General features: G+C 46.8%; 40 protein-coding genes (1 of these 40 running past the window's edge). 4 read left to right on the top strand and 36 right to left on the bottom strand.

Going from position 1 to position 57,671, the window contains the following annotated elements; all coding sequences use genetic code 11:
- The 9 genes from MH215_RS27490 to MH215_RS27450 all read right to left on the bottom strand — a co-directional run.
- Nucleotides 1-42, bottom strand: partial view of an ABC transporter substrate-binding protein gene (locus MH215_RS27490; RefSeq protein WP_239294117.1) — the beginning only. The gene continues 1,254 nt to the left of window position 1, outside the view; only the first 42 of its 1,296 coding nucleotides appear in the window; the start codon lies at nt 40-42; its stop codon lies beyond the left edge, outside the window.
- Nucleotides 21-1,790, bottom strand: a complete 1,770-nt coding sequence (locus MH215_RS27485) for a sensor histidine kinase (RefSeq protein WP_239294116.1) — start codon at nt 1,788-1,790, stop codon at nt 21-23. Before MH215_RS27485 ends, MH215_RS27490 begins: the two co-directional genes overlap by 22 nt.
- Nucleotides 1,791-2,011: 221 nt before the next feature.
- The gene (locus MH215_RS27480; RefSeq protein ID WP_239294115.1) at nt 2,012-3,664 is read right to left on the bottom strand and encodes a type 2 periplasmic-binding domain-containing protein; all 1,653 of its coding nucleotides are present in this window, start codon (nt 3,662-3,664) and stop codon (nt 2,012-2,014) included.
- Nucleotides 3,665-3,688: 24 nt separating this feature from the next.
- Nucleotides 3,689-4,558 carry a carbohydrate ABC transporter permease gene (locus tag MH215_RS27475; RefSeq protein ID WP_056702053.1) on the bottom strand — a complete coding sequence of 290 codons (870 nt, stop codon included), beginning with the start codon at nt 4,556-4,558 and terminating at the stop codon, nt 3,689-3,691.
- A gap of 15 nt (nt 4,559-4,573) precedes the next feature.
- Nucleotides 4,574-5,515 carry an ABC transporter permease gene (locus MH215_RS27470; RefSeq protein WP_239294123.1) on the bottom strand — a complete coding sequence of 314 codons (942 nt, stop codon included), beginning with the start codon at nt 5,513-5,515 and terminating at the stop codon, nt 4,574-4,576.
- Nucleotides 5,516-5,957: 442 nt separating this feature from the next.
- Entirely contained in the window at nt 5,958-7,508 is a 1,551-nt protein-coding gene (locus MH215_RS27465) for a response regulator (protein WP_239294114.1), read from the bottom strand.
- Between the two features lie 465 nt (nt 7,509-7,973).
- The gene (locus MH215_RS27460) at nt 7,974-9,197 is read right to left on the bottom strand and encodes an MFS transporter (RefSeq protein WP_239294113.1); all 1,224 of its coding nucleotides are present in this window, start codon (nt 9,195-9,197) and stop codon (nt 7,974-7,976) included.
- A 168-nt stretch (nt 9,198-9,365) separates the two neighbouring features.
- The gene (locus MH215_RS27455; protein WP_239294112.1) at nt 9,366-11,429 is read right to left on the bottom strand and encodes a molybdopterin-containing oxidoreductase family protein; all 2,064 of its coding nucleotides are present in this window, start codon (nt 11,427-11,429) and stop codon (nt 9,366-9,368) included.
- Nucleotides 11,430-11,907: 478 nt separating this feature from the next.
- Nucleotides 11,908-12,750, bottom strand: coding sequence for a formate/nitrite transporter family protein (locus MH215_RS27450; protein WP_239294111.1), 843 nt, complete (start codon nt 12,748-12,750; stop codon nt 11,908-11,910).
- 275 nt (nt 12,751-13,025) lie between these two features.
- Between MH215_RS27450 and MH215_RS27445 the strand changes: the two genes are divergently transcribed.
- Complete coding sequence (locus tag MH215_RS27445; protein ID WP_239294110.1) at nt 13,026-14,009, top strand: quinone oxidoreductase family protein; 984 nt, start codon at nt 13,026-13,028, stop codon at nt 14,007-14,009.
- Between the two features lie 168 nt (nt 14,010-14,177).
- Here the strand turns inward: MH215_RS27445 and MH215_RS27440 are convergent, their stop codons facing one another.
- Nucleotides 14,178-15,539, bottom strand: a complete 1,362-nt coding sequence (locus MH215_RS27440; protein ID WP_239294109.1) for an FAD-dependent oxidoreductase — start codon at nt 15,537-15,539, stop codon at nt 14,178-14,180.
- A gap of 501 nt (nt 15,540-16,040) precedes the next feature.
- Here MH215_RS27440 and pelA point away from each other — a divergent pair.
- Entirely contained in the window at nt 16,041-17,243 is a 1,203-nt protein-coding gene (pelA, locus tag MH215_RS27435) for a pectate lyase (RefSeq protein WP_239294108.1), read from the top strand.
- Between the two features lie 297 nt (nt 17,244-17,540).
- On the opposite strand, the gene MH215_RS27430 is transcribed toward pelA, so the two are convergent.
- From MH215_RS27430 to MH215_RS27385, 10 genes are all read right to left on the bottom strand, one after another.
- Nucleotides 17,541-18,020 carry a glutathione peroxidase gene (locus tag MH215_RS27430; protein WP_239294107.1) on the bottom strand — a complete coding sequence of 160 codons (480 nt, stop codon included), beginning with the start codon at nt 18,018-18,020 and terminating at the stop codon, nt 17,541-17,543.
- Nucleotides 18,021-18,339: 319 nt separating this feature from the next.
- Entirely contained in the window at nt 18,340-19,230 is an 891-nt protein-coding gene (locus MH215_RS27425; protein WP_239294106.1) for an ABC transporter ATP-binding protein, read from the bottom strand.
- 395 nt (nt 19,231-19,625) lie between these two features.
- The gene (locus MH215_RS27420; protein ID WP_239294105.1) at nt 19,626-20,135 is read right to left on the bottom strand and encodes a hypothetical protein; all 510 of its coding nucleotides are present in this window, start codon (nt 20,133-20,135) and stop codon (nt 19,626-19,628) included.
- A gap of 223 nt (nt 20,136-20,358) precedes the next feature.
- Nucleotides 20,359-23,538 carry a GAP1-N2 domain-containing protein gene (locus tag MH215_RS27415; RefSeq protein ID WP_239294104.1) on the bottom strand — a complete coding sequence of 1,060 codons (3,180 nt, stop codon included), beginning with the start codon at nt 23,536-23,538 and terminating at the stop codon, nt 20,359-20,361.
- The gene (locus tag MH215_RS27410) at nt 23,535-24,794 is read right to left on the bottom strand and encodes a TRAFAC clade GTPase domain-containing protein (RefSeq protein ID WP_128103867.1); all 1,260 of its coding nucleotides are present in this window, start codon (nt 24,792-24,794) and stop codon (nt 23,535-23,537) included. Before MH215_RS27410 ends, MH215_RS27415 begins: the two co-directional genes overlap by 4 nt.
- A 38-nt stretch (nt 24,795-24,832) precedes the next feature.
- A complete protein-coding gene (locus MH215_RS27405; RefSeq protein WP_239294103.1) occupies nt 24,833-25,480 on the bottom strand; it encodes a beta-mannanase in 648 nt (215 codons plus the stop codon).
- A gap of 21 nt (nt 25,481-25,501) precedes the next feature.
- On the bottom strand, nt 25,502-26,785 hold the full coding sequence (locus MH215_RS27400) for a vWA domain-containing protein (RefSeq protein ID WP_239294102.1): 1,284 nt from the start codon (nt 26,783-26,785) through the stop codon (nt 25,502-25,504).
- A 75-nt stretch (nt 26,786-26,860) separates the two neighbouring features.
- Nucleotides 26,861-29,278, bottom strand: coding sequence for a transcription initiation factor TFIID (locus tag MH215_RS27395; protein WP_239294101.1), 2,418 nt, complete (start codon nt 29,276-29,278; stop codon nt 26,861-26,863).
- Between the two features lies 1 nt (nt 29,279).
- Nucleotides 29,280-32,669 (bottom strand): tubulin-like doman-containing protein, encoded by a 3,390-nt coding sequence (locus tag MH215_RS27390; RefSeq protein WP_239294100.1) that lies wholly within the window; start codon nt 32,667-32,669, stop codon nt 29,280-29,282.
- A 248-nt stretch (nt 32,670-32,917) separates the two neighbouring features.
- Nucleotides 32,918-34,711 (bottom strand): vWA domain-containing protein, encoded by a 1,794-nt coding sequence (locus MH215_RS27385; protein WP_239294099.1) that lies wholly within the window; start codon nt 34,709-34,711, stop codon nt 32,918-32,920.
- A 435-nt stretch (nt 34,712-35,146) separates the two neighbouring features.
- Here MH215_RS27385 and MH215_RS27380 point away from each other — a divergent pair, with 435 nt between their 5' ends.
- Nucleotides 35,147-36,079: a hypothetical protein gene (locus MH215_RS27380; protein ID WP_239294098.1), complete on the top strand. Its 933-nt coding sequence runs from the start codon at nt 35,147-35,149 to the stop codon at nt 36,077-36,079.
- 366 nt (nt 36,080-36,445) lie between these two features.
- Here the strand turns inward: MH215_RS27380 and MH215_RS27375 are convergent, their stop codons facing one another.
- The 7 genes from MH215_RS27375 to MH215_RS27345 form a co-directional block, all read right to left on the bottom strand.
- Nucleotides 36,446-36,754, bottom strand: coding sequence for a cupin domain-containing protein (locus MH215_RS27375; RefSeq protein ID WP_239294097.1), 309 nt, complete (start codon nt 36,752-36,754; stop codon nt 36,446-36,448).
- A gap of 44 nt (nt 36,755-36,798) precedes the next feature.
- Entirely contained in the window at nt 36,799-37,776 is a 978-nt protein-coding gene (locus MH215_RS27370; protein WP_239294096.1) for an iron-siderophore ABC transporter substrate-binding protein, read from the bottom strand.
- Nucleotides 37,777-37,835: 59 nt separating this feature from the next.
- A complete protein-coding gene (locus tag MH215_RS27365) occupies nt 37,836-38,684 on the bottom strand; it encodes an AraC family transcriptional regulator (RefSeq protein WP_239294095.1) in 849 nt (282 codons plus the stop codon).
- Nucleotides 38,685-38,946: 262 nt separating this feature from the next.
- The gene (locus MH215_RS27360) at nt 38,947-40,155 is read right to left on the bottom strand and encodes a hypothetical protein (RefSeq protein WP_239294094.1); all 1,209 of its coding nucleotides are present in this window, start codon (nt 40,153-40,155) and stop codon (nt 38,947-38,949) included.
- Between the two features lie 77 nt (nt 40,156-40,232).
- Entirely contained in the window at nt 40,233-41,429 is a 1,197-nt protein-coding gene (locus MH215_RS27355; RefSeq protein ID WP_239294093.1) for a hypothetical protein, read from the bottom strand.
- A 314-nt stretch (nt 41,430-41,743) separates the two neighbouring features.
- Complete coding sequence (locus MH215_RS27350; RefSeq protein ID WP_239294092.1) at nt 41,744-43,300, bottom strand: DEAD/DEAH box helicase; 1,557 nt, start codon at nt 43,298-43,300, stop codon at nt 41,744-41,746.
- Nucleotides 43,301-44,222: 922 nt separating this feature from the next.
- Nucleotides 44,223-45,674 (bottom strand): SulP family inorganic anion transporter, encoded by a 1,452-nt coding sequence (locus tag MH215_RS27345; RefSeq protein ID WP_239294091.1) that lies wholly within the window; start codon nt 45,672-45,674, stop codon nt 44,223-44,225.
- A gap of 630 nt (nt 45,675-46,304) precedes the next feature.
- On the opposite strand from MH215_RS27345, the gene MH215_RS27340 reads away from it, so the two are divergent.
- Complete coding sequence (locus tag MH215_RS27340; protein WP_239294090.1) at nt 46,305-46,823, top strand: pilus assembly protein; 519 nt, start codon at nt 46,305-46,307, stop codon at nt 46,821-46,823.
- A gap of 421 nt (nt 46,824-47,244) precedes the next feature.
- Here the strand turns inward: MH215_RS27340 and MH215_RS27335 are convergent, their stop codons facing one another.
- The 9 genes from MH215_RS27335 to MH215_RS27295 all read right to left on the bottom strand — a co-directional run bounded on the left by MH215_RS27335 (nt 47,245) and on the right by MH215_RS27295 (nt 57,039).
- Nucleotides 47,245-48,915: an ABC1 kinase family protein gene (locus tag MH215_RS27335; RefSeq protein ID WP_056702004.1), complete on the bottom strand. Its 1,671-nt coding sequence runs from the start codon at nt 48,913-48,915 to the stop codon at nt 47,245-47,247.
- Complete coding sequence (locus MH215_RS27330) at nt 48,916-49,293, bottom strand: phasin family protein (RefSeq protein ID WP_239294089.1); 378 nt, start codon at nt 49,291-49,293, stop codon at nt 48,916-48,918.
- A gap of 100 nt (nt 49,294-49,393) precedes the next feature.
- Entirely contained in the window at nt 49,394-50,032 is a 639-nt protein-coding gene (locus MH215_RS27325) for a ThuA domain-containing protein (RefSeq protein ID WP_239294088.1), read from the bottom strand.
- Nucleotides 50,033-50,453: 421 nt separating this feature from the next.
- Nucleotides 50,454-51,902 carry a cobyrinic acid a,c-diamide synthase CobB gene (locus tag MH215_RS27320; protein WP_239294087.1) on the bottom strand — a complete coding sequence of 483 codons (1,449 nt, stop codon included), beginning with the start codon at nt 51,900-51,902 and terminating at the stop codon, nt 50,454-50,456.
- 94 nt (nt 51,903-51,996) lie between these two features.
- Nucleotides 51,997-53,088 (bottom strand): cobalt-precorrin 5A hydrolase, encoded by a 1,092-nt coding sequence (locus MH215_RS27315; RefSeq protein WP_239294086.1) that lies wholly within the window; start codon nt 53,086-53,088, stop codon nt 51,997-51,999.
- Nucleotides 53,081-53,878, bottom strand: coding sequence for a precorrin-4 C(11)-methyltransferase (gene cobM / locus MH215_RS27310; protein ID WP_056701998.1), 798 nt, complete (start codon nt 53,876-53,878; stop codon nt 53,081-53,083). The genes MH215_RS27315 and cobM overlap by 8 nt, the downstream gene beginning before the upstream one ends.
- Nucleotides 53,875-54,591: a precorrin-2 C(20)-methyltransferase gene (gene cobI / locus MH215_RS27305; protein WP_239294085.1), complete on the bottom strand. Its 717-nt coding sequence runs from the start codon at nt 54,589-54,591 to the stop codon at nt 53,875-53,877. Before cobI ends, cobM begins: the two co-directional genes overlap by 4 nt.
- 32 nt (nt 54,592-54,623) lie before the next feature.
- Entirely contained in the window at nt 54,624-55,925 is a 1,302-nt protein-coding gene (gene cbiE, locus MH215_RS27300; RefSeq protein ID WP_239294084.1) for a precorrin-6y C5,15-methyltransferase (decarboxylating) subunit CbiE, read from the bottom strand.
- A complete protein-coding gene (locus MH215_RS27295) occupies nt 55,888-57,039 on the bottom strand; it encodes a cobalt-precorrin-5B (C(1))-methyltransferase (protein ID WP_239294122.1) in 1,152 nt (383 codons plus the stop codon). Before MH215_RS27295 ends, cbiE begins: the two co-directional genes overlap by 38 nt.
- Nucleotides 57,040-57,671: the final 632 nt, after the last annotated feature.

Below are 57,671 nucleotides of genomic sequence, written 5' to 3'. Positions count from 1 at the left end.
CGTTAGGCAGATGATGCCTATTATTCGCAGTAATCTTCCCACAGCTTCTCCTCCTTCGGCAGCGGTAAGGGAACCATGACCTTGGTTCCGCACCCCGGCTTGCTCTCCAGTCTGATGTCATGATCATCACCGAAGGCTAGACGTAGCCGCTCTCTGATGTTCATCAGACCGATTCCCGTACCTCGGGTCTCCACTTCACCGCGAAGCACCTTCTCCACGAATTCCGGTTCCATGCCTGGGCCGTGATCTTCAACGACAAGCAGCAGCTTCCCTGCTGATAGCTCCGCATACACACGAATCTGACAGGCGCCCACCTGCGGCTCCAGCCCATATTGGATCGCGTTCTCCAGTAACGGCTGTAACGTCAACTTGGGAATGGCACAGCCTAAGTAGGACTGTGGCACATCCAGATGAAAATCCAGTCGATGCTGAAAACGATACTTCTGAATCGTAATGTAATGATTGACGATCTCCAGCTCTTCCGCCAAGGTGATGACATTCTGCTTGAAGCTAATCGATGTGCGCAGTAAATAGCCGAGTGACAGCACCATACTGGAAATCTGCTCTTGCTTATGCTTTTTGGCAAGCCAGTGGATAGAATCCAGAGCATTATATAGAAAGTGCGGATTAATCTGCGCCTGCAACGCCTTGAACTCCGTTTCCTTAATGACCAGTTGGCTTGCATAATTTTCTTTAATAAGTGTATTGATGTGGGTGATCATCAACCGATATGTACGGTGCAATAACCCGATCTCATCCATATGATGATGCGTTGGCACGGTTAGATTCGCATTATCGATATTGTCGAGATCACCATACTGCACCTCTTTCATCTGTCCGATGAGCTGTCTAATCGGCCTCGTTAAGCTGCGTGCAAATACCATCCCAAGGGTCAGTACGATTACGATGGCTATGACATAAACGACGATTAGTGCATTTTTCAGCCATATGATTCGCTCAAAAATCTCGTGATAGGAGGCCATGTTATAGTAGACCCAGCCGGTGTAGGACGATTTCTTTTGCGCTAGAAACACTGCCCTTCCATCCAGGTTTTTGATCTCATAACCACCACTGCCCGGTAATGGCTTCAGCCCTTCGGATACTGCGTTCTGGAGCTGCCGATAAGGATAAACTACGTCGTCTCCTGCCTTCAGAACAATATCACTATTCTGGCTATCCAATCCTGCGTATTCCTTCACAAGACGTTCGATGTTAATCCGTAGAAACAAAATGCCGACAGGCTTGAGCGTCATCGGATCATAGGCTCGTACCTGCCGAACCATAACCAGCATCGGGTCATCATCATCTGGATACAACCACCTAACAGCACCATTTGCATGCTCAGCAGCTGCAATCATACGATCATACTTTTCCTCAGATACGGTTATCGTCTCACCATACTTATTCACTCTTCCCTGAGAATCAATTAAATGAACGGACTGCACGTAACGTGCAGCCCCACTAATGTGTTCCCATAGCCGATCTGTAATCTTCTTACGCTCAATAAAACTGGAGTACGCCGTGTCATCCTCTAACAAAGATTTTAGCGCCCGCTGGATTTGCATATCCGAGATCATATTTAGTGACAACGCTTCCAACTTCTGCAATTCAAGATCAACCGTAGAGGACGAGAGATTCAGCAGCCGGGAAGACTTATCGAATAACTGTTTATCATAGACGGAATACGTATAATACAAGGAACTGAAAGCCAGCGTGATAATAAATGCCATCATGAACATGATCATCAGGAACATTTTCATTTTGATACTTAGTTTGCGGTAGGCTATCATGACACAAGCGCTCCTTTGAACCACGTGAATTTACTAGTGCGTGTTGAACAACCTCTACTAGATATATCACATGCAGGAAAATTCTCCTATATCTTTTTAGCGCCCCGCTCGTCTAGCAGCATTCAACGCTTGGATGACCCATGATCCTTCCGTTTTGTTCGTGTGTACATGTTCAGATTCGTCTATATAGCATATGCGGCTTGCCGAACATTCCTTGCCTATTATTTTGCATTATATCGGTCATACGCAGCTTGATGAATCTCGATGGCACGGTCAATGCCCATGCTTTTGATCGTTTCAGCCATGGTGTCAAATTCTGTGATTGGCTTCTGTCCGCTAATGATAGCCGTCATCGTCTCATTCAGATACGTATTAACTTGACTCATAATGGACGTGCTTGTGCTAACCTCATCGGAGGACAAACGAATTGGCGGAAGTGTCAGTGCTGAGCTGGCTTTCATCCATTCCTCATTCGCTGCACGTTGTCCTTCATCGAACAAGAGTGCATCCAGATAGCGGCTGTCTTGGTTGATCGGGCCATCCATAATGGATAGTGCATACGAAGCTAGAGCCTGATCATACGTCAAACCTTTTGGATTATCTACAATGACATCCGTGAATTTGACGCCATCTCCTTCTTTTACATAACTGTCGTTCTCGATCCCGAAGTTGAACAGGTCACTGCCCTCTTCACTATAGTTATAGTCCATCCACTGTACGATATATTTCAGTTTGTCTTCGTCTGCCGAAGATGTGATGGCTTCACCATAGCTGAGCACCTTAGCTTCCATGTTAAACGTTGCATAAGCAGTTCCATCTGGAGATTGTGGCCATGGCGCACCTGTCACATTGAAGTTTGGATCGGTATCTCTCATGAGGTTAAAATATTTTCCCATACCGCTGAATACCCCGCCCTGATAAGCACCCGCCAGATTGTTGGTAACCTTGTAGTCGAATGCCTTACCATCATTAGTCATAATCTCAGGGTCAATCAGACCTTCCTTATACCACTTCGCCATAGTCTCCAAGAAGTCACGATATCCGGGTTGAATTGGGCCGAATTCCACCTTGTCCCCATTCATCTGGAAGCCTCCAATAACGCCAAAGGCAGTAGCAAAGTCATGCAGCTTCGTCAGGTTACCTGGTCCCCAGTTACCCGTGAAGGGTAATTCATCTTGTTTCCCGTTGCCATTCGGATCTTGTTCCTTGAACGCCTTAAGCACCGTATACCATTCATCAATATTCGTCGGAGCTTGCAGGTTCAACTTATCGAGCCAGTCTTGACGGATAATCAAACCAGAGGTTGCATTCAGCTTGAGTGCATCCAGCTTGAGCAGTGGGAACATATAGATCGTTCCATCATCAAGGGCAATCTGTTTCTTCACATCAGGATCAGATTCGATGATGCGTTTCAGGTTAGGCGCATAGCTATCGATCAGCTCGTTCAAACGGATGATTCGGCCATCCTTGATCATTTTCTCCGGTCCGCCAACGGCATCAGCCCAGTTATAATAGATCACGTCAGGTAATTCTTTGGTAGAGATGAGCAGGTTAAATTGATCTTTCTGCTGTCCCAGTGGAGGATGTGTAAATTTCGCCTCGATGCCTGTTCGCTTCGCCTTCTCCTTGTAGGATGCCATATCTGCAAAATTGTTCACTGAAGCCGTAAGCTTCGCATCATTGGCGCGCCAATAATCAATCGTGAAGGATTCACTTGTAATCGGTAGCGGAATCTCAGTCAAGGCTTGAACCGCAGGCTCCGTCCCTTCTTCAGGCTCTGTAGCACTTGGCTCACTCGCTCCTCCAGTACATCCAGCCAATAAAGACATAGTGAGCAGAGATGACAATAGAATAGACCCCATTCTTTTTTTCACGTAATTCGCCTCCAAGGATTAAATTTATTGTTTCACAGCACCGATTAAGGCACCCTGAACAAAATAGCGTTGGATAAACGGATACACCAGCATAATTGGAAGTGTTGAGATAATAATGGTGGCATATTTGATGTTCTCACCTATTGCAAAGCCTGTGTCCACACCTGCCCCCATCGCTTCCGTGCTGCTGCTGATTAAGATGTCGCGCATAATAATCTGGATCGGGTACAGCTCTTGACTCCGCAGATAGAGCATCGGCCCCACGTAGTCATTCCAGTGATCCACGGCGTAATACAGCATCATAACCGCTAAAATCGGCTTCGATAAAGGCAGTACAATGCGGAATAAAATCAAGAAATCATTGGCGCCATCCAGCTTCGCGGATTCGATCAGGCTGATCGGGATGCCTTCGAAGTTTGTTTTCATAATGAGAAAATAGAATGTGCTGATCGCTCCAGGGATAATCAGGGCAAAGCGCGTGTCCACCATCCCCAGATTTTGAATGAGCAGAAACGTGGGAATCATACCTCCACCAAAAAACATCGTGAATGTAATCAACTTCATCAGCGTTTTTCTGCCCAGCAGGTCACTACGAGATAACCCATACGCCGCGAGTGAAGTCATCAGCAAGTTGATTGCTGTTCCCACCACCACGTAGAAGAGTGTATTCATATAACCAGTGTAGATACGGGTATCCTGAAATACCGCTTTGTACGCTTCCAACTGAAAGCCTTCGGGCCAGAGCATGAGTGAACGGGAACGTAACATCTGATCCGGATCACTAATCGAAGAGTTGAATACATACAGCATCGGGTAGAAACACAGGATCATGACCACCAAGAGCAGCAGCGTATTAAATGCATCAAAGATATGTTCACCTGTAGACCTCTTCATCGCTTCACCTTCCAATTACCAGAGACTGGTTGAGTTGAGCTTTCTGCTGATTGCATTCGCAGCAAGTAGCAGTGCAAAATTGATAACCCCGTTAAACAGCCCAATAGCTGTTGAATACGTATAATTGCCTTCCAAAATACCCGATCGGTACACAAAGGTTGATATGACATCCGAAGTCTCATAAGTCGGTGCGGTTTGCATGAGCAATATTTTCTGGAAATCGGCATTCATCACCGCACCCATACGCAGAATAAGCATAATTACTATCGTTGGTAAAATCCCGGGAAGTGTAATATGAAGCAGTTGACGCCAGCGGTTTGCACCATCAATCTTGGCAGCTTCATATAGCTGGGGATCAATGCCGCTAAGCGCCGCTAAGAAGATGATGGACGCCCAGCCTGCTCCCTGCCAGATATTCGATAGAATGTAGAGTGGACGGAACATATCTTTCTCTGCCAAGAACATCAGCGGCTGTAGATCAAAGAATCCACGAATGACATTGAATAACCCACCGTCCAAAGATGAGAACGTTTTCAACATTCCGACCACGACAACAACTGAAATAAAATGCGGCATGTAGCTGACCGTTTGCACTGTGCTTCTGAACCATTTCTTACGTACTTCATTCAAGAGTAAGGCAAGTATGATTGGAGCAGGAAATCCGAATACAATGCTGTAAAAACTCAGAATCAATGTGTTCTTAATGAGTCTCCAGAAGTAATAACTTTCGAAGAACATGGTGAAATTGTCAAAACCGACCCATTCTCCCGCCATTATGCCTTTGACTGGGCTATATGATTCTTGAAACGCCATCAGGAGCCCATACATTGGCCCGTAGCTAAAAATCAGATAATAGGCGACGACAGGAAGCAACATGAGGTATACATACCTGTTACGAACAAGTTCCTTTTTTACAAAGCTCCATTTGCCAGATGGCTTCAAATGTCCCGGCTCCATCACCGGACTTCGCTTCAGCTCCATCCACTGTACCTCCAATTCTGATATGGAAATCCTCTATAGGTTCGTGTTCAAAAAGAACGGTTTTCAGTACCGAGAAGATGGGATGAAGATCAAAATGGAGTAGCGGAGCGTAGGCAAACCTACGTGAGCAACCACATTGTTTCCGAAGGAAACAATCTGCGTAAGCCTCCACTTATTTCGGCTGAATCCCATATTCGATGCTGAGATGCCGTCAGGCATCCTTCGTAATCAAAAGCGGACTTTTTGAACTACCTCTATAGGTATAATGATAGGACTTGGGCGGGTCTTCTCCCATGCTCATTTCCGAGATATGGATGTTCAAAACCGTGTTCTACAAGTTCGTGTGCAAAAAGTACGGTTTTCAGCAGCCCGAAACTAGGGACGGCTACACAAAAAAACCTGCTGTCATTGAAGACAGTCAGGGTATGGCTTTCTTATATTCGGATGGAGAGAATCCCGTATATTTCTTGAACACTTTGCTGAAGTAAGGCCAGTTCGATCCAAAGCCCGTATACTCTGCGAGCAAGGACACTGTATAATTCCCATCCTGCTCCAGTAGCTCTAATGCTTTTTGTATCCGGTAGGTGAGGACATAATTGGTGAACTTCTCGCCCGTCTCTTTCTTGAACATCTTGCCAATGTAATCGGGATTCATGTAGATCTCTCCGGCAATGGACTGGAGTGTTAATGTTTCATCCTGATATCGTTTCTGTACAAGCTGCTTCACCTGGTGCACCATCTGAGACTGCCTGGAACGCTGCTGTTCATAACGACGAAGGGTAATCTGTTTGGCTACGGTCAGCAGGAACTGCTGGAAAGAATGTAACGTGCTCGTCTCAATCATGCAAGGTAGTCGGTCCATATAATGCTTCATATCTGCAGCTCCGCTGAGCCGAATAATCTCCATAAATATTTGGATAAGGTATGATTTGGTCTGGGAAATATCGTATCGAAGATCAACCAGCAGTTGGAAGATTCGATTCAGCTCCGCTCCCGCGTCCTGCCAGTGCCCTGCTTGAATTGCAGTGACAAGCCTTCCCTGATCATACTCAAACTCAGGCACATCCCGCTCCTCTACTGGGGCTACATCACGTTCCATAATAAGACTGCCCTCTCCGAGGTAAAAGCGATGATTCAGGTACGCAATCGTTCGCATATATAATTGACGCGCTTGCGGCAGTTCGCCTGGTTCACTCAGCGCCATCGTCAGGTCATAGCGATAATAGCGGGTAAAGGTAACTCGAATCTCATCAATATTCCGAAATAGCTGTGCTTCTGACATCGTATCTTCCATCATGACGAGCAGATGCCCTCTTACCGTTGTACTTAATATGGGATTGTGAAAAATATCCTCTGCGATGTTCTTAACAGCGAACAAGTGCAGATACTCATGCTCTCCCTCAATCTCGACCAATAACAAACGTACACGCTGACCGAGAAATTGCACACTAAACAGTTCGCCAAAATACTTCCATTCCTTCACGCCATACGTCTTGTTGGTGACCAATTCCTTCAAAAAATACTCCTTCGCATGTGGCAGTACTCGCTCCAAATTGTATTGAATGGCCTGCACAAAGTGCTCATGATCTGTAAGCTCCCGCTTCTCACTGACCAGCTCGCCAATGGCCTGAACCAGACTCTCCTCACTGCAAGGTTTAAGCAAGTAATGCTTCACTCCATATTGCATAGCAGTCTTCGCATACTCAAATTCAGTAAAGCCTGTGAGCATAATAAACGAGATCTCCCGATATTTCTCCGCCACCGCTTCAACAAGTTGCAGCCCATCCATACCTGGCATACGAATATCCGAGATAATAATGTCAGGACGCTGCCGTTCGATTGAAGCAAGCGCTTCCAATCCATCGTGAGCAATACCGATGAGCTCCGTACCCAGTAGGGACCAATTCACGACACTGGAAATTCCGTCAGAGATCAGAAATTCATCATCAACCAACAAGACCTTGTACATGTAGAATATCCCCCTGATTGTTAACTGCTTTTTTATTCTATTATATGAGCATTATGCATAAATATGGGGGTTAGTTCCGAATGACAGCGTTCATGTTATATGAGCCTGTGTTGTGAACAGTTCTGGATGATGTGATTTTACATGAAGATTACAGAGACACTATCAAGCTTTAAATATACTGGTATAAAATGGATTAAATGTTATGATTGGATGTGGGTTAATCAACATGAAATTAAAAGTTTTTCTAAAATACTTTCTGGGCTTTTTTATTTTATGGAATGTGTTATCCGTCGTATTCAATATGATCTTACTGGGTAAATCCTTAGATGAAATTGATTATATAACGATCATGTTCGGTGGGGCTGTATTTAGCGTACTGATTGCAATTTCAAAGGCACGAAATGAATGAAGAAACAGCCTTCCTTCGTTAAAAGAGGAAAGGCTGTTTGTGGTTATGTCTTTATTTTAGCCGTCGATCCCATATTCCTTCACCTCACGGTGCCGATTCAGTGCTGCATGCAGTAGGAAACCGACGACCGCTACAGCTGCCATTGCAGTTGCAAGCCAGGCTACCGGAATCAATCCCTGCTTGTCATACATGACTCCCATCGCATACGGACCAATGACCCGACCAATTGCACCGATCCCACCGGACACCCCAATATAGAAGGGCGCTGCTCGTCCAGCGTGCTCGGATATAAATGCCGGCGTTGCCGGGGAGATCAGCATTTCCCCGAAGGTTGCAAGCACCATCGCCAGAACCATACCCGGATAGTTATACATCGTGATCATCACCAGATATGCCATGCCGTAGAATACAGCGCTAGCCGTCATCTGGGCATTGGAGGTACGAGCCATTGTACGTTTAATCCACGACGTGAATGGCTGTCCCACAAAGATCAGCACCCCGTTCAGGGTCCAGAGCAGACCATACATTCTTTTCTCCATACCTTCTGAAATAATGTACGGTGATACTCCTGTATTCCAGATCGAGTTACCAAATAACAGGAACAGCACACCTAGGCTCATAAACAGATACAGCCTCGTATTACCTAGCAGTGCCCATACACTTGCGCCACCAGTCTGCTTCTGCCGTTTCGTCAGATGTACTTCCCCTTGCTCCGGTTCAAGCCGCGACAGATAATACCAGAAGAATATCGCAAAGCCCGCCGAGGTGACCCCGTTCAATATGAAGCTGAGGTGATACGAAAAGTCCGCCAGAAATCCACTAAGCGCTGTACCAATTGCCACACCGATGTTATTCGCCACATAAATAATGTTGAATAGTTCACCACGTCGCTCTGCAAAACGAAAACCGATAAACGCTTGAATCGCAGGTAACGACAAGGAACTGAATAAGCCAATCCAGCCCATCGCACAGATAAATATAACCCAATATGCACTAATCCAAGGTAGAGCAAACAGCCCTAAGGCATTCAGTGCCAGCGATCCGATAATCAATTTTTTGACTCCAACTCTGTGGTACAGTGAGCCGCCAAGCAATTGTCCAAAAATACCGCCCAGAGATTGAATCAGGATGACAAATCCGGCGTTAGCCATCGTCCGACCTAATTCGTCAAACACATACATCGTGGTCAGCGGCCACATCAAGGCACTGCCTGTCGCGTTGACCAGACTTGCCAGCAAAAATACTTTTACTTCCTTAGGATAGGAATCCAGCCATCTCATAATCTTCGTTCATGCTCCTTCATGCACCAACCTGTTTCCGTAGAAAAAGCTCTCACAACGACTGGCATGACCAGCCGAAGCGAAAGCCTGTATGGTAAAGTTTATATCATATGAAATTGATTCAATATGAATCTATATTACCTCAAAAAAACCAGCTTGCAAGCACACTCACTGACGCTTCACTTCAACAGTGGCAGAGAAGAATGTCGCTCCATTCCCCATATCAGACAGACGATTGGACGTCAGCTTATTGACGCGCTGTTTCTTCCCTTCGTCATCCCACCACAAGCCTTGGCTAATGACCGTTCCTGGGAGCATCGCTTCGGTAATTTTCGCTGTAAGCTCAATCTGTCCACGTTCGTTCCACACGAGCACCGTGTCGCCCTCTTCCACGTTTCGACGTACGGCATCCTCTGGATGAATCTGTAGCATAGGCATTTTCTCCAGACGTTGATGCTTCTGCGTATTCGCAAATGACGAGTTCAAGAAGTTATGATTCGGCGGAGATACAAACATCAGCGGATATTCATCTGTAACACTGGCAGGTCGCTCTCCATCATAACCTTCCAAGGACGTGCGGTACGTAGGTAGGGCTGGTAATCCACGCTGCTCCATCGTTTCGGAGTACAATTCAATCTTCCCAGATGGCGTTGGCAATCGATCCAAGTAAGAATCATAGGGCGTCATATCCAGCTTCACAAACCGCTGTTCCTTAAGGGCCTCCAGCGTTACCCCGTTCATATACGGGTTATCTGTATTCTGGAGTGCTGCCTCAATCATCTGTTCTGGCGTCTCGCCAAAGATCTCAGAATCATACCCCATCGCCTGTCCAAGTAAGGAGAACAACTCAACATTGCTCTTACTCTCCCCGATCGGTGCGATGACAGGTTCCTGCAATTGTACGTACTGATGCCAGTAGGACGTGTATAGGTCTGTTGCTTCAAATGAAGACTTCGCAGGCAGCACAATATCTGCGTATTTGGCCGTATCCGTCATAAATAGATCGTGTACAACCGTGAATAAATCTTCTCTTGCAAAACCTCGCTCCACCCGCTCGGAATCCGGTGCAACAACCAGTGGGTTGCTGCAATACACTAACATCGCTCGGATTGGCTGATCTGCTTCGAGCAGCGCTTCACCAATCCGGTTCATGTTTACTACTCGCGGCTCTGGATTATGCCGCAGATCTGGACGCTCCAATGCATCGCTATTGGTGCTCGCATAGCTATTCGTGCGCACGGCACCGCCGCCGCGCTGCAACCAGTGGCCTGTGATCGCAGGCAGACAAGATATGCTGCGCACACTCATACCACCATGATCATGATGCTGGAGGCCATTGCCGATATGAATATGCGCTGCGTTCGCCTTGCCGTACAGTTCAGCCAGCTTCACGATGTCAGCTTCCGGCACGCCAGTAATGCGTGCCACACGCTCTGGGGTATAACTTTGAACATGATCACGTAGTGCGTCATGTCCTACGGTATACTTTTGCATAAAGGCTTCGTTCGCCATCCCACGTTCAAACAACACATGCATGACTCCCAGTGCTAGCGCACTGTCTGTACCCGGGTAGAGCGGGATAAACCAATCTCCCCATTGAGCGGTACGGTTGCGGTGTACGTCGATCACGACGATCTGAGCGCCCTTCTTACGAGCTTTCTCTGCGAGTACAACCTGATGCATATTCGTGCTGACAATGTTACCTCCCCATACGATGATGAGATCCGCATGCTCGGTATCCTCTGGGATTGTCCCTTGATTAGCGCCCATTGTATATTTCCAGCCGGTATTGCCCGCCGCATTACAGATTGTCTGCTCCAGCATGCTCGCTCCAAGTGCGTTGAAGAAACGTCGATCCATGCCGTCAACTCCGAGAATGCCCATATTGCCATAGAAGCTGTATGGCAGAATGCTCTCTGATCCGTACGCCTCCGCAATGGAACTGAATTTGGACGTAATCTCGCCAATCGCTTCGTCCCAGCTGATCTGTTCGAACTTGCCTTCACCCTTGGCGCCAACCCGTCTCATCGGATATTGAAGCCGCTCAGGGTGATATACACGCTCGGTCATATTTCTAACTTTGTTACAAATGGCGCCCTTGGTGATTGGATGATCGGGGTTTCCCACAACCTTTACAATTTTTCCGTTCTCTTTATGTAACAGCAGACCGCATGTATCCGGGCAATCGAGTGGACAAACTGCCGGAAATACACCATTCTCCTGATTAATCATGTTGAAGTTCCTCCCCTGTAAAAGCTATCTCTCTATCATATCTTCTCTGGTGCGTTACCGTAAAGAGAACAGTTCATTTTCACATTTACACAAGACGCCATTTTTTTGCAAAAAAAGTTTTTTGCTTTTGATTCATTCTCCAGATTCAGGGGTAAATAAAAAACAAGGCATTAGGCTAGTGTTTCCCCACTTCCTCCTCATGCCATATCATGGACCACTCCCGAAATTCGCCATGAACAGGTTTCGTTCCCCCGAACCTTGTCATGGCGAATTTATTTTGTCTATTTATATATTATATAGAACTAAACTAATGATTATTTACAACTGTCACTTCGATGACAAAATAATCTTAACTCTGCCCCACTGACAGAAATAAACATGAAAAAACGATCTTGTTTTCGCTCTGCCACGGGGGTGCTCACCGTGATTTAGAACGAGACAAGATCGTCTGCGCTGTCATACTCCCTTGATATAATCGTTACGCCTGCTTGCTCAGCATCGGTCTAGCTTCAGGCTCGGTTGCCATTTTTAACTCCGGCTTCACTTCGGACTCGCTTTGACGAAGGTACACCATATAGTAAGCTGCTGCGACAAACAGAGCACCACCCGTCAGATTACCAAGCCATACCGGTATGAAGTTCATGATGTATTGTGCCCACGAATAATGCCCTTCGAAGATTGCCGCAGGAATTAAGAACATATTCGCTACAACGTGCTGGAAGCCGATCGCAACAAAGGCCATCGTAGGAAACCAAATGCCGAGCACTTTACCACTCATCGTATCTGCTGCGTAGCACAACCACACCGCCAGAGCGACCAACCAGTTGCAACCAATACCGGAGATGAAGGCTTGCAAGAATCCGTCATGCAGCTTATGTCCCGCCATATCCACGACCTTCGCTAGATATACGCCCTCACTCGTTAGCCCTAACACATGACCAAACGCATAAGCCACGAAGATTGCTCCTAGAAAGTTTCCAATCGTCACTAAAGTCAGGTTCTTGAACATGCTTCCCACCGATAATTTACGTGCGATTGTAGCTAGAGGTACCGCCATCATATTGCCAGTTAGTAGCTCTCCGCCACCAATAAGCACAAGAATAAGACCTAATGGGAAGACAGACGCACCAATTAGGTTCACTAGGCTCCCCCACTCTGCCGGAGCAGAGGCAATCACCCGTATATTCAGCAGAAATCCTAGAGATATAAAAGCCCCTGCCATGAAACCAAGGATAAGTACAGATGAAACAGGATTGTGAGCCTTCTTAATCCCGCTCTGCACCGTGTATTGTGCAACCTCAAGAGGTGATTTGACCGCCATCGCCATTCTCTCCTTTGCTTCTCATATTGAATGGATCGTTCTTCAGTTCATGCCTGAGTTTTTATAGCTTCACTGTCTGATCTAATTGTATCTTGGCTGAAGATAAAACTTTGTGCAAATAATCACAAACATTAGATGCATTTTTATTTATTGATCCGTTTTCTAACTGATTATCACTTCAAAAAGAAAAATCAGTTTATTCGTTTTTCCATATCATGTATAATTATAGTTAAATGAAACATTGTTTCACATAATGAAACAAAAGGGTGATCGATATGAAAGCTATCCTTGTAGAAGAGTTTGGTTCAACCGAAAATATGAGATATGTAGATGTTGAAATTCCTTCGATTGGATCAAAGCAAGTCTTAATCCGCGTAATGGCGACCAGTGTTAATTTTGCAGATGTTAAAGCGAGGTACGGCAACAAAGGACAAGGGAAAATTCCGTTCATTCCAGGACTTGAAGCATCAGGTATTATTGAACAAGTTGGCGACGAAGTAGCATCATTAGCCGTAGGTCAACGAGTAATGGCGTTCCCTCACCATGGTTCGTATGCAGAGTATATTGTGGCAGATGAGAATCTAACTTTTGCCATTCCTGACTCTATTCCTTTTGACGTTGCAGGTTCATGTGGTATTGTCTCCTTTTTGTCCTATAAACTGCTTGCTGACGTAGCTAATATACAAGATCAAGATCAGGTTCTTATTCATTCTGCCTCTGGAGGAGTAGGAACAACAGCTATTCAAGTCGCCAGAGCATTAGGTGCCAAAACGATTATTGGTACGGTAGGTAACGAATCCAAGATTCCCGTGGCTTTAGAGGCTGGAGCAGATCATGTCATCTGTTATACTCATGAGAATTTTACACAGAGAGTGAATGACATGACGAATGGGACGGGTGCCAATATTATATTAGATTCCATTGGTGGTGAGATAACGGAGCAGAGCATGAACTGCTTATCTCGATATGGACGCTTAGTTGTATTCGGGAATTCAAGTGGGAAGTATGCACAACTTCAGGCAAGTGAACTTCATTCAAGTTGTCGCTCCGTCCTCGGATTTAGCTTAGGAACAACAAGAAAAGAGCGGCCACAGGTATTAAAGGATACTTCATTACAAGTATTCCGCATGTTAGAGCGTGGGCAGATTAAGTTGAATATAAGTCAAAAGTTACCCTTGAAAGATGCTCCATTAGCCCATCAATTCATTGAAAGCAGGAACAGCACTGGAAAGATTGTGTTATACACTGAACATTCATAAGCAGTACTTGGATCTACGTATAATTCGTTTATTTCCAGCTAATTAGAGAAAATACTCTTCTCTTAGAACAAGCAAAAAGCCAGCGATTACTCGCCAGCCTTTTGGTTTGATTAGTACCTTTGATTAATACCTGATTTACCTTTTATTCACTCACTAATTCGAGCTTACTTACACCAACGCTGGTGCTTTCACTTCAATTGGAGGTAGAGCTTGCAATCCAGCTGTGTTCAAGAAGTTCCACGGTTTATTGTAATGTGGCTGGAAGAAGAAGTCGATGAACGCGAGCTCATCTACCGTCATGTTGTTCTGGATGCAGACCGAGATGGTATTGATCGATTGTGTCAGATCCACTTGGGACATCACTTGTGCACCAACAATGCGGCGAGTTGCTTGTTCATAGACCACTTTGAGCAGCAGCTTCTCAGCTGTTGGCATGAACTCCGGACGGTAGCTATCCTCCAACACGACAGCCTCAACCATCAAGCCTTCATCTGCTGCAGATGTTTCCGTCATACCTGTACCTGCAATGTTTTGATCGTAAATTTTGATACCCGATGTACCTTGTGTACCCATATACGGTGTTGTAGGACGAACCAAGTTACGCGCTACGAGAGTTCCCATCCGTACAGCATTGGTTGCCAGTGGGATGTAAGATGCTTTACCTGTTGGGTTGTAATGAATCGCACAGCTATCGCCTGCGGCGAAGACGTCCTTCTGACTCGTTTGCATATATTTATCTACAATGATAGCGCCGTTCGGCAGCATATCCACTTGACCTTTGAGCAGCTCCGTATTCGGGCGGAAACCGATGCATAGGATAACGAGATCCGTTTCAAATTCACCTTTGGATGTAATAACTTTGCTCACTTTGCCATTCTCACCGGTAAATTTCTGTACCGTCTGACCCAATGCCAGCTTAATACCGCGGCTAGTCAGCGTGTCTTCGATGGCATCTGTAAATTCAGGATCAAGGTATTTGTTCAAAATACGATCCACGCTATCAATCAAGGTAACTTCTTTACCGTTCATTTGGAAAGCTTCGACCAGCTCAACACCAATGTAACCTGCACCTACAACCGTGATGCGTTTGGCATCTTTGGCTTTTTCGATAATGGTATTGGAGTGGTTATAGTTTTTGCAGAGCAGGATGTTATCCATCTCAATACCTTCCAGCTTCGGAATAACCGGCCATGATCCTGTAGTGACAATGAGCTTATCGAAAGTATCTTCGAATTCTTCCCCCGTTTGCAGGTTTTTAGCCTGAAGTTTGTGATTAGCCGTATCAACGGCTGTAACTTCATGCAGCATTTTGGTTACAACGCCCAGATCAGCAAGCTGATTGGGGGACGAGTAGAACAGTCCATCTGGATCTTTCACCACGCCACCAACATATAGCGCAATACCACAAGATAAGAAGGAGATGTTGTCATTGCGCTCGTACACGGTGATCGTTGCGTCTGGATACAATTTGGCGGTGTTAACAATAGCTGCGGTTCCTGCGTGTGTACATCCGATAACTGCGATTTTCATTTAAAATTCCTCCTTGAGTGTATGAAAAATTGTAGGATTTATAACGTTAATTAAGTTGTGAAATATTTCACTACTTTGTCGATACTGTCCATGTGATTTATTTCACTTTATACACTCATTATAATGTGATCTTTTTCACATTGCAATAGGTTTCTGAAAAAAAATTTCTAAATGCAGTTTAACTCGGCTGGCCTGCTATTGATATGATCCCTCGACCTGGGTACTGGCTATGCATGTATTGCATGGCTTCACGACGTTATTTTCCCCTGAAAACAAGCCCTTTATGCTCCGATATGATGATCTGCATTGCTTCAAATGAACACACAAAATGGGTTAGTTCAAACCCTACTTTAACGTAAATCAAGAGAAATAATCCCATTATTTTCAATAATATAAGGTAAATGGGTTGATTTTCATATTGGTAAGCGCTTACAATATAGATTATGATCCTTTATTTGGATTTTATTTAGTACAAATACCAAAATTACAGGAGGCGTTCATTTGAAGAAACATTCAGTGCCTGCCACACTCAAATTGGTTCCCGTCGCACTTGCCGTTGCCATGATGACAGCCGGAGTAGCTGTACCTTACGGTGCTTCTGCTGCTTCCACTGCCCCTGCTGCTGCTGATTCTCCACCCGTAACAATCAAAACCGAAGTTCTGTCCTCCAAAGCTTCAGCAGGTGTAGATGTCTCCTCTCTGCTTCAGAAGTTTAGGGATTTCAGTAATTTTGCCACTGGTGATCTAGCCAAGGACACAGCCTATGCACTCAATATCGTCTCATGGCAGATGCCGCACGGCGGATTCTACAAAGACATGGAAGAGCAATATGCAGCACCTTGGGATGGCGTGACAGCACGCTCTGGCTGGAAGGACCCAAATGGCACTGAACTCGGGACGTTTGACAATGATGCTACAACATCAGAGATCCGTTTCCTGGCTGATATGTATAGCAAAACAGGAAATTCCGTCTTTAAGGACAGCGTCCGTAAAGCCGTCGGCTTTATCCTGACCTCTCAATATCCGTCTGGAGGATGGCCGCAGGTATATCCTAAACGGAGCAACTACTCTGACGCAGTGACTTATAATGACAATGCTATGGTACAGACAATGCTACTAATTGACGATATCGTGGAACGGAGACAGGGGTTCAACAACGATATTCTTAGTAACAGTGACCGCAATAAGCTAAAGACCGCTCTGGACAAGGGTATCGATTATACCCTTAAAGCACAGATTATCAATAACGGTCAGCCTACCGTTTGGGGTGCACAGCATGATCCTGTGACCTATGCTCCTGTAGCAGGTAGAGCGTATGAGTTAGCCTCCAAGTCGGGATCTGAATCAGTAGCCATAACGGCTTTTCTCATGTCCAGACCTCAGACTCCGGAGATCGAGCGAGCAGCCAAGGCAGCGTTGCGCTGGTTTGATACGGTTCGGGAAAACGGAACCAAATATAATCGGCAAGGCCCTGTTTATTTTGAACCGGATGCGGGGAGCGTGATCTGGTACCGCTTCTATAACGTAGATGAAGATGTGCCTTTCTATGCGGATCGGGATGGATTGAAGTATATGAACATTCTGGACATCAGTGAAGAACGGCGACACGGGTATTCCTGGGCAGGAAGCTACGCGCGTAATCTGTTGAAGCTTGCTTCGGATGCCGGGTACTATCCTCTGAGCACACCTTTGCCTGGATCATAAAGCATATGCCGCCAGCCATCTTGCGTAATCGAAAGCGAACTTTTTGAACGACCTCTTACAATCGAAGTTCACAAAGTTCGCTTTTCAGTACCAAGAAGATGGGATAAAGCTAGAAATGGAGTAGCGGAGCGTAGGCAAGACTACGTGAGCAACGGACATTTCGGCTGAATTCCATATTCGCTGCTGATGATGCCACCAGGCATCTTGCGTAATCAAAAGCGGACTTTTTGAACAAACTCTTACAAATGACAAAGGAGCTTGGTCTATTGATAAAGACCAGGCTCCTTGTATCATGTATTAACCGAGCAGCTTCTCGATCTCTGCTGTCATAGCTTCTGGAGATTCTTTAGGTTCATAACGACCTACAACTTCGCCTTCACGATTCACCAAGAACTTCGTGAAGTTCCACTGGATTGTGTTATCCTCACCATCACCTGGTTGCTGTTCACGAAGGTACTGGAACAAAGGATGAGCATCTTCGCCGTTAACATCGACTTTGGCAAACACAGGGAAGTTAACCCCATAGTTTACTTGGCAGAAAGACTCAGCTTCTTCACTCGTGCCTGGCTCTTGTCCACCGAACTGATTACAAGGGAAGCCCAATACAACCAGACCCTGATCGCGATAACGATCATATAACTTCTGCAATTCGCCGTATTGTGGAGTCAGTCCACATTTGCTGGCTGTGTTGGCAATCACCAATACTTTACCTTGATACAGATCCAGAGGTGCTTCCTGATTAGCAGTAGTTAACGCTTTATACGAATATACGGACATGACTGATTCCTCCCATGATTGATGTTGTTTTGGTTCTAGGCTCAAGCTATCTTAACCAGAACGACGGTGCGCTCTTGATTAGCCTGTCTTACTATTATAAGCATGAACCGTGTAATTACCAAATATCCTCAGCACCCTACCTGTCTATAGCTCACTCGCTTTCCATTAGACTCTCCGCGATGTACAGCGTAGTGTATTACATCCTGTGGCGCCACTAGCCAATTCCTATACAAAAAAAAGCCACATGCAATACTGCACATGGCTTCATTCTATAATGTATGACCTTCTATGAACGATCCTCAATAATTGATCTTCGTGATTAACTTCCCGTTGCCTGATGAACACGTTGTTCTGTACGTTCTCCGGCATGAACCATCGCACTGTTGAACACCCGTGGATCTGATGTCGTAGATTGTTGTTGACGCTCCCCTGCAAGAGCATAAGGCAAGCAGAGAGGTACACCAGAACGTGGGTCAATAACGATATCCGCTTCAATGTTGAATACTTCACGGAGTACATCGGAGTTCATAACTTCTACAGGCGAGCCTGTAGCGATTGCTTTACCCTTCTTGATTCCGATCATATGATGCGCATAACGTGAAGCATGGTTCAAGTCATGGACAACCATAACAATGGTGCGGTTAGCTGTCGCATTAAGCTGTTCCAACAACTGTAACACCTCAAGCTGGTGAGCCATATCGAGGAACGTTGTCGGCTCGTCCAAGAAGAGAATATCTGTTTCTTGCGCAAGTGCCATAGCGATCCAAGCACGTTGACGCTGTCCACCAGACAGTTGATCAATTGGACGGTCATGGAACTCTGTCATGCCTGTTACATTAATCGCCCATTCAATCATGCGCTTATCTTCAGCACGCATTGAACCAAAACCTTTTTGGTAAGGGAATCGTCCATAAGACACCAGTTCCGTTACTGTGAGTCCTTCCGGAGCTGTAGGATTCTGTGGCAAGATCGCGAGTTGCTTCGCTACTTCACGCGTGGATTGCTTATGAATGGACTTTCCGTCGAGCAGAACGTTACCAGCCTTAGGATTCATGATCCGAGCCATCGTTTTCAGGATCGTAGACTTTCCTGAGCCATTTGCTCCAACAAGTGCTGTTATTTTCCCTTGGGGAATCTGGATATTCAGATCCTCAACAATTAGTCTTTCCTCATATGCGATATCCAGCTTAGACGTCTCCAGACGAAACATTCGATCATCCCTCTCTCATTTATCCCGGTGATACCCCGGCTATCGACAACGAAAACGAAATTGTAATTCTGATTATTTCCGGCGCAAAATATCTTCTATACTAAAGATACTGATAATCATTATCATTTGTCAACAGGTAATCGAAATTTAATCTATTTTTTCTAAGCTGAATCGACACATTTTAGCTACTAACTTCAGTTATTGCCTCTTAAATACCTTCGAGAATGTGAGAGCTTTTCTCAGCACAAGCGCAACTTGACGCGTCAATTTCCAGACAAAACCATCCCCATCATCAATATGCTCTTTTGCTCCATTTATGCAGAAACTCAAAGGCCAGAAGCTCAATCACATCCACATTCATATTACAGCATTCATCGTAGGACAATATGCAATTTTCAATCCGATAGTATCTCGTGGAGATATAAGATCATTCTTTTCTTATCATCAAATCCAGTTTCCTCTGACTCGAAGTCCGCTTCTACTACCACCTGAATCTCATCCATAGGGATGTCTCGAAGCTGTTCCTGAGTCAGTTGAATCTGATACTCTTTCGTATACCACTCGTTAGCCTTTAGGACGGTTGTAACTCCAAGGGCGATAGAGCTTCTAGGTGGAAGAATGGATTCCCCATCATGATGTAGATCAACATCGAACAGTCCAACCCCTTGAAAGATTTCATGTTCAGTCTGCTCTCCAACATACTTGATGCTGGGACGAAAATGGATAAGCTGCTCCCCCTCAGAAGTCGCCACAAGCTGCAACACATAATTCCCCACTTGCCTTGTTGCTGTAAGTGATCCATCTTGCTTCTCCATCTGATCCGGTGGGTCTGAGATTGGATCCCCCGCATTAGAACATCCCACTACGACACAACACATCAGTATGATTGCAAGCCAAACTTTCATAATATGCCCCCTATGTCATCTAATTTTATTCTATAAACCTCTACATTCTAGACAGCCAAAACCATCCAAATGTTACATGAAAATGAATTAATGTTCAAAAAAAAATGACCCCGGTAAACCAATACCGAGGTCATTTAATATGAGTGAATTGCATGACACGAATCACTTTAGATATACATAAGTTCATTACATTCAATACGTGAAACGAATGAAGACTGTATTTCTAAGCTTCCGGTTGTAACGATAGCTCAATCACAGTGGTTCCACTTTGGATACTGACGATGTTTGCTGGATCCATATCAGCAGGGAGTGAGACTTGTTTACCGAAAGGATATAAGCGATCTGCCGCCTCCACGGTAAGTGGTTCTGTCACAGCGGAACCTTCTTCTCCAGCCATCGTAGAGTTTGAAGATCCCGATGGCGTTGTCCCTGCTCCATCTGAGGAAGACTCGTTCGTCGATTCCGTAGAATCGGAGGTTGTAGGCGAATCAGAACCCTGACTTCCATCGTTACTGGATTGGGTGCCATCGATTGTGTCAGTAGAGGTACTTTCCGAACTCCCATCAGAGCTATCCCCCGAATTACCTTCTGCCGCACCCTGTGATTCACTGTCAGCTGAATCTACCGCATCTGGTTCCTCATTCCGGTTGAAGCTCTCCCATTCACTTGTGGCGTCCTCCAGTTCAACTACGGTGCCATCCGCCAGCTTCAATTGCAGCTTATCCGTCTGTAATGCATCGCGGTCTGCTTCATTTCGGAAGCGAATGACGAGTTGTGGCGCAGTCGCTGTGCCGTTCTCTTCGGTTGCAGGTACAATGTATGCCATCTGATCAGCTAATGAAACTTCTGGTTCAGCAGGGATCGCTGGGTCTTGAACCGGTGTAGGTGAAGTTGCAGGTGGTTCTGCATTATTCCCCATTAAAGCGTACGTTCCTCCGGCAATGCCGAGAATCAGAATGACCACGAATGACCCTAGAAAAACATTTTTCCTCTTCCCGGTCAATAAACGTACCAGAGATGAAGATAACTCCGACTTCGCCCGGTCATAGGTTGGCTTCATGGTCTTACTTGCTCTAGCATAATATGGCTTAAAGGCTGACTTCGATTTGAAGGCTTCACGATCATGCGCCTTGAAGTACGCTACGATCGCATCGGAGTATGGCTTGCTCGCTTGAGACCCTCGGACAAACAGCCGTTGATTGCCCGACCATTCCAGAAACGGGTACAGACCTCGCTCACTGCCTGCTGTGCTCCGAACAAACTCAATCAGACCTGCATAGTCCAGCTTAGCGCCACTACCTCCACGATAAAACGCGAGAGGCAAGGCTGCGAATGCATCCTGATCAGGACGTTCTCTAAGCTCATCGGCAAGCCAGCGTCTGGTCCAACGCTGGAGCTCATTACGCTCTGTAAGGGAGAGGGCTTCCAGATCCTCTTCATCACGACCTTCACCACTGAGCCAGGCTCTCGCGGCCAGCATCATGTTCGTGCGTGCGGATACATCTGAGCCCTGACGTGCAGCCCAATCCCGAACCTCACGATCATGCTGCAAAATATCAATGCTTAACAGTTGTGCCCGGCCCACTCGCTCTAAGTCAAGATCCTGGATCATGAAGAGATTAATGACGTAGGCGAGCTTATCTGCCAAGCGGGTTAATTGCTCTTGATATGACAAGGCTGCCGCGTCAGCTCCAGATTTACGTTCTGGACGAGCAACGACCTCGGATTGACCGACCTGTCCCGTAATTCCCGTGTCTACAGGGTCTTCCATAGAAGTCGAGACACGATCCAATACACTCACTCGACTGAGTGCTTCATTGGCGGATTGCACCGGATTCGGTGCAGAGCATAGCCGCTCACGGAGCTCTATGGCTGTACGTTCCAGCAAAAAAGCATTATGGATCGACGACGGATGGGATAGCACCCAATTTTCAATGACGTCCACCACATTTGACGCTAACTCTGTATGTTTTAATTGACTGTCTAGATAAGGCTCAAATAACAGCTTGGTCAATGATTCATTCGTTAACACCTTACCAAAAAATGCACGATTCAGCACAGCATTCCGATCCAGCAAACTGTATAATTCTTGAACCGCCCGCATACGTTTCTGTGTGCGCGCATTGTTGATCGCATAGATGAAATAATCTACGATTCGGGATTGAACCACTGGCGCGGCTACGGTGAAATACTCACCGATTTGAGCTGCAACTGGCTCTTCAGGCACATTTTCACGTTTAACATTGTTTAGTTCCCGACTAAGCAGCGTCAGGAATAGCTCATTCAGACGAGCGCGGCGCTGGATTGCTCCTTCGGGTTTCAGATATGTAAGAAGCCCACTTAGCACACCACTTTTGTTATTAAGGTATAGGTCTTCATGTCCTTGTTCAAGCCGGTAAAATAGAGATAACTCCCCGTACGCTTCAACCGAAAGCTCACGTCCAGGCTCCATGCCTGATAGCATCTCGTCGGCAAAAGAATAAAACGGCGTAGCCGCCTTCGGATCATGCAGCAATGACCATGCAAAATCCATATAAGGAAGATTTGCCACTGCTGCATCTACGTGGGTTACTCTGCCTGACATGAGATCAAACGTAAAGTCCTTCTCCGTATTACGATCTTTGGGACGAAGTGTGCCTCTCTCTACGAACTGAAGGTGAATGCCTTTCTTCGCCTGTGGCTCCTTGGCAAACGTCATGAACCCCAGCTGTCTCCGGAAGGCGTAAGGTAGTGCCGTATAGAGCAGACGAAGCAACTCCTTCGCCCCTGCTGTGACTTGCTCTGCGGGCAGATCCAATGCGATATACACTTTACGGCGTGTCGTGACAGCCTGCATCACTGCATAGAGCAACCGCTTGAACAATATCTCGTTCAGTTTTAACCCAGCCAGAATCTCGGCAGGCGCGACTGAAGGGACTTCAGATCCCTGCCCAGCTTCCCTCTCCCTTGCGGAAACACCCGGTAATTCAGACAGCGCAGGCAGCACTGTGCCTTGCTCGATGTCATAGGACGTAGCAAACGCCGCATTCAGCCAATCGCCTGTTCTCATCAGCTCTTCCGAACGCTCAGGAGACAATACATAGTTATGAGCGAAGAAGGCACTACGAAGCCCAGTAAAGTCCGCCGCTTGGTACACATTCTGTCCTAGGATCGTCTCTCCACTCTCCAGATGCAGTAGATGTATTGCTGCTGGGAACTTGGTCTCGTCCTTCTCGCTCCGGCCAGTTAGCTCCGCAGGAGCATCATAGACACAGTACGGATGAAGTACTTTTTTGATAAAAGAAGGTTCCAGTCCCGGTGATGCTGCGACCGTATCGAAGCCTTCCGTTGTGCGAAATACCCCTCGCCGCTCACGGGTATACATCTGTTGTTCAATCGGCGGGGTCATGGAAGACTGCATCATCCCACTCTCCCCTCAATATACTTCAGCTTGTAGAGCAGCCATAGGAATGGCTCGTCCACGCGGATTGGGCTAACAACCCCTTGTAGCTTCATATCTACAGGATTGCTTCCTAGTGCGGACACAGCGAAGTATGCCGTATCTTTGAAATAGACATCCATTGTGCCTTTGAACGGACGGTCTACCTTCTCAATAAACCGACGAATCTCTCCATCGATATTCTCAAACTCCGTCAAATCAAACCAGTCGCGGTGTACCATGTTACGGAACACGTTGCTATTGGATTTGATGTAATCGCCATCCTCATCCTTCAGGGAATGCAGCATGTCACTTTTGGTCAGCACAACGGCTGTTGGAATATTTGTTTTTGCCTTATCCTGATAAGCGATAAAGTCACCGAACAATGTCAGTACTACGTCGCGCGGCTCATCATATCTTGGTGTCCACTCACCCGGCTCATTGCCGAGGTTAATCCGGATCTTATCCCGAATGGAGCGAATCTGAAGTGGATCAACCATAAACAGAATGCCTGCTGAATTTTTGATATGCTGTCCGTGAAGTCCCAGATAATCCTGCTCCACCATACCCTCACCAGCCACGTCAAAAAACACCAGTGTCAGTGGAGCTTTATCTTCGTCCTTGAACACAAATTGGAAAATAAACGGCTCCTGCAACTTCTCCTTCTGCGTTGAATCCAGCAGATCCCCCCGCTCAAACAACGGCTCTTCATAATCCGCACGGAATCTACGGCTAATCTCTGCATTCAGCGGCATACAAGCAGCATCAAAATGGTCGGCTGTGTAATGCTGTAACGTATGGATGAGCGATGTCATGTACACCGATTTACCCACCTGGGAAGCCCCAATAATGGATATGATGTTGCTTGGTGCCTTACCTGCTGTAACAGGTAGCTCATTATGACAATGCGGGCACAGTCTACGGCGGGTGACAACACCATACCGATCATTCAACCCCATCACAATGTTGTCTGAATAAATGCGATGCTCCTCTGGTACGTCATGCGGGGCAAGCACGGCCTCCATATCAAACACCGTATCAAGCCCAAACCGTTCACGGTAGCGATTCAGCTTCGCATCTTCCCCCAATGCGTAGTCTTCATCGTCGTCTCGGTGATGAGCTGCCCGGAATACAACCTCTTCAGGTGAGAATTTACTGAAACAATAGGGACATACAATATCGTAAAATAGCGGCCGTTCTTCTGGCTGCTGTCTTTTCAAAAAACGACTAAAAAAACTCATAGCCACTCCCCTCCCCTAATTGAAAGTCAACCTATTCATTAATCCGATATTAGCCGGTACACCTTTCCATACTTGGGGCCGTCCGTGAAGAATAGCCTAACGTAATCATCCTTCGCAACCTCAACGGGCGGCATCTCATTTCTTCCAGGTGCAAAATCATTTACAAATGGATACACCGTACCATCTTCCTTATTAAGTGGAACACTCCCCTTTTTACGAACATAACAGAGAGCCTCCTTCGGAACGGGTGCTTCGGTCGTAACGGTCATAAATACACTTTTTCTTTTCTGAAAAAAACCACTTTTATATCGAACGGAAAATCGAATATCCGCCTTGCCTGCACTCGCCATTACCGTGTTCTCACCGTTCGACTGACGGAGCAGTACTGGCTCGGCGTCATCCATCCTACAAATATAAACCGTATAACGGATCGCTCCAAAACCTGTTATCCGATCCACGTATCCGTTGCTTGCTTTGTATTCCTCACGCGTATAGAGCTTCAATTTACCTTGCGCATGTGCATCGCCGCTGTTCTCTTTGCCCAGCATCGCAACCTCCAGCCGTTCAACATACACAGCCTCGACACCCTCTGGCCAGAGCCAGCGAAGCGTACACATGCCTTCGTCCACCGCAAGTGTCAGTTTGCGAATTGTGGGCGCCGAAGGATCTGCATCCGTAAATTGCATGTTCCTAAGACCTCCCGATGTTTAAAATCCTTTGCTTCGTTTGTCTCTTGCGCGCCCTCCGAACCCTTCTGCCGAATCGTTCCCTTTTCTGGCATCGCGACGGCCACGATTGCTCCGTGGTGTGTTCTCTTTCATCGGAATAATCCATGTAAACAGGGTCAATACGGAAGCCAGCAAGAGCATTGCGCCAAGCCTTACAAATGCATCTCCGACAGGCGATCCATCCAGTCCCCATTCCAGAAGGAGACCCGCTAACAGACCTGAGACTGCTCCACCAATGCCGAAGCTGAGCGCCAGATGGCGATTATCGAATACCAGTCCAAGTGATACACCCAGCGCTACCCCAATCAACAGTAGGGCAGCTACGCGGAAAATAGCCAGATACGTGCTATGCTCCATCATGCCAGTACGTTCCGTAACTAGTGTTCGTTCATCAATCGTATCGTAAATCTGCTGGAATGCCAGGTTAAGTCCACCTGCATCCGGCACATCATAATAGAGACCACCTGTCTGCCCAGCGATGCTGCGCAATAGATCTGTACCCGAAGGGTCGACCAAGCTGAGTCCCACCGTGTTGACCGGAATCTGTTCATTCACATATTCCGATAGAATGCCAGACGTATCGACCTCACTCATACCGTCAGATAACAATATCGCAACGGTACCACGCTTCGGATCTTGTTTGCCCTTAATCTGCTCCATTGCTTCTTTCAACGCTGCATCAAAGTTCGTTCCACCTGAGGTCGTCACGATGCTATCGATTTTATCATATACCTCATTCTTAGCAGCTTCATTATCCAGTGCAATGAACGGCTGCAACAGTTCTGGCTCATCCGCAAATGTAATTACGGCTACCTGCTTATCGCTCTCCATCTGACTAATCAGTGTCTTGGCTGCCTCAAAGCGGCCATTATTCGGATCGGTCTCTGTCATGCTACCTGAATTGTCAATCATGAGCACGATATCCTTAACCTGCTTCACACCGCCTGGATTGATCTGATACAGCAGTTGTACCACTAGCCCCACCACGAATAAGAGTACGAGTGTTGCCGGGACAAGTAATTTCCAAGACAAGCTCAGATATCGCAGTTTCCATGAAGCACCGTTAAGCTTTGGTGAGATCATCTCAGCGAGCAGGCAGAATAGACCCACACTTAGTGCAACAACACCGAAATATAATCCCATCAGCAACAGACGCGGCATCTCTCCAAGCCACTGATGCAGCATGATTTCCCCTGCCGCAAAACCTACTGCTCCGCCAATGAGGCTGAACAGTACCAGGAGAAGATTGATTTTTCGCTGCATGTTCACATGCATCCTTTCTACACCAGCCCTTAATGAGGCTGAATTAATACAAGCGTGAGTGATAACGAAGGCTGGCTACCGCACGGGAGACAGTTTGTCCGCAAGACCTTCAGGATGCAGCTCATATCCGTTATCTGTATAGGAATCGTAATATACCTTGGCATTACGATAGACCATCAGATCTTCGAGATGGAAGCCTCCCATAAGATTCAATTTCTCTACGCCGCTGCTTCGCTCTTCATACACGACACCAAGCTTGTAGATTCGTGAAGTTTCCTCGGCATGTGCCGCGTAGTCCATAAAGGCACTATCATGGTCACCAAAGAAATATTTTTCTTCATACCGATGTTCCTGCGTATAATCGAACACCCTAACCCGAACAACAGCCTGATCCTCTAACGTGCGATATAATCGACGGAACAGATCATCACGAGTCAACACATTTTTATCCCCATACGTAATCGTGACATTGGCACGTTGTAATAGCTCTTCTTCGAAAGGGACACGCAACGGTTCGGCAGTCAGTAACAATGCATGACATACGTCCATAAGACGCTCCATTACACGCTCCTTACCCTGCGTAGCCAGATGGTTCATATCGCCCATATAGCGGTCTTCAAACCATACGGCCCGTCCACGCTTGGCTTCCAGATCCGTAATCAGATCTTCTGTCACTTTGCCGTAGTATTCCATGACATTTTGTCCAATGTACTCATCCGCTGCAGCTATGCTCTCCTCGGCTGTCTCGCGCAATGTTTGTTCCAGTTCCTCAAGGGACTGGGTGATGCCTCGACTAAAAGCGTGAAGTTGCTCCATTTCCGTATCGTAGATGCGCAGCAATTGCAGTTCATTTTCGATCCGTAATAGCTCCACCTTCGGTACATACACTCGCTCAAGGATACAATCAATCACGTTGCGTACATTTTGTTTATCACGGAATAAGGCTCTTTTGAACGGTTGATCCTGCACCTGCTCCTGTAGTCGCTGCTCAAGTACAGCTCGTGCCGACTCAAGCTGCATGGATTTGTCCCGAATCAATCCAAGCAAGCCTTCCCGCACACTTCCCATTCCATGATTACTCCAAGCCGCCCATTGGAAGTAACCTATCTCCGGGTGCTCACCACGAGCTTGTTCAGCCTGCTGACGAAGAGTGCCTTCGGTACTCCGCTGACGTACACGTTCTTCTACCTTACGTGCCACATTATCGCGGAAGTACGCCTCAGCTCCATGACCGAACAGCGCTCTCTCCGCTTCACGTAGCGATAGCGGCTTGAGATCAGCGTAGCTGACGTTATGGGTCATGATGCCGCTCATACCACTGACCAGATCCTCACCTGGTAATAGCCCATCAATCTTACGTTCTATCGTCATCGGATCAAGGCCGAAGAATGAAAGCTTGTCCTTGATGCCCCAATCCTCCGGTTCCTTCCGCATCTGTTCAAGCAGATGCCGGTAGAAGTGATACAGCACAGCAAGCGCTATAGGCTTGTTGGGACGCCTGATCTCAGCATAACCTGCGCTGGCATACCCATGCTGATCTGAGGTGGTGCGAATGTTATTTTTGAATGAGGTATTGTTGTAGGTGTTCGCTCCTGTGCTCGAAATGGTGCCGGCAGCACCCATATCCTGTTTACGGTTCTTGAGCAGACAGATGCGGCAGATGATCTCGGCATTCTCTATCCACCCGCCAGATACCCCTGTACCCCGTTCATTCTTATCTGACAAAATATACACCAGGTCAAACAGCGGCGAAGCGGGATGTGTGACCGGAATGGAGATGCCATCTTCAGTCACGAGCAGACGACCGCTAAAGGTATAGTCCAAGCCCTGCATATAATCAAGCTCTCGCAAAAAGGCCAGTCCTGCTGCGCTTGCATATCCGTATGAGTTCACTTGCTCCATTTCACTAACCAGAACATGCAGATCTGTCTGCACGGATTTGAAAGATTGAGCCAGTATCGTTTCCGTCAATTTCGTAAGCTCAGGCAAAAGCACATTCAATGGATCATCCGCTCTAGTTACAACCGTCACATAGATGCGGTCAAACGAAGAATACAGTCGCCCGTATTCAGCGATTCGGTTACTCACCCGCCGTAATGTACGATTCAGACCCGCAAGTGCCTGATCTGAATCGTGAAACTGATGGTATATGTCTTTGCGCAATGTTTTGGATGATTCAGAATGTCCCGTAGACAGCGGTAAAATATGACGAGCCACCTGACTTTCCTCAGATCGTTCGCCCCTACGCTCCTCTTGTTGATCCAAGTCCTCTGTTCCAACCTGTACATAGACCACGCCATCCCCGTTATCCCACTTCGTTCGGTTAATCTCACGGACAACAGGTAATGCTGGTGCAACCAAGTCACCCACGAACAAGAACAAGGCAGGGTAATGGATGCTGCTGCGACCATCACCCAGACTGCCCTGACGTTCCTGCTCCGCCGTATATGATGCCGCGAATTGCTCCAAACTGTGCTTCATCCCGGCAGCCATCTTACTTCAACCTTCTGCGAATGTCGTTTAGCTTGGACGACATCGTTCTGTAGAACTGATAGATATCCTCACCATTCGCCAGTTCGACACGTTCGTATTCCAGACGATCACGGGACTCCATGAACAGTGCAGCAAGTTCATCCAGTTTCGCAAGGAGCGGAGCAATATCCTCCGAAGCGGTCAGATCGTTATCGCGGCGTGAAGCTTTGCGAAGCAAGGTGTTCCGATCCTTTTCAGACAATCCACGGAAGTTGCCAAATACCTCATATTCAGCAAAATTACGACTCTTCATTAGATTGGCGAACGGCTCCCATGCATCTTCCTCGGGATCACGATCATAGACATACAGTGCACCCTTCTTCACAATTGTGTCCGTATAGAGGGCTTCAATGAAGCGATCATACCACTGCTCTTCATCCTGATGCTGCGCAAGAATACCTTCAAGCTCAGATACTTTCACTGAGATTGCATTCATCTTCGCCAGTTCCTCGCGTACACGCGCAATCAGTTGTGGAGAACGCACCAGGTTTTCTTTCGCCATATCTTCATTAATACTTCCGAAAATATCCTTCACGCTGACCCGTGGCAATCCTTCGGATTGCAGACGTTTCAGTTCAATGACTGCCCGTTTCACTTCACCAAGGTTCGGTGTAGTTGATGTCAGACGCATGTCGTAGCTGCCTAACTTCGCGGATAGATCAAACGGCTCTGTCGTTACTACCGCGTAACGGTTGCTTGTGTTCTCATCCATCGTCTTCGCAATAATGATGTTGTACCCGATCGCTTGCTCGAATTCGGAACGAACACGGGCGTTATACTGCTTCACGCGGCTGTTCTCATACACATCGCCCCATGATTTCTCTGGGATTGGGGATGGAAGATACGTCCAGTTATTTCTCTCCGTCTGCACAAGGTGGCGGCCAATCCCCTCTTTGTCGAGAATCGTACGCTCATAACTTTCTTCATATACTTTCAGCGGTGTATACACGAAGAGCGGCACACCGTTACGTGTGTTCAACCAGAAGATTCGGTTACGAACCTCGCTCTCCTTAACCGTAAAGTGAGACTTTCCTACCGCATTGTTCTGATAATTGCGAATTCCTTTGAGAATACCCGGTGCCTGTGTCGGGACAGATACGAATCCCCATGATGGGAAATGAAGGCTACCCGTGCTATTGCTCAGGTTAAATACGGGCACCGCTTCATCATCCAGTTTACCTGCGATGTGCCGTTCTACGAACTTCTCAACAGACTCATCCTGACCATACTTGATCACGAGGAAATCTTCCATTGAACGGGTAATCAGATCGCCGAACTTCTCGGTCAAGAAGTCTGAGATGGAACTCACCACGTCAATCTCGTTCTCCTTCACCCACTGGTTGGAGTTTTCCAACAGTTCACGCGAGAAGTCACGGATCAAGTCATCCGTATCACGCTTATCTAACAATCCATCCACGACGCTGACGATATCCGGTACACTTACCACGTTCCAATAATACGTCTTGTTGCCTTTGTGATCTGCCTGTTCTTCCCCGCGGGTCAGAATATCTCCGTTCTTGGAGAAAATCGAGCTGAGTGCATTCAATGTCTCACTAAATACGTTATAGATGCGGCTGTTCTCTTGGTTGAGCAGCTCGTACAGATCCTCATAGAACTCAATCATCTGTTCGTTCCGCTCTACATCAGCATGCAGCCAGTACTCATGAATTTTAGCTTCAATATAAGCATTCTTTTTCTTCTCTTTAGAGACGAAGGCGCTCTTCGCATCACCGAGCTTCTCTTCAGACTGTTCTTGGGCAGCCTCAATATCGCGTGGAATGCGGAAAGCATTCTCCCGTAAAGTCTCAATGTACGATTGGATCATCTTGAGAATACAGAAGCCTTTCTCCGTATAGATGAGACGAGAAACATAGAATGGCCCCTGCTCTGGATGCAGGAACATCCGGCGAATCTGTTCGGTGAATTGCCCTGCAATCTCACCCGGATGCTGTTTCTTCGCTTTGATATATTCTTCACGTGCACGCGCTAGGAAGTTCTGTTCCAGCTCTGTGTCCATGTTCACCACTTGGGATTTCACGACATTGTTGTAGGACAGACGTTCACTGTTCTGATAACCTGGGAGCGGCTCCGGCACGCGGGATTCGAATGCCTTCACTACACTTTCGAGATCAATGCCTAACTTACGGGCGAATTTCTCGGTATCTTCCTGATTCGGTGCTTTGGAGAACATCGTGCTCATCTTATCGAACATCCGGTAAGCCAGATATGTCGTCATTTCTTCAATCGGCAGTACAGCCGAGGATGCACCGATGATGTTGTAATCATAGTTCGCCGGATATACCTTGTTCATCTGTGCAATGTTGGTACGAATGTTGCTGATGTAGTCATGGATCGCGAACTCTTCACCCGACTGCTTCTCTTCACTCGCCATGAAGTTGGTGATATTCTCTGCCGTAACATTCATACAGTAATCGTACGCATTCTCCAGCAGTTTACCTTCCGTGTTCGTGGCTGAGATCAAGTGACATAGGTTAAACGGTGGCAATGGCGAATTAACGGTCAGGATATTACCGTACTTCTGCGTAAAGCGTTCACCGCGGCTGTCCACGTTCATCCAGTAGTCCAGCTCTTTAAGTGCAGCATAACCGTTCTTGCGGATATACTCCCGTGTATGCTCACTCAAGCTTTTGTTGGACAAGTTCACGTCTGGCGTGAACAGGTAGCCCAGTGTATTGACCCGGTCAATCCCTGCTGAGCCATGATCACGTTCGATGATGCCACGCACAATATAGGAAATATCGAGGAAACACCCACTACCAGTACCCCCGGACAGACCTGTAAGTAGGAATACCATCAATTTCTTATTCGTACCTACGGAAAGTGTCTTAATCTTCTTATCGATCGCTTGCACCACTTGGTTGATCTTCGTGAATAACAACAGACGCCCTGCCTGACGAACGCCTGCAGCTCCGTTCATGCCATCCGTAATGCTCAGTTCTGGCGAGAGCCAGTCCGTGATATAAGGCTCCAGTACACTGCGGTTCTGCAGCAATCCACCAATCTCGGCATTGGACAGTAACACAAATTCATTAATCGGGTCTAGACCGATTCCTTTGTATCTTTTCGCACGATCCTGTTCGTTCGTTTCGAATGCGAGAAACTCGACGTTGTCTGGTTTCTCCATTTTCTTCTTCGACACTGGATCTTGTGGCAGCTTGAAGCGACGATTAATCTGATACTTGAGACGAAGTAATGCATCGATCCCTGTTCCCCCAAGACCAATAATCAACATCGGGTTATCGATGGTATCAACCCTGATTTTTTCGCTGACAATTCCTCCGCCAAGCGATACATCCAGTTGCTGAATATGTTCTCTAACAATCGGTTTCATTCCATGTCCTCCCTTTGGTAAACATAATTACACTCGCAACTCCGATGATAGAATAACCTTCCGATCGCTGTTATCCCCAGATTCTTTGATTCCATTTTACCAAGGTGAAAATCTGGGGATAGCGTATGCTTCCGAAGTAGCTTTCTGAAAGAAAGCTTTCAGGCGAGCGCTACCGCTTCTTCACGTTATTTCTATCCTCTACGTCTTCGTGTAAACGGTTTTTCCCAACCTCTAACGGTTTTAGTATTTTAAATTAGATATTCAATCAAAATGGTTTTATCCGCTTGTTGTAGCGGGATGCTCAGTCGATCACCGTTCTTCAGTTCAACGCCTGAGCTTGCATCAACCGCACGACCGGATTTCTCCAGCGTGCCTCCTGCCGTGTTGCGTATCATAATCCGGTCACCATTGCCGGGTGTGAAGATATATTTTTCGGTTTCCTTGAGTTCAGGGTCTAGTTGCAGCAATTGATGTAGATGGAACTTGCCCCGGAACGATGCTAGCTTTTTGTATTGGGGATAGGACTTGTCTCCTGTGTTCTCATCACGAATCTCGACGACCATCTGACCAACAAAGCCGCGATTTTTACGTTTCAGCCAGCCCATCAGGAACCAACCGCCAACCGCCACTACGATTAGAGCGATGACACCTAATATCACGGGTAACCATGGGAACGGCTTGTCCTGTTCACCGGCCGATGTCGTCGGTTGTGTTCCGCTTCCGGCTGCCCCACCCGCATTAACCTTGACTGGAGCGCTCTCGCGGTAAAAGCTATCTTCCTCTGCCCGAATGACCAATTCATAATTGTGATTGTCTGGAACAGTGAACGTACCCGCGAATCCATCTCCTGTATTCTCAATCGGCTGCTCTTCACTTTTACCTGTATCCACATCCTTGATCACCAGCGTTGCCTTCATGTCAGCATACAGGTCTTGATCCTGTAATGGTTGACCGCCATTCTCCAGCTTCGCGGATAGATCGATCTTGTCGCCTTTTTTATAGGACTTGGTCTTAATTGGATCCACGACGAGTTGCAGATCGTAGTTAAAGAGCAGATTGATATCGATGCTGTCCTTCGGAGCCCCTTTGACTCGTAACTTCCAATCTCCCTCTTCTGGTTTAAGCAGCTTCACCAAAGAGTAGCTCTTCGAAGTGGATAGTTTGGCTGCATCGGAGTTCAGATCGACAGCATTGCCAGCTGGATCGGTCAATTGAATCTCGACTGGCTTCGATGACATGATCGAGATGTTAGCTTCTAACACACTATCATTCGGCACGTTCACGGTAACTTCCTGATAACTGCCGTTTCCCGTGATGGAAGGCAGCTTCACGACATTTAATTTGGCATGATCGGCGAAAATCTCGCTTAGAATCTGTGGCAGATCATCCGGCGTATCGGTGATAAAGGATTTGCCGCCTGTCTGCTGAGCTAGATCAGCAAGTGCATCCTTGTTCAGTTTGCCATCCGCATTCAGACCAATCGTATATACAGGAATGCCTTGTGATTGTGCTTCCTTCACGGCTATGTCCAGATCCGCATCGGACTGTGCCTGTGTACGACCTTTTGTTTTGTTAAAATCGTTGTTACCATCCGCCAGCAGTACGATCATCGGGGAATGAGACGGATCAGCACCATGGTTCAGGATGTTCACAGCCTCGGCGACACCTACGGAAATGTCGGTGTATGGCCCTCTGCCCAGCTGATCAATAAAGTCCTTCAGGTTGCTTTTGTCCGCATCGGACTGAATCTCTAGCATCGCTTTCTCCCGCTCCACCTGATCGGTGTATGCGACAATCCCTACCTTGTCCCCTTGGACAGGTAACATATCAATAAACATTTTCATGGCTTCATTGCTAATCTTGTCACGATCACTTGTGTTCATCGAATTACTTACATCGGCCACAAGTACCGCATCAATTCCGCTTGATTGTGTCTGAGCCGCTACCGCCTGAGGCAGTAACGTCGAAGGCAGCAGTAGCGTTAGTAATACCAGTAGAACCAAGGTTCCACTAAGCCAGCGTATTTTGCGTGTGCGCAGCATGAGGTGTACTCCTTCACGTTTGAGATTAAAATGGGAATAGTTTATTATAGGCGTCAAGCCTTAAGGAAATCTTAACAGTCTACTAATAAATTCTGAAAAGCACCCCTATCTTGAGTTACAATTCTGTAATGACTGGCAAAAATCGACGATTTCAGCCTTTTTGTTGGAACGAATATTCCAACTATGGAAATATGATATAGTTATTGCCATCAAACCGCAATATAACAACGTAGCGTGCGATCACCTTGATTTGTACGCACAATAACGCTATCTAGAGAGGATCGAATTATGGTTACATACGTATGTCTCGCCATATTGTTTCTTTTTGTCCTAATTAGAGCGGTTCAATTCTATCTTCATAACCGGAAGCCTGTGACCCGAGAAGATTCAGATCGCACGCTATATACTATTCTGAACGGTGAGCGTGATTAGAGCATGAGCACAAAACAAGTGGTTTCAATCCGACCCTTTAACCGGACGACATATGCCTTTGAAAAGTTGCGAGTCTGCAAGCGATGCGGACAATATACCTGCTTATGGGAAGATGAATGCACATCCTGTGGCCGTAGCACACTGGTTCTTGTTCAGGAACGTGCTGGCTCAAGGGTTAAGCGCCGGATCGCTCGTGATTTCCTATTTACGATTATTCTTGGGTCTGCTGCTACCTATTTCGGTGAGACGACCGATCAAACGATGCTCGCTGCAACCGTGACTCTACTGCTCATGGGATGGCTCATCTATATTTATAAGCGCGCCTTCCCTGTTCAACAACTCCGCCAGATGAAGCGATTGTTGTACGAGGAACGGGAAAACATCCGTCAGGGTATCAATCGCAACTGGGCATTAGTCGCCGAAGCTCGCCAGGAGGATGAAGCTCTCGCATATGAGATGCTACGTGAGATTGGCTCACTCGTATACAATGATCGAATTCGTCTCCAGCAAGTAGCTTTACTTCAATCCTTCGTACTTCGTAGTGACATGGATTTACAGTTGAAACCACTACTGCTACGCAATTTCGAACGGCTGCTCGCTGAATATATCGGTGAGATTGCTCGGCTCAAGCCAGATCTGATCCGTGAAGATGCTATTCGTTACATCGCTACGTATGAAGTGAATATTTTGCAGCTACACAATGGCATTCAGATCTTAACTGCCGTGGCAGCCGCAGCTGTACGCAAAAGCAAATATATTGAGTTATTCCCTAGTCTTATTACCCGCTACGCGCGCTTTATGCCCAAAGATCGCTTCATGCGCTTGTATCACACCATAGAACGGTACCCCAACAAAGCGCGAGGTGGACTGGCAGAATCAGTAGGTCGAGTATATGACGAGAAATATCGAGATCATTATGCAGATGGGCATGTATAGAAATGAGATATGGACGATGTCATGTAATTTAGTACAAATTGACTCCCTGCATATAGACGAATAAAAGTATACCCACCCCTGCACTTACATCAGCAACAGGTGTGGGATACTTTTAATCAGATACGAGGTGATGAAAAAACACCACGATTCTACAGACAGTCCAAGAGGAATTTAGTTAGCATTGTTCAGCGAGTAGTATATATGCAGATTAAGAGGGACAGCTTTTTGCGGAGGTTAAAAAGGCCAATAACGTGAAGGTAGGCAGATCCTGACTTTTATAGACCATAGAAAGATCAGGCTTTAGAGGCGAAACAACCCGTTATATTATCATTGTTAGCTCCTCATTTTCGTATCGGCAGCGGCAATTCAACGTTTAGGCTCTATTATCATGATGTGAGTTTCCTTTTCAGCAGAAGGCTTCTGTTCAGACCCTCCTGGGACAACAAAGAGCTCGCCTTTAGCAATTTTCACCTGTCCATCACGAAAATCAATCAACATCTCCCCTTCAAGAACGATAAACACCTTATCATCACCTTCATGATTATGCCACTCAAAATCGCCCTTAATTTTAACAAGCTTTAAATCATAGTCATTCAATTCACCAATAACTTTTGGAGACCAGAAATCGCTCATTTTAGAAAACTCGTTTTTTAGTTGAATGGATTGGTATTGCATCTTCATTCCTCCTTGTATTATGAACCGTTACAAACGCAATAGAATTATTGTAAGGAATTGATCATATTTCGTAGCGCATATTCGGTAGCTAATGGGCCGCCAGTAATAGCGGAAGTGTCCATTAAATAGACATTGTCTTTCTTTACAGCATTAAGGCTATTCCATACTTGGCTTTGTTCCAAATTATTCATTAGCGCTTCTTTTTTTGTAATATCACCAATCAGGAAAATATGGTCTGCTTCAATCGTCGAGATTCCTTCAAACGAAGCGAATTCATTATTATTCCCTTTAAATGTCTGATCTGGTGTAAGACCTAACCCCTTTTCTGGGTCAGACGCCAGTGTATAGACAGGGTTGCCTTCACCTAGAACATTGAATGTTTTTCCATCCCAAGATACGATAAGCGCTACGGTTTCTCCTGCAATCGACTTCAATGTTTCGCGCCCAGTTGTAATTTCATTCATCATTTCATCTATTACTTTTTCCGCTTTGTCCTCTCTTCCGATGATCTCGGCTACAGTACGAAGTCCATATTGCCAATCTTCATAGATGGCCTTGGTTTGTAGCGTAATGACGGGTGCAATTTTTTCTAGTGCTTCGTATTGTTCCTCATGGTTTTCTGTGGCAATAATTAAATCGGGGTTCATAGCAATTATTTTCTCAATACTCGGAGACATTTTATCGCCTAATTCTTCAGTAGTATCCAGCTTTCCTTTTAAATAAGCCAGAGAAGAAAGATACTCTTTATCCGTAGAAGAAGTAGGCGGCTCTTCCAATGCAACTAATATCTCAGGATAAAAATACCAGAGTGCAGCTATGTTTTTTGGCTTTGCCTCAATAACAATCTCTTTGCCTAATCCATCCTTAAATGTTCTTGGCCAATCCGCTGCATTTATTTGAACTTCTGACGTAGATCCTACTTTGGCTACTGACCCTTTATTCTCAGCAGGTTTTTCATTACAACCTGTCAAAATACCTGCTAATACTATGATTAAGATCGGTAGCACGGTAACTTTCGACATATATTTATTCCTCCAATATATCTTTTGTTGACTCCTCCCTTAGTGTAGTACTTTCATTTTCAAATATGGATGGATGCCTGTTGAAATGAGTATGGATTATTGATGAACTTTCCGCGATACTGCGTGGGGGAAATGCCAACTCGCTTCTTAAACACCCTGCTAAAATAAAAGGGATCTGTAATTCCAACAGCTTGTGCAATTAGTTGTACAGGCACATCGCTTGTAACTAGCATTTTTTGCGCGATCTTTATTCGATAGTTCAGCACATATTCTGCTGGCCCCACACCTGCATGCCTTCTGAAAACATAAGAAAGCCGGTTTCTATTTATATTATTTTGTTCTGTTAGTGAAGCTACTGTTATACTTTGATCATAATGTTCATGAATATAACTGGATATCCGTTCAAATATAGGAAGTGATTTGTTACTATTCTGCCTGTTAGCTACACATAATAGAGTTTCATTCAGCAATTCTCGAAACAAAAGCTCTGCCTGAAATAAAGAGAGACCCCCTTGCTGATTATACGCATGCCACAGTCGCATCAATATTTCGACAAGCCGTGGAGACTGCCCTGTCAACAACTCAAAATGCTGCTGAGAAAAGCCAGCATCGTCAAAGTTATTCATTTGATATAAAACAAGGATATATTCCCAATTGGATTTACCAAACACTGTATGTGCAAGTTTCATTTTTGCACCACCATGCACAACTTTCCCTGGTGAGAAAATATAGGGTGTCCCATCAAATTGAAATTGTGTCTTTCCTCTAAGTGGAAATACGAATCCGGGAAACGAATCTGTATATTCTGCGTGGGGTACACCTGGATTTTTAGCATAACGAAATATGTCCTGAATTCGAAAAGGATTAGCCGCAAGAAACTCAGCCATTTGATTAACGTCTATTTGCACAAAGCATTCCTCCCTTCGATCAATCTCTTAATTCTATATGGTAATTCAAATGATTTTGATTATCAATATCATTTAAAGGGTACTATCCGAGCTTAAACAGTCTTCTGTGTCTCCTAACAAAAGCAAACGCGAAAAAGGAGTTCATCCCTGTATTGAGTTTTGACACGTGTATTTTCTTCGTGATGATCATGTATAAATCTATACAAAGGCACCCCACGATTCCTTAGAATGCGGGGTGCCTCTGATATATTATTGGGCTGTATTATAACTGGTTATGACTTAGGGATATGGATTCGTCCTGTCTACGACCGTCTCTTCCTGCTCTGAGCGGATAGATGAGAATGTATGGAATCCAAACTAACACAGCACATAATATTGCACTGCCGGATAAGGAAAGGTGCATCTGTCCAATCACTGTTGTCTCATCGCTTCCTCCCAGCAGGATGCTGATGCCTAGGAAGTTCAGAAGTGTGCCGCCTGCATAAAACAACATATGCTTCCACAGCAATCTTTTCACTAAAGTATAGAACAGTGCACAACCTAACATGATGATAATGGACGGCATAAGCCATTGTTCCGATTCAATACTTCCGGATTCTGCAGCTCTCCCCATGAAATATGCAACGCCCCATTGCAGTACAAATACCAGCCAGCCTAGACCTACATTACGCATTGATGAGTCTCGTCGCTCTTGCTCGTCTTCAGCACGCATTAGTGCAAGTAATTCTTTCTCTTCTTCCTCCGTTAATTCTTCATACTCATCGGCTTCCATCCGTTCTTCCACTCGCTCCAGAAACATATCGTACTGATGACTTAATTGGTCTGTGTGCGAAAATGCTTCTTGATCCCGATCCATACGGAGTTTCCTCAACAGCTCTGCTTCAGGTACATAACCAACGGTATGGATCGTTGTAAACTTCAATTTGCCCGTTGGTGCAAGACGTTCTATCCACGCTTCAGCATCCTGCTCTTCATAAAATGGCACACTGTGAACTCGATCTTTCATGTTTTGCTGATATACCAAGTGTATGACAGGCATGGTTTGCAGACCCGAAGGTGCTTTATGCACATAAGTATTAAGGCGATCTATCATATGTTTGCCGTAATACACCGTTTGAATCTGAGACCAATCCAACTGGTTCTCCTCGTTCATTTTAGTATGTGGATTCCACTGGCTGTATCTAATTTGGTTATTATGCATCTGAGTCTGACTAAAGTGATTCTCCACCCACGTCTCCTGTTGTAATTGATGATAAGAACGATAGGCTAACACGCCGCCAAAAGGAATTGCACCAAGAAAGAACCACGTTAAAATGGATAGATCAACGAAAAGGAGAATAACAGGCGCAATCACGAGCAGAGCTCCGATAATCATATATGCATACAACGTGACATAACGGAATTTACGATACGAAGGTGACATGGATCGTTGCTTCTCGACGAGATCGTGCGAATGGGTATACATACTCATATGAAGTCCTCCTTTTAAAAAGGCGTAAATATAAGCTTTAATTCTATATGTTTTATTTCACGACAATTCATGTAATGTCACTTGTCTTGGGTAGTGGAAGAGGATTGATCCTCATTCTTATACAGCAATCCTTTGCGTGCCGTTAGCCGATATTGATAAGCGATTAAAGGCAAAGCGACAAATAGAACACCTAAGAAACTCACAACACCCATAGTATCCAACATACGCGCGCCGGCACTCATATCATCTGAAGAATAGAATGAGACGCTGATAATAACCAGATTAACCGCAGTGAATATGCAATAGATCAACACATGCTTCCAGACAAAGATCGTTGTCAAAAATCCGAATAGGACGCCGCCAACAACATAAACCACGATAGGAATAAGGGAAGAAACCGGATTAAGATTTCCTTGTTCTGCTTGCTCCTTGAGCAGTATGGCTATTCCCCATTGGAGTGCAAATACAAGCCAAGCCCAACCTACATTGCGAAAGGCTTTGACGTTCTTACGGGCAGCCTTCTTCTGTTTCCTCTCTCTTTTCGCTGACTGAACACTCTCAATCTGATCCAGAATCAATTTCATCTGGCGCTCATGGTAAGCCTCATATTGGAGTAGAACATTTCCCGTCCATGATGCCTCTTCCAGATATGGGTCTTCCTCTAGTCCTCCTCTAAACTCTTCTGTACCAAGCTTCGCGTTAGAGTACATCGTGAACGTTAGTGGAACTTCCTGTGAGGACAGCTCATCTAACCATGTCTTAGCTTCAGCCCCTTCATAAAACCGGACGGTACATATCTTATTCTGCATACCCTGACGGTAGATGATATGTATTTCCGGCAGAAACTGATAGAGCATCACATGCTCTCCAAAATTCTCCTTCTGGTAGAAATGAGCATTTTTCATCGTATAACGACTCATATACACCTGCTGAATAGCCGAACGGTCAAACGCATCCTCCTCCGACTCCTGAGTTTCTGGGTTCCACTGTATATATCGCACCTGGTAGTCATCCATTTCCACACGATCCAGATGACAATTTTTCCATGCATACCGACGCAACGCTCGCCATAATACATAGAAAAGCCATAACCCCAACGGCAGCAGAATAAGTGTCAACCAAAGCCACTCTTCCGTAAATATGGTGACCAGATAGATCGGGCCTACAATCATGGCTAATGCAATAAGCATGCCTAATCCACTCATGATCTGTGTAAATATCCAGTAAAAAGGTTGCATCCTTCGCTGCTCCTGAATCAAACCATATGTACTCATGTATAGCCTCCTAGCCTCAAACGTTTCATTATACATAACCACGACGGGCAAAATCCCACTTCTTGTATACCCGCCTTCTCCACATTTGCAACAATCCATCTCTACCCTCGTAAGTGTAGTTCATCTTATAAATAATCCATAACTATCCAATACGTACCAGAATCTAATGCGTTTCTCCTACGGAAAAAAGGGCCACGGCAAAATTACTGCCGTGACCCTCGTTCGAGAACTCGGTACCGTTGTACTTGCGTTCTCTCAGATATGTTCCATGTCTTACATCCAGCATGGTTATACTACCGCTGGCATAATCGATCTTAACGTCCACGACGTGAATCGCGACGTTCACCCTTCGCTGCGCCGCGCCCAGCGTTGCGCGGGTCGGCGTTGCGCCCACCCCAGCCGCTGCTGCTGCGCCCATCGGCGCTACGGCCACCACTACGGCTGCTGCTGCGCTCATCGCCGCTGCGACCTGCGCCGCGTCCGCCTTGACCAGCACCGCGACTGCTGTCGCTGCTGCGCGCGGAACCACGTCCGGCGCTACGCTCGTCGCCACTGCGTCCGCCACTACGTCCACCGCTGCGTCCACCTTCGCTGCCGCGGGAACCACGACCACCACGACCGCCATCTCTGCGGTCGCTACGACCTGCGCCGCGGCGAGCACTACCTGTGCCCGCAGAACGTCCGCCTGAACGCTCGTCATCACCTTGACTGTGGATCGTACGACGGGTTTCTCCAGTAGAAGCTACTGGCCCTTCACTCGTCCACTGAATACGGTTCAGCTTCTGATTCGTACCCTCTTCAATACGCGCAAGCTCCGGTCTGTCGTGCTGTGTTGCAAATGTAATAGCAAGACCTGTTCCACCCGCACGACCTGTACGGCCGATTCGGTGAATATAGCTTTCCGCATCATGTGGCATGTCATAGTTGAATACATGCGTTACGCCTTCAACATCCAATCCGCGTGCCGCCACATCAGTAGCAACGAGGATTTGCAGTTTGGCTTCACGGAATTTCTTCATCACATTCTCACGCTTCGACTGGGACAGGTCCCCATGAAGCTCATCACTTTCATACCCTGCTTCACGCAGATCTTCGTTCAGCTTGGATGCGCGGCGCTTGGTGCGGCAGAAAATAATCGCCAAATATGGACGATACGTATCAATCATGCCGCGAAGCGCATCAAACTTGCCACGATCTGTACATTCCAGCACCTGCTGGCGAATCTGGTGGACTGGGATGACCGCCTTAGAGGATACTTTCACATCCTCAGGGTCCTTCATGTAGTTCTTAGCCAGCATCCGAATGCCCTTCGGCATCGTTGCTGAGAACAGCATTGTCTGACGTTTGTGTGGCATTTCACGAATAATCGTCTCCACATCATCCAAGAAGCCCATGTGCAACATTTGGTCTGCTTCGTCCAGCACCAATTTTTTTACGTTATCCAGCTTCAATGTGCCACGGCGCAAGTGATCGAGCAGACGTCCCGGTGTACCAATTACGATCTGAGTACCATTCTGCAATTTGCGCAGCTGCTTCTCTACATCTTGTCCACCATATACAGCAAGCACATGCAGCTTATCATCATTAGCTGTAAGCTTCTTCGCTTCTTCTGTAATCTGCAACGCGAGTTCACGCGTAGGCGCAATAATTAACGCTTGCGGTGAGCGGTCAGATACGTTGATTTTCTGAATGATCGGCAGCAAAAAAGCCAGCGTTTTCCCTGTGCCTGTCTGTGCCTCAGCAATAATATCGCGTCCTCCAAGCAGTACCGGAATCGAACGTTCCTGTACCGGAGTCGCCACGGCGATTCCCTGATGCTTCAGGATTTCGCACCATTCTGGACGAATGCCCAGTTGTTCAAAGTTTGCCAATCGTTACACCTCTGTATATTCATTTAGATAAGTCCATTTCATAATAACTTGCGTAATAAATTGAACCAGTTAACTTTACAATGACCACTCCAATGACTTAACAACCATCTAATCAGTGTAAAATGTCTATTTTCAACCTACATAGTTTCCCTTATATCCATCATGATTATGAAATGAATTTTTGAAAAGCAATCCACTCGTTGCTCTTCTTCTCCATACACTGTAGTTTACACGTTAGTCAAGCAAAACAAAAGGGGATACCACTTTCCCCGCTAACTTGTATCACAAATCCCCGAGATTTGTAGCAGGCCGCTTTCAACTAAGCTATCCCGAATTTCTAACGAACCTAACGCACTCTATTCCAGCGTATTTAGCGAGTTGTCATTTCTAACGAACTCCAGCCGCCCTATTACACGAAATATCCGCACAAACAGAGGACATATTGGCGATAATGCCAGATTAACGTGCGTGTGATTCGTTAGAAAAACAAAAGCATGCACTACCCCCATATACGACGTTAAAACTAGAACAGCGGCGCCCTCTCCCGAGTTAAATCCTCTGAGAGAAGTCACCGCTGTAAGGAAGCTCTTCTTATTTTTCTAATCAGTTCATACTAGGTCGTGTCTGAAAACTCGCTGAAGTGCATCTTTTACCACCTTTTCGCCCCTTGCTGCGTCACTTTACCTTGACGTGCCCCGGCACGCCTGCAGAAAATTTCCTGGCCTGGAACGAAAATTCGGCAAAATCTGCGTCCTTCGGAGTTTTCAGACACTCCTAGCTTACTCGGCAAATCAATTATTTAAGCGATATAAACCATTTCGTTCTACCGCTATAAATCACTTGATTCCACCGCCATAAAAACCACTTCGTTCCGCTACAAACTATATCATCCTGTCGTGGTTTAAACGTAGTTTAAATCCGTTTATGATCCATGTCCGTCCGATGTGGCAAATCCACTTCGCTCTAACAAACGCGAGCTTTCTTCATTCAGACCGCGCAGGTGCACGGTTTTGCCAAGCTTCGCATATTTGAACTTCACCTTGCCAATCGCAACAACGGCCGTATTATCCCAGATATGTGATCCGCCAAAATCAATCGTAATTTCGTCCGGATCAGCCTCGGCGTTGAACTTATCAACAAAATGAGAGGATGAACCGAAGAAAAATGGTCCAACCACACGATAAATCTTCTGCCCTTGCTCTTGGCTTGTCTGCACACGAATTTTGGTCTGTTTCCAGCCGAAGTGCAGCACACTGAGTACAACCCCAACCATAACCCCGATCGACAGATCGTGGGTATAGACTACAATCGCTACGGTAACCACCATGACAATCGCTTCTGCCCGAGGTACACGAGCAATATTTTTAACTGAACTCCAGTCAAAAGTTCCGATGCAGACCATAAACATGACACCTACGAGCGCACCCATTGGTATCTGTTTGACTACCCCACTGAAAAGCAATAACAAAATTGCCAGAAAGGCTCCTGCCGTGAAGGTGGATAAACGTCCTCGTCCGCCCGACTTCACATTAATGACCGATTGCCCGATCATCGCACAACCGCCCATACCACCAAAGAATCCATTCACAAAGTTCGCAATGCCTTGACCACGCACCTCGCGATTTTTGCTGCTCTTCGTCTCCGTCATCTCATCAACAATGGTTGCGGTCAGAAGTGATTCTAGCAAACCTACCAGTGCCATAGTGAAGGAATAAGGCAACAGAATCATCAGTGTATCCCATGTCCAAGCGATATTAGGCAAATGGAACATCGGAAGTGTGCTTGTCAGATTACCCATATTTTCTACCGTTTTCACATCTAAGTGAAAAACCATCGTAATAATCGTCATGACAATGATCGCGATGAGCGGAGCCGGTACCGCTTTGAAAAACCTTGGCAAAATATAAACAATCGCCAGCGTGCCCGCAACCATCGCATACATCATCCAATTCGCGCCTGTAAAATGCGTGAGCTGTGCCATAAAGATAAGAATCGCCAGTGCATTCACGAATCCGGTCAAAACCGAATGCGGCACAAAGGTTATAAATCGTCCCACTTTGAAAATACCTAAAATAAACTGAATGACCCCTGTCAGTATGGTTGCTGCAAACAGATACTCCAAACCATGATCTTTCACGAGACCAACCATGAGTACCGCCATAGCACCCGTTGCAGCCGAGATCATACCCGGTCTGCCTCCTGCAATCGAAATCACGATGGCAATCGTAATGGAAGCGTACAATCCGACCATTGGATCGACACCTGCAATGATGGAGAAGGCAATCGCTTCGGGGATAAGTGCGAGCGCAACCGTAATACCTGCCAGCACATCTCCACGAATGTTGCCAAACCATTGTTGTTTTAACGTATTCATATGTTTCTTGCTGATCCTCCCGCTCTATAACTCCAAATTTAAAATAAGTACCCGATCATCGAGAGAACGATTCATCACTGATTTACGAAGGCAACCAGCACAAAATAGCGGAATACATGATCCGCAAATGATCATCTGCACCTGTGGTATGACTTCATAACCATCCGAGACTACTGCACAGCAAAAAATAATGCAGGTCTACACCGGCATCCGTTCCAGTGTGAATCCACCTAAATTCCATCGTTTCATTCCGGGCTTTGCAATACTGATGAGTCATCATGATAAAGGACTGATACGTGAACCTCACGATACTCTTGGTTTTCCCCTCTCAGAAAAACCGGATCCGTTATGTACTGACCTATTATTATAGACAAGGTGCCATATATGTACGAATACGTTTAAGTGGAGATAATATCGAATTATCTATTAATATCTTCCTTTTTCTATAAATTACTCCTATATGCTCTAATTAGTCAAAAAATATAACTTGCTCTTTATGCTGTCATGGTTTAGATTCATAAAAAATACCTATTATAGTTAATTACACGTAACGATTGACATATTATAGAATAAACCGCTCTATCATGCCTTGTTCCATTTTATATCTTTCAATTTGGAGGACTATGATTCATGAAGAAAAGGGTAACGATCATCTTAGTTTTGACCATCGCAATGACGACATTCATCACATTCATTGTAGGTGTAACCTCAGATAGGTCATATTCCGGCAACTCACAAGACAGCATACTTCCAACAGAAACAACGTACTCGGTGATCCATACGTCCGCGGATGGAGGAGATGAGACCCACCCATCCACTAAAAGTGCCCATTGGGAACATAAAGCCATTGGTGGTGCTTCATTTCCTAATGCTTTTAACATAAGTGCAGGTCATGGCCATCTTAAACTCATCATGAAAAATAACAGTATCCATCCGGTCAAAGTCACCCTGACACATCTGGGGAACACGGATAAAATCTATTTTGAGAAAATAATCGCTGCACACGATACTCTCATCTGGGCTAATTTTGAAGAGGGGTATCCACAAGGAATGCGTGGCGGAAATTACATCCTGCAATGGATCGGTGGCGAACACGTCGTGAATGGCGAGGTTTCGGGTAAACTTGCATCCAACATTCATGATTTCTAATTGCGTTAATATAGACGGAAAAATCATCCAATAAATAAGCATTAATAGGCTTTTTAAAGGTTTAGAAAACTATATGTAATAGTTCTAGTTCCTAAAAGTCTAAATGGTTACCAACATTTTTGTATACTTCTGATATCAAACTAAACGAGGCTGTCTTCAAGTCACCTATGTGACTTTGAGACAGCCTCGTAATATTTACTCTCCAATAAATCACGGTTCTAGCTATATTTTTGAACTAAACATTTACACAAAAACGTAGAGTGCAGAACCAATCTGAAGAAGCGGAGCGTTCGCCTTTAGACGAAGATTTTTCCCTTTCTAAAAGGGAATAAAGAAAATCTGAGGATAACAGCGATCGGAAGATGGTACTGCAATCGGAGGGGCTAGAGTGTAAATATCCTTTGTTTCGTTCAATTACCGTCTAGAACCGCCCTGATTTAAATATCGAATAGAGCAGAAACGCCACCATCAGAATAGCCACGAGAAATCCAATCTCAATCACCGGAATGTCCCATAGCATCGTTGCCTGATGACTGATCGATGAACCGATAATAAGTCCAACCATAATGATACAAAAGGCAAGTAGTACGATACTGAATGATAGACGGTTACTGATCTGATCCAACCTTCGTAGCAGCGTCTCCAGTTCAGGCACACTGACTTCCAATCGCAGCTTTCCTTTGCTGATTATAGAAGATAACTGCCGTAGCTGTCCTGGCAATCCAATCACACTCTCTGCCATATCGGCCGCACTGCGGAACAGTTTATTTTTGATCCTACCGGGGCTGAATCGTTCCTTAATCAGTTTACGTCCAAAGGGCTCGGCCATATCAACAATACTCAAGGAGGGGTCGAGATGCTCAATTACACCTTCCATCGTCAGTAGCGACTTCCCTAACAGCAGTATATCCGCAGGCATCACCACGCGGTGCCGCTGAGCCACACCAAACAGGTCATTGAGTGCCTCACCTACACTGATCTTAGAGAATGGAATATCGTAATATTTTGTTCTGAGCTTGTCCAGATCAACGTGCAGTCCCCGAAGATCCATATCGTCAGGCATCATGCCCAGCTTTTCAATGGAACGAACCATACTGTCCGTATCTTTACGCATCAGTCCAATAATAAGTGAGGCTAGTTGTTGCTTCATCTCGTCACTCAGCGTTCCTACCATACCAAAGTCAATGAAGGCTAATCTACCATCTTTGAGTACCATCAGGTTACCTGGATGTGGGTCGGCATGGAAGAAGCCGTGAATGAAAATCTGATTCAATAACGAATCTACCAGCCGCTGTGCAATATCGTTCAGGTCATGTCCTTTTTTAACTAATTGTTCACGGTCATTCAGCTTGATTCCTTCGATATACTCCATCGTCAGCACACGGGAAGACGTCTGATCCCAGTAAATCGTCGGAATCTTCACCTTATTGTCCGGTTGATATTGCTGGGCGATCTTCTCGGTATTTCTCGCCTCGATGGTATAATCTAGCTCGGCCATAAGAGCCTGTGCATACTCCTCAACCATCTGCGGAATCTGATACTGCTTGATCCAATCCCAGCGCTTCTCTGCCATCGCGGTCAACTCGCGTAAAATATCCAAATCTCGCTGCACAATTCGTGAGATGCCAGGTCGCTGAATTTTGATTGCAACCGCCTCACCGCTCTGAAGTTTACCCAAATGCACCTGACCAATGCTGGCCGCAGCTACAGGGGTATCCTCGAACCGGGAGAAGATCTCTTCCAGCGGTATATCCAATTCCTGTTCCAAAATACCCCTAGCCGTCTCCGAAGAAAATGGCGGAACCTGATCCTGCAGTTTCACCAGTTCACGAATGACCGACTCAGGCAATAAATCTGCCCGTGTGCTCGCTAATTGCCCCAGCTTAACGAAAGCCGGCCCCAGCTCCTGCAGCACTAGCCGTATACGCTCACTCAGTGTTTTGGTCGTGTGGGCTTCACGCGACATCCATCGGCGGGGTAAGGCGAGAATTTGGAACAATCCCAACTCCTCGACCATATAACCGAAGCCATGACGCACCAGCGCCATGGCAATTTCCCGGTATCTGCCGACATGTTTAATTCGTACAGCCATCTACTCGATCTCGTTTCCTTTGAGAGGAGGAACTTCAAGTGGAGCAGGGGAGCTATCCGTTTGAAGCTGTGGTGACTGATTCAGTTCTGCAAGTTTCTTCTCAAGGAGCGCTACACGTTGCTCGAGACTTGTTACTTCATCTTTTGAAGGTACGCCCACTTCCTGCAGCACACGTTTAACCTGTTCGTGAATCACTCTCTTCAACTGACCTTGCTCCTCGTCACCTCGTTCCATCAGACGTTCAACCAGAGCTTTGGATTCACCCGGCGCGAGTTCACCACGTTTTACTAGATCATCCACTGTTTTTTCAATCTTTTCCTTGCTTACGACGGTAAGACCTAGCCCTAATGAAATCGCCTTTTTGAACAAATCGCTCATTCCTGTCATCCCCCTCTTTCATTGATGCATATATTATACCCCTATTAGAGGTCGTTCAAAAAGTCCGTACACACAAGTAACACAAACATACAACGCTAAGTTACACGTAACGTGCAGCCCATTTGCCTGCTTGGAAGATCAACTTCCGATACGTCTCGTGGGCAAACGTTGGCACATGATGTCCTGGCATCAAGTACACAATCCGTCCCAAACCATATCTATGTGCCCAAGCCGCTGGCTTCGGCCCTTCTTCCGACTGGTACTCAAGCAATACTTTTGTTTCGGAGAAAGAACCAAACTCAAACTGGTAAGGCTCTTCTTCCAACGTAAATCCGGTAATTCCTTCTGTCACAGGATGTGATTCCGCCGTGACCGTGAATTCCAGCGGAGCATACGGTGGATGCTGCAAAAATTTGGCACCAATCATCTGCTTGAGTTCGTATCGGTTTTGGAGCGAGATTCCGTTATGCAAAATGAGCAAACCTCCGCCATTGCTTACATAGGACAGTAATCCTGCTGTTTGCTGTGGAGAGACTTTTCCCTTCCAATCGTCCATATATGAAATACACACATCAAACCCTGTGATATTTTCTTGTAATAACATATTGCGGTTCTCACTGCATTGCACAGTCATAATATCATGAAAAATCCGGCTGATCTCAGCATCCACACCCTGAAGCGGGTGCCAATCGGGATGTGTATAATCGCCGAGTAATAATGCCTTTTTACGATGATCCATTACATGTAATCCCCTTTCTATTTCCCTATTATAAAGTGACCAAAAAAGCATGTCCCCCTTGAAATCCAAATGAGCAGATTAATCTTCTGCAAAACCCTCATGACGGTAAGGCAGGTATACCTAATCTACGATATGCTATGCCTATAGTTCAGATTCGCGGACATGTTCACCACTACTTCTTAGTATAGCCGCATTATTCATAAGCATATCCCGAAATTCTGTTACCCTTGAGGAGAATTTGTCCAAATGTGTACCACAGATGTATCCGTCATGTGTATCGGTCATTACTGACCAGTCCAGCATCCACAGATGCTCTGGGCAGTATTTAAGTCATTCCACATATGCAGGCAAAAACCTTTAATTCTGATGATTAGCAGCCAACTTCACGACCAAAGTCTCAGATAATTGACCGAGGATAGAGTCACTCTACTTCCTTCTGCTTACTTTGTCGATACATGCGACAGCGCTCTACCCATCTGTGAGCAGCTGCAGGATTAGAAGCCAGATGCACATGGGTGTACCCAGCTAGAATATGCCCTGAATTGTATCCCTCTGGCTTCAACCCTCGCATACCTTTCGTTTCATAGGCATATGGAATCGTATCTGAATCGTGATAGGTCATCGTAGAATAATGGAATTCATGACCTCGCAGTATATCTCCCTTTTCCAGCAAAAATGAATCCTGAACAGCACTTGCCTCACGATATCCAAGGGCTGCGCGCTTGGTTTGCATCTGCACATGTGCAGGAACAATACCCGCCATGTTGAACGTTACCCCTTGGCGATCCGTTAACGTTTCGGCAAGCACCATATAACCTCCGCACTCGGCAAACAAAGGCATATGCTGACGTGCAGCCTGACGTAACCCTCCTAGAAACAACTTGTTCGTGGCAATAGCTTCAGCAAATTCCTCTGGAAATCCACCGCCCAGATAGATGCTGTCTGCATCCGCTGGAATACCTTCACCTGCAATTGGACTGAAATAAGTAAGCTTCGCGCCAGCTTCCTCAAGCAGCTCCAAGTTATCCGGATAATAGAAGTTAAATGCCGCATCCCGTGCAATTGCGATGACAGGACGTGCTTGATGATCTTGATCGTCTTGGTCCTTCTGGTGTTCTTGGTGTTCGTAGTTCTTGAATTTCAGTGGAGGCGCTGCACCAGCAATCTTCAGAAGTAAGTCCAGATCCGTACCCTCACTCAGTACATCGGCAGCCCGCTGGAATAATGGGTCAAGTTCACCTCGTTCAATGGCGGGAACCAAACCAAGATGACGCTCGGGAATTGACATATCATCCTCTCGTTTCAACCAACCTACCACAGGGATGTCGCACATTTGCTCAATCGCCTTCTTTACAATCTGGTAGTGCCCTGCACTCCCGCAGCGGTTAACGATGACACCTGCTATATTCAGCTCAGGCTCCAACTGTTGAAACCCAAGTACAATCGCCGCAGCACTTCGTGCCATACTACGAACATCTACAACCAGGATCACAGGTGTCTGCGTGACCATCGCAATCTCGGCAGTTGAGCCGGTATTGCTGAGGGGGTCTTTCCCATCGTACAGTCCCATGACTCCTTCAATGATTGAAATATCCTGCCCCTCTGCTGCTTGCACAAATGTATGACGTACATACTCCGGTGAGGTCATCCACGCGTCCAGATTGCGAGAAGCTCTTCCTGTCACTGCCGTGTGATAGGTTGGATCAATATAGTCTGGGCCACATTTGAAGCCCTGTACACGTAATCCACGACCAGCAAGAGCTTTCATTAAACCTAGCGTTACCGTTGTTTTACCCGCGCCACTTCCTGTCCCCGCAATAATTAACCGAGGTCTGACATGTGTGGCATGTTGTTTATCGCTTGTTATCATATGAATTCCCTACCTCATCTGCATATTTCGTGTACAAAGACCGATATAACAAAACCGCACCGAATACCGATGCGGTTATCTATATAACGTTAGTTCAAGGTTTAAACGGAATGCGTGCGATAGAAATCGTCAGATTACCGCTTTTCTTCTTCTCCAGCAACCAATGGTCTGCCCCAGAGGAGAGCAGTGCCGCTGGCTCACTGACGCCATAGGCTCCCGTATATTTGAATACCGTCTCCGACGGATTAGGTAGGGGGACCGTGTTCAGTTCAGCAGGGGAATAGGTAACCAGCTTCCAGCCGTACTTTTGGCAAAGCGCGAGCAAACCTTCCTCATCCTTTTTCAGATCAATGGTGGCTATGTTACGCACACTCTTCACGGAAAGAGACTGTTCTGCAAGCGTCGCAAGAACCTCCTGCTCCAATTCCTCCAAGGATGTCCCCCGGTTACAGCCCATGCCTAGGACTAGACTTTTGGGACGGTACAACACACCGTTGCTCATGAATCGCTGCTGTTCCTCATCGGTGAGCAGTCGATCACTAATCACGAGTGCCGCATTGAATGCAAATGACTCTGTTTCAGCCATGCTATGAAAGGTACGAATATGATCCGGGACAGGTTTATCGTATTTCCACCAATTCCGCTCACCTGTCTCCTGAATCAGCGCAACTGGCTCCTCATTCACAACCGCTGCACTCACGGGCGTAGCCTTATCGAAGCTATCCACAATCCAACCAAGCTCACGACCGAACAGATCCACAGGGATCGTCCCCTGCACATCTGAAGCCGTCGTAATTACAGGGCGTGCCCCAAGCACCTCTGCCACCTGGCGGGTCAACTCATTGGCACCGCCTAAATGACCGGACAACACGCTGATGACATGTTCTCCGCGATCATCAATGACCAGAACAGCCGGATCCACCTTTTTGTCCACTAATAGCGGCGCAATCATGCGTACTACAGCACCCAGAGATATGAATAAAATAATGCCATTATACCGTTTGAACAAGTCCGGCAGAATCAGTTTCACTGACCCCTCGAACATGTTGTAGCCAAGCTGCTGCTCATCTCCACGGGCAAACTTCGTCATATAATAAACATCCGTCCCCGGGAATTGTCCAGCCATGTTGCGCACCATCTCAACCCCATGCTTGGTGATGGCTACCGCTGCATATGAATTACTCACCGGACTTCACTCCTTTACGGTACCCATGGGTGAAGGATTTGTCATACAGCTTGGAGCGATGCGCATCCCGATTCACAAGGTCTGGGTCAAGCGCCCAGCCAGCGAGAATCATCGCATGCATTGTAATGCCTGCGGCGCGCAGGTCAGCGGCAAGATTGGCCAACGTTGTACGCACAATTTTCTGATCAGGCCACGTGGCACGTTGCACCACCGCAACCGGTGTATCCTCACTCCAGCCCGCAGCGAGGAATTCAACCACGACTTTCTTCGCAAGTGTCGCACTCAGGAACAGCGCAACGGTACAGTGATGTGATGCGAGGTCACGCAGCTTCTCCCGTTCTGGTACAGGCGTACGTCCTTCCGCGCGGGTCAGAATAACGGTCTGAGTCAGCTCAGGCACAGTCAGTTCTGCCCCCAATGCCGCTGCCGAAGCAAAGACCGAGCTAACGCCAGGAATAATCTCATAGTCCACACCTTGCTGCTTGAGCAATACCATCTGCTCTAAAATTGCCCCGTACATCGCCGGGTCTCCTGTATGTACACGAGCTACGCTACGCCCATTGCGTGTTGCCTCCGTCATCAGCTCAACTTGACGCTCCAGATCCATGCCTGAGCTTTGCAACACTTCGGCTTCCGGCTTCGCTGTAGCAATAAGTTCATCATTCACAAGCGAATCGGTATAGAGCACCAGATCAGCACTTCGCAAAATATTCGAGCCTTTGACAGTAATCAGCTCCGGGTCTCCTGGACCTGCACCTACGATATATACTTTGGGTTCCAATGTCTTCATTTGCTCACCACCATCAGGCTCAGATATTCCAGCTCCTGCCCTTTCAGTTTACGGGCATCGTGCCAGATCAGTTCATATGGGGAAGTGACTTTAGTAACAACTGAGGCTTTGCCTCCAAGACCCATCTCCTCCAACAGTTCAAGCATAAGATCAAGCACCTTCGCCACTTTGATAAATACAATCGTATCGTGATGCTCAATGGCTTGTCGCATGGCCTCTTTATCCGCTGTTGCTGGGATGATACCCACCTGCTCGTCACCATCTGCCAGATGGATATCCAGTGCTGCCGCTGCCCCAAGTACGGATGAAATACCCGGAATAGAAGAAATCGGTACTTCAGGATGCAACTCGCGCATCAGACGTGCCAGGTGAATAAATGTACTGTATAGATTCGGATCTCCTTCGGTTACAAAAGCAACGTCTTTCCCTTCCTTCAGCGCACCCCAACATGCCTCAACGGTTTTTCCCCACTCACGTTCTAGTACAACAGGGTCTTTCGTCATCGGGAAGATCAGACCGAGCATTTCCTTCTCTTCTGGATTCACGTACAACTCCACGATCTCATGGGCGTAGGATTTACCACCCTTGCGTTTCTTCGGATAAGCGACCACAGGACATTCCCTGATCATGCGGTATGCTTTGACGGTAATCAGCTCCGGGTCACCTGGCCCCACACCCACACCATATAGTGTGCCTACTGCTCCCATGCTCATGTTGTTATCCCCCTTGTTCTGTCCTTCAACGATCATTCTGCCGCTCCTGCTGCTGTTCCCGCCGTTGTTGTATCTGTGACCTCTGTAACAACACACTTTCCTGTAATCACATAAATCGGGTTCAGTCCGTCAAAACGAGTCATGTTCAAAATCGGCTTACTGCGCGCCGTCTGAAGCAACGTCACTGATGCGTCCATTCCTGCTTCGCGCATCGCCTTCATGCTGTCATGCAGCGTCTCAATCGTCGCTGCATTCACCACAATTCGCCCCTCTGGGCGCAGCCGTGACGCACATAGGGCGATCAGCTGCGCTAGTTCTCCGCCGCTGCCGCCGATGAACACCGCATCCGGATTCGGTAGTTCGTCCAGCCCTGCTGGTGCTTTGGCATGGAGGACGGTAAAGTCCGTCCGGAATTTCACTCGATTGGCCTCGATGTTGACGAGGTCACCTTCATTTTTTTCGATGGCGAAGACCTGCCCCTTCGGCGCTAGCCGTGTACACTCCACAGCTACTGAACCTGAGCCTGCGCCGATATCCCAGACAACGCTATCCTCTGCAAGTTGCAGCTCCGATAAGCTGAATACACGCACTTCGCGCTTCGTGATTAGGCCCTTCTCCGGCTTGCGCTGGTGGAACTCTTCATCCGCGAAGCCAAATCCTTTGCGTGATGCTGATGCATCCTTGCGGCGCAGCAATATAACCACATTTAGTGGGCTACATTCGGCTGCCGCCAGCTCGTCCAATATATAATGACGGGCACGTTCATCTGCTGCGCCCAGATTCTCAGCCACGTAGGCGTCATATTCGGTCATGCCGAATTGTTGCAGATAGGCCGCAATGGCCGCCGGGCTGTTCTGCTCGTCGGTGAGCAGCGCAACTTTGGCTTTGCCATCGATGCGCTGTGCGAGTCCCTTGAGTGGACGTCCGTGCACACTTTCGAGCACGGCGTCCTGCCAGCTCTCGCCGAGCTGGGCAAATGCGAGCTGCAGCGAGCTCAGATGAGGTCGGATCTGCAATTGATCCGAACCCAGCTTACGCGCCAGATACCCGGCAATGCCGTAGAACAGCGGGTCTCCTGAAGCCAGCACAACGACATGGTGTGTGGCTTGAAACGCTTTTATTTTCACAACGAGATCACTTAAACCGCTCTTAATCGCAAGCTTCTCGCCTTCAAAATCAGGGAAATATTGCAGTAAACGTTCACCACCAACGAGTACGTTAGCTGCTTGGATGATGTTCAGACACTCGGCTGTCAGCCCCGCTGCACCGTCTTCGCCTATACCAATAATGTGGATTTTATGATCCTTTGCTCCAGTTGTTGTCGTCAAGTTCACTGATTTCCGCCCTCCCAAGTTCCATTCCTTTCATCGTTACCAAGACCACTTCCACCGTCATGCCACCGCCTGCATGCTCCAGACAGTGCCGACAGGCATATGTACATAACCGCTCAAAATAGGGCAAATACCCTGCTTCGGTCATCATATCCGCTACCTGAGTCGCCGTGTTGGCTTCCTCGATCGCTTGCGCCAGCTCATCTCCGGCTCCCGTCTCCCGAGCGACGGACGCAAGAAATCCAAAATCCACCGGCGCACTCTTGGAATGCACCATCATGACACCTTGTGCCACCTTGGCAAACTTACCTGGCATGCCGACCAGACTGATGCGCTTCATCCCTAGCCGCTTGCCATGCTTGATCGCAAACCCAACAAAATCGCCCATCTGAATAAAGGCTTCCTCTGGCAACTCGGGCATCATCTTCATCGCGTATTTCTCACTGCTGCCCCCAGTGGTCAATACGATATGCTCACAACCGGAAGCCTGGGCTACCGAGATCGCCTGCACGACGCTGGCTTTGTACGCCGATGTGGAGAAGGGCACTACAACGCCCCGTGTACCTAAGATCGAGATGCCTCCGAGAATGCCAAGGCGAGAATTCAGCGTTTTCTTCGCGATCTCTTCGCCTTCTGGTACGCTGATAACCACTCGTACCCCTCTCGCTGTGCCGTGTTCGGCGAGGACTTGTGTTACCGCTTCGGTGATCATTCGGCGCGGAACAGGGTTAATCGCTGCTTCGCCCACCGGAACAGGCAAACCCGGCTTCGTCACGCGCCCAACGCCGATCCCGCCGTCAAGCTCCATCCCAGGCTCATCCCGCCAAGTTACGTGGGCAATGATCTTGGCAAGATGTGTTGCGTCTGGGTCATCGCCGGCATCCTTGATCGTGGCACAGGTTGCCACCCCATCCTCTAACCCTTGCTCGATCAGTTCGAACGAGTGGTCAAAGCCCGCAGGAAGGGATACGACAGCTTGCTCAGGCACCGTACCGGTTAGTAGTAACTGCGTTGCCCCTTTGGCAACAGCTGTGGCACACGCGCCCGTGGTGAAGCCGGAACGCATCGGTTTGTCAGGGTCTGGCGCTTCACCGCTTTTCATGCGTTTCTTCTCCATGGTCTCTGACCTCCCGTCCTTTCTTATCATTTAAATTATCGGATGTACTTGAGGTAACTACGTTTGCCGCAGAGGGCGGAGGACTCCGGGGTGGCCGCTCCGGGAACGGATCGTTCTTTCGATCGCCGTTGTCCCCAGATTTCTTTGATTCCCCTTATGCTAAGGGAGAAATCCGGGTACAAATGCGACCGCTCCGCTTCTACAGAATCGATTCCGTTCCCTCCGCTACCTCCTGCGTCTCTGGCACACTTCGTTAGTACAGTACATTCCTCCAGCCCTGATTTAAATGACTAAACCTGGGCTGGAGGGCGTTTGGGGTAACTATTCATTCACCGCTACTAGTAGATCGCGGTGAATGGAGTTACTAGTCCACAGACCTCGCAGCCATTTTGACCTTGGCACGTAGAGACATTACAACCATGGATTAAATGGCTGACCTCGGCTGGAGGGCGTTTTAGGTAACTATTCATTCACCGCCACTAGAAGTTCGCGGTAAATGGAGTTACTAGTTCACAGACCTCGCAGCCATTTTGACCTTGGCACGTAGAGACATTACAGCCATGGATTAAATGGCTGACCTTGGCTGGAATGCATTTGGGTAACTATTCATTCACCGCTACTAGTAGATCGCG

Source organism: Paenibacillus sp. ACRSA (assembly GCF_022346845.1).
Taxonomy (GTDB): Bacteria; Bacillota; Bacilli; order Paenibacillales; family Paenibacillaceae; genus Paenibacillus.
Note: the sequence above shows the minus strand (reverse complement) of the source record. Positions and strands in the feature narration are given on the sequence as shown.

Excerpts from the sequence above, each read along its gene's own strand:
- MH215_RS27320 (WP_239294087.1), bottom strand. The coding sequence starts at position 51,902 with ATGATAACAAGCGATAAACAACATGCCACACATGTCAGACCTCGGTTA.
- MH215_RS27455 (WP_239294112.1), bottom strand. The coding sequence starts at position 11,429 with ATGATTAATCAGGAGAATGGTGTATTTCCGGCAGTTTGTCCACTCGAT.
- MH215_RS27295 (WP_239294122.1), bottom strand. The coding sequence starts at position 57,039 with ATGGAGAAGAAACGCATGAAAAGCGGTGAAGCGCCAGACCCTGACAAA.
- MH215_RS27375 (WP_239294097.1), bottom strand. The coding sequence starts at position 36,754 with ATGCAATACCAATCCATTCAACTAAAAAACGAGTTTTCTAAAATGAGC.
- MH215_RS27450 (WP_239294111.1), bottom strand. The coding sequence starts at position 12,750 with ATGGCGGTCAAATCACCTCTTGAGGTTGCACAATACACGGTGCAGAGC.
- MH215_RS27420 (WP_239294105.1), bottom strand. The coding sequence starts at position 20,135 with ATGAAAGTTTGGCTTGCAATCATACTGATGTGTTGTGTCGTAGTGGGA.
- MH215_RS27335 (WP_056702004.1), bottom strand. The coding sequence starts at position 48,915 with ATGGCTGTACGAATTAAACATGTCGGCAGATACCGGGAAATTGCCATG.
- MH215_RS27485 (WP_239294116.1), bottom strand. The coding sequence starts at position 1,790 with ATGATAGCCTACCGCAAACTAAGTATCAAAATGAAAATGTTCCTGATG.
- MH215_RS27445 (WP_239294110.1), top strand. The coding sequence starts at position 13,026 with ATGAAAGCTATCCTTGTAGAAGAGTTTGGTTCAACCGAAAATATGAGA.
- MH215_RS27465 (WP_239294114.1), bottom strand. The coding sequence starts at position 7,508 with ATGTACAAGGTCTTGTTGGTTGATGATGAATTTCTGATCTCTGACGGA.
- MH215_RS27475 (WP_056702053.1), bottom strand. The coding sequence starts at position 4,558 with ATGAAGAGGTCTACAGGTGAACATATCTTTGATGCATTTAATACGCTG.
- MH215_RS27385 (WP_239294099.1), bottom strand. The coding sequence starts at position 34,711 with ATGCTGCGCACACGCAAAATACGCTGGCTTAGTGGAACCTTGGTTCTA.
- MH215_RS27370 (WP_239294096.1), bottom strand. The coding sequence starts at position 37,776 with ATGTCGAAAGTTACCGTGCTACCGATCTTAATCATAGTATTAGCAGGT.
- MH215_RS27430 (WP_239294107.1), bottom strand. The coding sequence starts at position 18,020 with ATGTCCGTATATTCGTATAAAGCGTTAACTACTGCTAATCAGGAAGCA.
- MH215_RS27380 (WP_239294098.1), top strand. The coding sequence starts at position 35,147 with ATGAGCACAAAACAAGTGGTTTCAATCCGACCCTTTAACCGGACGACA.
- MH215_RS27330 (WP_239294089.1), bottom strand. The coding sequence starts at position 49,293 with ATGAGCGATTTGTTCAAAAAGGCGATTTCATTAGGGCTAGGTCTTACC.
- MH215_RS27470 (WP_239294123.1), bottom strand. The coding sequence starts at position 5,515 with ATGGAGCCGGGACATTTGAAGCCATCTGGCAAATGGAGCTTTGTAAAA.
- MH215_RS27395 (WP_239294101.1), bottom strand. The coding sequence starts at position 29,278 with ATGGCTGCCGGGATGAAGCACAGTTTGGAGCAATTCGCGGCATCATAT.
- MH215_RS27325 (WP_239294088.1), bottom strand. The coding sequence starts at position 50,032 with ATGGATCATCGTAAAAAGGCATTATTACTCGGCGATTATACACATCCC.
- cobI (WP_239294085.1), bottom strand. The coding sequence starts at position 54,591 with ATGAGCATGGGAGCAGTAGGCACACTATATGGTGTGGGTGTGGGGCCA.
- MH215_RS27390 (WP_239294100.1), bottom strand. The coding sequence starts at position 32,669 with ATGAAACCGATTGTTAGAGAACATATTCAGCAACTGGATGTATCGCTT.
- MH215_RS27460 (WP_239294113.1), bottom strand. The coding sequence starts at position 9,197 with ATGAGATGGCTGGATTCCTATCCTAAGGAAGTAAAAGTATTTTTGCTG.
- cobM (WP_056701998.1), bottom strand. The coding sequence starts at position 53,878 with ATGAAGACATTGGAACCCAAAGTATATATCGTAGGTGCAGGTCCAGGA.
- MH215_RS27405 (WP_239294103.1), bottom strand. The coding sequence starts at position 25,480 with ATGCAATTTACGGATGCAGATCCTTCGGCGCCCACAATTCGCAAACTG.
- MH215_RS27360 (WP_239294094.1), bottom strand. The coding sequence starts at position 40,155 with ATGAGTATGTATACCCATTCGCACGATCTCGTCGAGAAGCAACGATCC.
- MH215_RS27440 (WP_239294109.1), bottom strand. The coding sequence starts at position 15,539 with ATGAAAATCGCAGTTATCGGATGTACACACGCAGGAACCGCAGCTATT.
- MH215_RS27415 (WP_239294104.1), bottom strand. The coding sequence starts at position 23,538 with ATGATGCAGTCTTCCATGACCCCGCCGATTGAACAACAGATGTATACC.
- MH215_RS27345 (WP_239294091.1), bottom strand. The coding sequence starts at position 45,674 with ATGAATACGTTAAAACAACAATGGTTTGGCAACATTCGTGGAGATGTG.
- MH215_RS27400 (WP_239294102.1), bottom strand. The coding sequence starts at position 26,785 with ATGCAGCGAAAAATCAATCTTCTCCTGGTACTGTTCAGCCTCATTGGC.
- MH215_RS27425 (WP_239294106.1), bottom strand. The coding sequence starts at position 19,230 with ATGTTTCGTCTGGAGACGTCTAAGCTGGATATCGCATATGAGGAAAGA.
- MH215_RS27355 (WP_239294093.1), bottom strand. The coding sequence starts at position 41,429 with ATGAGTACATATGGTTTGATTCAGGAGCAGCGAAGGATGCAACCTTTT.
- MH215_RS27340 (WP_239294090.1), top strand. The coding sequence starts at position 46,305 with ATGAAGAAAAGGGTAACGATCATCTTAGTTTTGACCATCGCAATGACG.
- MH215_RS27410 (WP_128103867.1), bottom strand. The coding sequence starts at position 24,794 with ATGAGTTTTTTTAGTCGTTTTTTGAAAAGACAGCAGCCAGAAGAACGG.